The 57671-nt window shown below is 44.3% G+C and carries 55 protein-coding genes, 4 tRNA genes and 1 riboswitch (1 of these 60 running past the window's edge); of the genes, 21 read left to right on the forward strand and 38 right to left on the reverse strand.

Annotated elements, in window-relative coordinates; translation table 11 throughout:
- From tuf to J502_RS07530, 19 genes are all read right to left on the reverse strand, one after another.
- On the reverse strand, positions 1-1125 hold a 1125-nt coding region (tuf, locus tag J502_RS07440), incomplete at its 3' end, for an elongation factor Tu (protein ID WP_034683627.1).
- Positions 1126-1285: 160 nt separating this feature from the next.
- Positions 1286-1360: transfer RNA gene (locus tag J502_RS07445), tRNA-Thr, on the reverse strand.
- Positions 1361-1376: 16 nt separating this feature from the next.
- Positions 1377-1452, reverse strand: a tRNA-Gly gene (locus tag J502_RS07450).
- A 37-nt stretch (positions 1453-1489) separates the two neighbouring features.
- Positions 1490-1573, reverse strand: a tRNA-Tyr gene (locus J502_RS07455).
- Between the two features lie 48 nt (positions 1574-1621).
- A tRNA-Thr gene (locus J502_RS07460) sits at positions 1622-1697 on the reverse strand.
- Positions 1698-1795: 98 nt separating this feature from the next.
- Entirely contained in the window at positions 1796-3289 is a 1494-nt protein-coding gene (trpE, locus tag J502_RS07465) for an anthranilate synthase component I (protein WP_034683628.1), read from the reverse strand.
- 117 nt (positions 3290-3406) lie between these two features.
- Positions 3407-4078 carry a phosphoglycolate phosphatase gene (locus J502_RS07470; protein WP_005017075.1) on the reverse strand — a complete coding sequence of 224 codons (672 nt, stop codon included), beginning with the start codon at positions 4076-4078 and terminating at the stop codon, positions 3407-3409.
- Between the two features lie 55 nt (positions 4079-4133).
- Positions 4134-4793: an FHA domain-containing protein gene (locus J502_RS07475; protein ID WP_034683631.1), complete on the reverse strand. Its 660-nt coding sequence runs from the start codon at positions 4791-4793 to the stop codon at positions 4134-4136.
- A gap of 65 nt (positions 4794-4858) precedes the next feature.
- Positions 4859-7114, reverse strand: a complete 2256-nt coding sequence (gspD, locus tag J502_RS07480) for a type II secretion system secretin GspD (RefSeq protein ID WP_034683633.1) — start codon at positions 7112-7114, stop codon at positions 4859-4861.
- A gap of 41 nt (positions 7115-7155) precedes the next feature.
- Positions 7156-7998, reverse strand: a complete 843-nt coding sequence (locus J502_RS07485) for a type II secretion system protein N (RefSeq protein WP_005405831.1) — start codon at positions 7996-7998, stop codon at positions 7156-7158.
- Complete coding sequence (gene gspN, locus J502_RS07490) at positions 7998-8741, reverse strand: type II secretion system protein N (RefSeq protein WP_034671431.1); 744 nt, start codon at positions 8739-8741, stop codon at positions 7998-8000. Before gspN ends, J502_RS07485 begins: the two co-directional genes overlap by 1 nt.
- Before the next feature lie 165 nt (positions 8742-8906).
- Entirely contained in the window at positions 8907-9233 is a 327-nt protein-coding gene (locus tag J502_RS07495; RefSeq protein WP_005017085.1) for an H-NS histone family protein, read from the reverse strand.
- Positions 9234-9399: 166 nt separating this feature from the next.
- Positions 9400-9837: an acyl-CoA thioesterase gene (locus J502_RS07500; RefSeq protein ID WP_034683635.1), complete on the reverse strand. Its 438-nt coding sequence runs from the start codon at positions 9835-9837 to the stop codon at positions 9400-9402.
- A gap of 9 nt (positions 9838-9846) precedes the next feature.
- On the reverse strand, positions 9847-11040 hold the full coding sequence (locus J502_RS07505) for a membrane protein (RefSeq protein WP_005017091.1): 1194 nt from the start codon (positions 11038-11040) through the stop codon (positions 9847-9849).
- Positions 11041-11049: 9 nt separating this feature from the next.
- A complete protein-coding gene (locus tag J502_RS07510; RefSeq protein ID WP_034683637.1) occupies positions 11050-11898 on the reverse strand; it encodes a hypothetical protein in 849 nt (282 codons plus the stop codon).
- Complete coding sequence (locus J502_RS07515; RefSeq protein WP_034683639.1) at positions 11895-12677, reverse strand: uroporphyrinogen-III synthase; 783 nt, start codon at positions 12675-12677, stop codon at positions 11895-11897. Before J502_RS07515 ends, J502_RS07510 begins: the two co-directional genes overlap by 4 nt.
- Before the next feature lie 5 nt (positions 12678-12682).
- Positions 12683-13603 carry a hydroxymethylbilane synthase gene (gene hemC, locus J502_RS07520; protein WP_034430615.1) on the reverse strand — a complete coding sequence of 307 codons (921 nt, stop codon included), beginning with the start codon at positions 13601-13603 and terminating at the stop codon, positions 12683-12685.
- A 102-nt stretch (positions 13604-13705) separates the two neighbouring features.
- The gene (locus tag J502_RS07525; RefSeq protein ID WP_005017100.1) at positions 13706-14443 is read right to left on the reverse strand and encodes a LytR/AlgR family response regulator transcription factor; all 738 of its coding nucleotides are present in this window, start codon (positions 14441-14443) and stop codon (positions 13706-13708) included.
- Between the two features lie 68 nt (positions 14444-14511).
- The gene (locus J502_RS07530) at positions 14512-15651 is read right to left on the reverse strand and encodes a sensor histidine kinase (RefSeq protein WP_034683641.1); all 1140 of its coding nucleotides are present in this window, start codon (positions 15649-15651) and stop codon (positions 14512-14514) included.
- Here J502_RS07530 and argH point away from each other — a divergent pair.
- On the forward strand, positions 15642-17075 hold the full coding sequence (gene argH, locus J502_RS07535; RefSeq protein WP_075041183.1) for an argininosuccinate lyase: 1434 nt from the start codon (positions 15642-15644) through the stop codon (positions 17073-17075). The genes J502_RS07530 and argH overlap by 10 nt on opposite strands.
- A gap of 29 nt (positions 17076-17104) precedes the next feature.
- The gene (locus tag J502_RS07540; protein ID WP_034683645.1) at positions 17105-17377 is read left to right on the forward strand and encodes an oxidative damage protection protein; all 273 of its coding nucleotides are present in this window, start codon (positions 17105-17107) and stop codon (positions 17375-17377) included.
- Between the two features lie 529 nt (positions 17378-17906).
- Here the strand turns inward: J502_RS07540 and phoU are convergent.
- Both phoU and abuO read right to left on the reverse strand, forming a co-directional pair.
- The gene (phoU, locus tag J502_RS07545) at positions 17907-18629 is read right to left on the reverse strand and encodes a phosphate signaling complex protein PhoU (RefSeq protein ID WP_005017107.1); all 723 of its coding nucleotides are present in this window, start codon (positions 18627-18629) and stop codon (positions 17907-17909) included.
- Between the two features lie 99 nt (positions 18630-18728).
- On the reverse strand, positions 18729-20081 hold the full coding sequence (gene abuO, locus J502_RS07550; protein WP_034683647.1) for a multidrug efflux outer membrane protein AbuO: 1353 nt from the start codon (positions 20079-20081) through the stop codon (positions 18729-18731).
- Between the two features lie 361 nt (positions 20082-20442).
- Here abuO and J502_RS07555 point away from each other — a divergent pair, with 361 nt between their 5' ends.
- The 7 genes from J502_RS07555 to J502_RS07585 all read left to right on the forward strand — a co-directional run bounded on the left by J502_RS07555 (position 20443) and on the right by J502_RS07585 (position 27164).
- Entirely contained in the window at positions 20443-21507 is a 1065-nt protein-coding gene (locus J502_RS07555; protein WP_034683650.1) for a hypothetical protein, read from the forward strand.
- A 66-nt stretch (positions 21508-21573) separates the two neighbouring features.
- Positions 21574-21700, forward strand: a riboswitch (TPP riboswitch).
- Positions 21701-21789: 89 nt separating this feature from the next.
- On the forward strand, positions 21790-23682 hold the full coding sequence (gene thiC / locus J502_RS07560) for a phosphomethylpyrimidine synthase ThiC (protein WP_034683652.1): 1893 nt from the start codon (positions 21790-21792) through the stop codon (positions 23680-23682).
- A 76-nt stretch (positions 23683-23758) separates the two neighbouring features.
- The gene (locus J502_RS07565) at positions 23759-24379 is read left to right on the forward strand and encodes an NUDIX domain-containing protein (RefSeq protein ID WP_005022987.1); all 621 of its coding nucleotides are present in this window, start codon (positions 23759-23761) and stop codon (positions 24377-24379) included.
- A 9-nt stretch (positions 24380-24388) separates the two neighbouring features.
- Positions 24389-25198: a 3',5'-cyclic-AMP phosphodiesterase gene (gene cpdA, locus J502_RS07570; protein WP_005022985.1), complete on the forward strand. Its 810-nt coding sequence runs from the start codon at positions 24389-24391 to the stop codon at positions 25196-25198.
- Positions 25199-25409: 211 nt separating this feature from the next.
- The gene (dksA, locus tag J502_RS07575) at positions 25410-25943 is read left to right on the forward strand and encodes an RNA polymerase-binding protein DksA (protein ID WP_005022984.1); all 534 of its coding nucleotides are present in this window, start codon (positions 25410-25412) and stop codon (positions 25941-25943) included.
- Between the two features lie 46 nt (positions 25944-25989).
- Positions 25990-26865, forward strand: coding sequence for a tRNA glutamyl-Q(34) synthetase GluQRS (gluQRS, locus tag J502_RS07580; protein WP_034683654.1), 876 nt, complete (start codon positions 25990-25992; stop codon positions 26863-26865).
- Positions 26866-26933: 68 nt separating this feature from the next.
- Positions 26934-27164 carry a zinc-ribbon domain-containing protein gene (locus J502_RS07585; RefSeq protein WP_034683656.1) on the forward strand — a complete coding sequence of 77 codons (231 nt, stop codon included), beginning with the start codon at positions 26934-26936 and terminating at the stop codon, positions 27162-27164.
- A 5-nt stretch (positions 27165-27169) separates the two neighbouring features.
- Here the strand turns inward: J502_RS07585 and ftsW are convergent, their stop codons facing one another.
- The 5 genes from ftsW to J502_RS07610 all read right to left on the reverse strand — a co-directional run bounded on the left by ftsW (position 27170) and on the right by J502_RS07610 (position 32294).
- Positions 27170-28366 carry a putative lipid II flippase FtsW gene (gene ftsW, locus J502_RS07590; RefSeq protein WP_005017125.1) on the reverse strand — a complete coding sequence of 399 codons (1197 nt, stop codon included), beginning with the start codon at positions 28364-28366 and terminating at the stop codon, positions 27170-27172.
- Positions 28367-28390: 24 nt separating this feature from the next.
- Positions 28391-29737 (reverse strand): UDP-N-acetylmuramoyl-L-alanine--D-glutamate ligase, encoded by a 1347-nt coding sequence (murD, locus tag J502_RS07595; protein WP_034683659.1) that lies wholly within the window; start codon positions 29735-29737, stop codon positions 28391-28393.
- Positions 29738-29903: 166 nt separating this feature from the next.
- Positions 29904-30161: a DUF6587 family protein gene (locus J502_RS07600; RefSeq protein ID WP_034683661.1), complete on the reverse strand. Its 258-nt coding sequence runs from the start codon at positions 30159-30161 to the stop codon at positions 29904-29906.
- 19 nt (positions 30162-30180) lie between these two features.
- The gene (feoB, locus tag J502_RS07605) at positions 30181-32034 is read right to left on the reverse strand and encodes a ferrous iron transporter B (RefSeq protein ID WP_034683663.1); all 1854 of its coding nucleotides are present in this window, start codon (positions 32032-32034) and stop codon (positions 30181-30183) included.
- Positions 32031-32294 (reverse strand): FeoA family protein, encoded by a 264-nt coding sequence (locus J502_RS07610; protein WP_005017133.1) that lies wholly within the window; start codon positions 32292-32294, stop codon positions 32031-32033. The genes feoB and J502_RS07610 overlap by 4 nt, the downstream gene beginning before the upstream one ends.
- A 164-nt stretch (positions 32295-32458) precedes the next feature.
- On the opposite strand from J502_RS07610, the gene xerD reads away from it, so the two are divergent.
- From xerD to thrC, 4 genes are all read left to right on the forward strand, one after another.
- Positions 32459-33379 (forward strand): site-specific tyrosine recombinase XerD, encoded by a 921-nt coding sequence (xerD, locus tag J502_RS07615; protein WP_005022976.1) that lies wholly within the window; start codon positions 32459-32461, stop codon positions 33377-33379.
- Positions 33380-33481: 102 nt separating this feature from the next.
- Complete coding sequence (locus J502_RS07620) at positions 33482-34297, forward strand: DsbC family protein (protein WP_034683665.1); 816 nt, start codon at positions 33482-33484, stop codon at positions 34295-34297.
- Positions 34298-34420: 123 nt separating this feature from the next.
- Complete coding sequence (locus tag J502_RS07625; protein ID WP_005022971.1) at positions 34421-35725, forward strand: homoserine dehydrogenase; 1305 nt, start codon at positions 34421-34423, stop codon at positions 35723-35725.
- Between the two features lie 57 nt (positions 35726-35782).
- On the forward strand, positions 35783-36928 hold the full coding sequence (gene thrC, locus J502_RS07630; protein WP_034683667.1) for a threonine synthase: 1146 nt from the start codon (positions 35783-35785) through the stop codon (positions 36926-36928).
- 87 nt (positions 36929-37015) lie between these two features.
- Here the strand turns inward: thrC and pbpG are convergent, their stop codons facing one another.
- Positions 37016-38047 carry a D-alanyl-D-alanine endopeptidase PBP7/8 gene (gene pbpG, locus J502_RS07635; protein WP_005017149.1) on the reverse strand — a complete coding sequence of 344 codons (1032 nt, stop codon included), beginning with the start codon at positions 38045-38047 and terminating at the stop codon, positions 37016-37018.
- 218 nt (positions 38048-38265) lie between these two features.
- On the opposite strand from pbpG, the gene gacA reads away from it, so the two are divergent.
- From gacA to J502_RS07650, 3 genes are read left to right on the forward strand one after another with little or no spacing between them, the layout of a single operon-like run.
- Positions 38266-38901, forward strand: a complete 636-nt coding sequence (gacA, locus tag J502_RS07640) for a response regulator transcription factor GacA (protein ID WP_005017150.1) — start codon at positions 38266-38268, stop codon at positions 38899-38901.
- Between the two features lie 14 nt (positions 38902-38915).
- Positions 38916-40481: a sensor histidine kinase gene (locus tag J502_RS07645; protein WP_005405790.1), complete on the forward strand. Its 1566-nt coding sequence runs from the start codon at positions 38916-38918 to the stop codon at positions 40479-40481.
- A 24-nt stretch (positions 40482-40505) separates the two neighbouring features.
- Positions 40506-41921, forward strand: a complete 1416-nt coding sequence (locus J502_RS07650; RefSeq protein WP_034683669.1) for a sigma-54-dependent transcriptional regulator — start codon at positions 40506-40508, stop codon at positions 41919-41921.
- On the opposite strand, the gene J502_RS07655 is transcribed toward J502_RS07650, so the two are convergent.
- The 4 genes from J502_RS07655 to lptF form a co-directional block, all read right to left on the reverse strand.
- Positions 41922-43109: a S41 family peptidase gene (locus J502_RS07655; protein ID WP_034683671.1), complete on the reverse strand. Its 1188-nt coding sequence runs from the start codon at positions 43107-43109 to the stop codon at positions 41922-41924.
- Between the two features lie 19 nt (positions 43110-43128).
- Positions 43129-44679, reverse strand: a complete 1551-nt coding sequence (gpmI, locus tag J502_RS07660; protein WP_034683673.1) for a 2,3-bisphosphoglycerate-independent phosphoglycerate mutase — start codon at positions 44677-44679, stop codon at positions 43129-43131.
- A 118-nt stretch (positions 44680-44797) separates the two neighbouring features.
- A complete protein-coding gene (gene lptG / locus J502_RS07665) occupies positions 44798-45868 on the reverse strand; it encodes an LPS export ABC transporter permease LptG (protein WP_034683674.1) in 1071 nt (356 codons plus the stop codon).
- Positions 45868-46968 carry an LPS export ABC transporter permease LptF gene (gene lptF, locus J502_RS07670; protein WP_034683677.1) on the reverse strand — a complete coding sequence of 367 codons (1101 nt, stop codon included), beginning with the start codon at positions 46966-46968 and terminating at the stop codon, positions 45868-45870. Before lptF ends, lptG begins: the two co-directional genes overlap by 1 nt.
- A gap of 154 nt (positions 46969-47122) precedes the next feature.
- Between lptF and J502_RS07675 the strand changes: the two genes are divergently transcribed.
- Genes J502_RS07675 through blhA form a run of 3 tightly spaced genes read left to right on the forward strand, consistent with a single transcriptional unit; the run spans position 47123 to position 49649 of the window.
- Positions 47123-48571 (forward strand): leucyl aminopeptidase, encoded by a 1449-nt coding sequence (locus tag J502_RS07675; RefSeq protein ID WP_034683680.1) that lies wholly within the window; start codon positions 47123-47125, stop codon positions 48569-48571.
- Positions 48564-48971: a DNA polymerase III subunit chi gene (locus J502_RS07680; RefSeq protein WP_034683683.1), complete on the forward strand. Its 408-nt coding sequence runs from the start codon at positions 48564-48566 to the stop codon at positions 48969-48971. The genes J502_RS07675 and J502_RS07680 overlap by 8 nt, the downstream gene beginning before the upstream one ends.
- Before the next feature lie 45 nt (positions 48972-49016).
- Positions 49017-49649, forward strand: a complete 633-nt coding sequence (blhA, locus tag J502_RS07685) for a cell division protein BlhA (protein WP_034683686.1) — start codon at positions 49017-49019, stop codon at positions 49647-49649.
- Positions 49650-50058: 409 nt separating this feature from the next.
- Here blhA and J502_RS07690 read toward each other — a convergent pair whose 3' ends face one another.
- The 6 genes from J502_RS07690 to glnK form a co-directional block, all read right to left on the reverse strand.
- On the reverse strand, positions 50059-50718 hold the full coding sequence (locus J502_RS07690; RefSeq protein ID WP_026444026.1) for a riboflavin synthase: 660 nt from the start codon (positions 50716-50718) through the stop codon (positions 50059-50061).
- 21 nt (positions 50719-50739) lie between these two features.
- Entirely contained in the window at positions 50740-52032 is a 1293-nt protein-coding gene (locus J502_RS07695; RefSeq protein ID WP_005017173.1) for a DNA adenine methylase, read from the reverse strand.
- A complete protein-coding gene (gene ribD, locus J502_RS07700; protein WP_034683689.1) occupies positions 52029-53117 on the reverse strand; it encodes a bifunctional diaminohydroxyphosphoribosylaminopyrimidine deaminase/5-amino-6-(5-phosphoribosylamino)uracil reductase RibD in 1089 nt (362 codons plus the stop codon). The genes J502_RS07695 and ribD overlap by 4 nt, the downstream gene beginning before the upstream one ends.
- An 18-nt stretch (positions 53118-53135) precedes the next feature.
- Positions 53136-53588: a transcriptional regulator NrdR gene (gene nrdR, locus J502_RS07705; protein WP_034683693.1), complete on the reverse strand. Its 453-nt coding sequence runs from the start codon at positions 53586-53588 to the stop codon at positions 53136-53138.
- Between the two features lie 121 nt (positions 53589-53709).
- Positions 53710-55092, reverse strand: coding sequence for an ammonium transporter (locus J502_RS07710; protein ID WP_005017177.1), 1383 nt, complete (start codon positions 55090-55092; stop codon positions 53710-53712).
- A gap of 58 nt (positions 55093-55150) precedes the next feature.
- Positions 55151-55489 (reverse strand): P-II family nitrogen regulator, encoded by a 339-nt coding sequence (gene glnK / locus J502_RS07715; RefSeq protein ID WP_005017180.1) that lies wholly within the window; start codon positions 55487-55489, stop codon positions 55151-55153.
- A gap of 271 nt (positions 55490-55760) precedes the next feature.
- Here glnK and J502_RS07720 point away from each other — a divergent pair, with 271 nt between their 5' ends.
- Both J502_RS07720 and J502_RS07725 read left to right on the forward strand, forming a co-directional pair.
- A complete protein-coding gene (locus J502_RS07720; protein ID WP_005017183.1) occupies positions 55761-55988 on the forward strand; it encodes an accessory factor UbiK family protein in 228 nt (75 codons plus the stop codon).
- Between the two features lie 63 nt (positions 55989-56051).
- Positions 56052-57536, forward strand: coding sequence for a YifB family Mg chelatase-like AAA ATPase (locus J502_RS07725; protein ID WP_034683696.1), 1485 nt, complete (start codon positions 56052-56054; stop codon positions 57534-57536).
- Between the two features lie 54 nt (positions 57537-57590).
- On the opposite strand, the gene J502_RS07730 is transcribed toward J502_RS07725, so the two are convergent.
- Positions 57591-57671, reverse strand: partial view of a TorF family putative porin gene (locus tag J502_RS07730; protein ID WP_005404520.1) — the 3' end only. Its footprint extends 687 nt past the window's final position; only the last 81 of its 768 coding nucleotides appear in the window; the start codon falls outside the window, past its right edge; its stop codon occupies positions 57591-57593.

Raw genomic sequence — 57671 nt, forward strand, 5'->3', positions numbered from 1 at the left:
CAGACCAGCGTCCATCGCGATCGGGTGGATCAGCTCAACTGACATCTCAACGTTGTCACCTGGCATAACCATTTCAACGCCTTCTTTCAGCTGGATCGCACCAGTTACGTCAGTTGTACGGAAGTAGAACTGTGGACGGTAACCATTCAGGAATGGAGTGTGACGACCACCTTCTTCTTTAGAAAGTACATATACTTCTGCATCAAATTTAGTGTGCGGCTTGATTGTACCTGGTTTAGCCAGTACCTGACCACGCTGAACGTCTTCACGTTTAGTACCACGTAGCAGAACACCACAGTTCTCGCCTGCACGACCTTCGTCAAGCAGCTTACGGAACATTTCTACACCCGTTACAGTCGTTTTAACTGTATCTTTGATACCAACGATTTCAACTTCTTCGCCGACTTTAACAATACCAGACTCAACACGGCCAGTAACTACTGTACCACGACCTGAAATTGAGAATACGTCTTCGATTGGCATCAGGAATGCTTTGTCGATTGCACGTTCTGGTTCTGGAATGTAAGTGTCAAGCGCTTCAACCAGAGCAAGAACTGCAGACTCGCCATACTGACCGTCGTTGCCGTTCAGTGCTTGAAGAGCTGAACCACGGATGATTGGAGTGTCATCACCTGGGAAGTCATAAGTAGACAGAAGTTCACGAACTTCCATTTCTACCAGTTCAAGTAACTCTTCGTCATCAACAAGGTCACATTTGTTCAGGAACACGATGATGTAAGGTACACCAACCTGACGAGAAAGCAGGATGTGTTCACGAGTCTGTGGCATTGGGCCATCAGTTGCTGCACATACAAGGATCGCACCGTCCATCTGAGCAGCACCAGTGATCATGTTTTTAACATAGTCAGCGTGGCCCGGGCAGTCTACGTGAGCGTAGTGACGAGTTGGAGAGTCATATTCTACGTGTGAAGTATTAATAGTAATACCACGCGCTTTTTCTTCTGGTGCAGAGTCAATTGCTGCGTAATCTTTCGCTTCACCGCCGTAAGTTTTTGCACAGATTGTTGCAATCGCAGCGGTTAAAGTTGTTTTACCATGGTCAACGTGACCGATTGTGCCCACGTTTACGTGTGGCTTATTACGTTCAAACTTGGCTTTAGCCATGATGATCTTCCTCGTTTACGTCGAAACCAGCTTAAGAAAACAGCCCTGAGATAACTCAGCTCATCGACCCATTGTCTAAAAACAGACACCCAATACTTGAAAAGCAGACTTAAAAGCCTGCTTTTTAAAAACTTTGTAGAAAAATCTACTAAACTGTATCTGGAGCTCTTATCCAGATTTGAACTGGAGACCTCTCCCTTACCAAGGGAGTGCTCTACCACTGAGCTATAAGAGCGAAATTTAGCTTTAAATGGAGCGGGAGACGAGGTTCGAACTCGCGACATGCAGCTTGGAAGGCTACCGCTCTACCAACTGAGCTACTCCCGCATTGTTGGTAATTGACCACTACATTTAAAGCAAAAGTTGGTGGTGGGAGAAGGATTCGAACCTTCGAAGCTTACGCGGCAGAGTTACAGTCTGCTCCCTTTGACCGCTCGGGAATCCCACCAATCGCACTTATTTCAGTGCTTTCCTCTACAAACTTACACACTTTAGATGGTGCCGGCACACGGATTCGAACTGTGGACCTACTGATTACAAGTCAGTTGCTCTACCAACTGAGCTATGCCGGCGCTTCTTAGTGTTTCGTACGTTTCGTATCGGAACGGTGTGCAGTTTAGCAAAACTTCGCAGGCATGCAACAGTTTTTTTTAAAAAAAACCTCAAAAACTCATAAAATCAATCCGTTTGATGATAATTCAACCGCTTTGATCACTGCGCGAGCTTTTATTTGAGTTTCATTCCATTCAGATTCAGGATTCGAGTCAGCGACCAGCCCCGCTCCAGCCTGCACATAAACCTTATTTTCACGAATCACACAAGTTCGAATGGCAATCGACATATCCATTTCACCATGCCATCCCAAATAACCTACAGCCCCACCGAAAATCCCACGTTTAACTGGCTCGACTTCATTAATAATTTGCATTGCGCGGATTTTAGGAGCGCCAGAGAGAGTTCCAGCCGGAAAAGTAGCTTTAAATACATCTAGTGCATCAATACCTTCACTTACTTCACCTTGCACATTTGAAACAATATGCATGACGTGTGAATAACGTTCAATAACCATGCGGTCCGTCACCTGTACCTTACCGATTTGTGAGACTCGACCGATATCGTTACGCCCCAGATCAATCAGCATTAAATGTTCGGCAATCTCTTTTTCATCAGATAAAAGGTCCTGTTCAAGGGCCAAGTCTTCTTCCTTGGTTTTACCACGCGGACGGGTTCCTGCAAGTGGCCGTACAGTTGCTATCCCATTTTCCAGACGAGAAAGAATTTCAGGCGATGAACCTACAATATGAAATGGCTTGCCATCAGTTAAAGTTTGGCCTTGTACTAAAAATAAATAAGGTGACGGATTAAGGTGACGTAATGCACGATAAACCTGCAATGCCTCTCCATCAAACTCAGATACCATACGGTGACCTGGCACTACCTGCATTACATCACCAGCCCGGATATACTCCTTAACTGTCTCAATCGACTCAAGGAATCTATCTTTCCCGGTAAGAGACTCAAAATGTGGTGGGGTGTGTGGATAAGCCTGCAAGCTGATTGGTGTATTCAGTGTCTGTTCCAGATGATCGAGTTGTAACTGCGCACGCTGATAGGCTTCAGGATCATTGATATCGGCATGTACAATCAAAAACAGCGTATCTTTAAGATTGTCAAAAATAATGACTGTTTTTGACAGCATCATCCATATATCTGGCAAGCCCACTGGATCTGCTTGCGGCATATTATTGAGCTTGGGTTCAATATAGCGCACTGCATCATAGCCAAAATAACCGACCAGCCCTCCTGTAAAACCGGGTAATCCGGGTAACAACTGCGCATCAGGTACTTTAAACTGAGCGTGGAAGTCTCGAATAAACTGGAACGGGTCATCACACAGCCGGGTGGTAAGCTGGCCATCAGCAGCTTTTACAGTGAGTTCTCCCTCATTACAAGAAAATACTACAGATTCACCCAAGCCAATCATTGAATATCTGGCCCAGTTTTCACCCCCCTCAACCGATTCAAACAGATAAGCTTGACTATGGTGTTTTAAACGCGCAAATACGGACAGTGGAGTTTCGGTATCTGCCAGGCGCTGACGGTAAACAGGGATCAGGTTATAGCCGGCATGTTTAAGTGATTCAAACTGGTTTAGGGTGGTCATACAGGGACTCTTGATTGTTTTTCGTTAAGTTAGGCATCAGGCTTTAAAGCTATGTTATGTCGCCATCGAAAAACCATACTGTTGTCCATTGTTGTATCCTTCACTTTCTAAACTTTTTCAATGATCAATTAATTCTCTTAAATCATCTACGACCTGCTGTGGAGCCGAGTCATGAATATCTTCACCATGATTATAACCATAGCTTACGACAATACAATCAACCCCTGCACGGCGCGCTGCCTCAATATCATTACTTGAATCACCAATTAATAGCGTCTGTTTCGTATTACTCTTGAGAACATCCATACAGTGCAGTAGAGGTAGAGGATGCGGTTTTTTATGTTCCAAGCTATCACCACCGACCACCAGTTTAAAATACTGGTCCAGCCTTAATTCATAGAGTAAGGCTTCAGCCAGTTTTTGTGGTTTATTGGTCACACAAGCCAAAGTAATATTTTGCCGGACGGCATAGTCAAGAAAATCAATTACCCCAGGAAATGGCTTACTGTCCACACAAATACCAGCAGCGTATACTTCTAAAAATTCTGCGTAGAGCTGCTGATGCTGACTCGGTTCAACTTCACCCAGAAGATTAAGTAATACGTCTTCACATAGTTTAGATGCACCTTTACCTACCCATTGCCGAATCTGTTGTTCTGTAACCATCGGGAGTTGCAGGGTATTTAAGCTAATATTCATCGCTCTAAACAGATCAGTGGCTGAATCTACCAGCGTTCCATCCAGATCAAACAGGATTAAATTGCGTGTTGTAAGTTGAGCAACTGTCATATTTTTTATCCGGATAAAAAGGCATGCGAGCATGCCCATGAATGTGACTATATAATTATTTAAAGAATACCCATGCAATTACTGCCAGAATAATCAGCATGATCACTGTCATTAAGCCTACTGATGCATTTTTCTGTTGCTCTTTTTCTTCAGCAACACGTGATACAGGCTGTTCCAGTGGCACGGACTGAGGTTCCGGCTGCACTTTAGGCTGGGCAGTTTCAGGAATTGGCGCTGGCTTAGGAATATCTACTCGCTGCGGCATCCCTTCACGGCTAACCGGAACTTCTGCACGTTCAGTCAGGCTCGGCATACCTTGCTCGTTCATCTGCTCTGCAGCAGTTTTTTCAACCACAACTGACTCGGTAGACTCAACCACTGGCTCCATTTCAACTTCTGGCTCATCATCCTGCACTGCATCTGCTACAGGTGCCAAAATTGAGAACTTAAGGCTGGCAAATTGCAGAATGTCACCATCTTTTAGCAAGGTTTCATGGTCAATCTTGACATTATTAACAAAAGTGCCATTGGATGAATTAAGGTCTTGTACCCAAAGTCCCTGATCTTTTAACAACAGGGCAGCATGGCGGCGGGAGATTTCCGCAGACTGTAACAATACATCAGCGTCCTGATGCCGGCCCACCAGCATGTCATGGGTAATACTGATTTCCTGCCCCGTAATATCACCTGTAATTGCTTGTAATTTCCAAGTCATAAACTCATCTCTTGTGATTTTTTTATATCATAGCATGCCTTATTCCATGTTCCGTGCCTTGTCTGTTAAGAAGCCGGACGCAGAGTAGTTGTAGTTACTGTATTTTTGGTACGTTCTACTTCCGGTTGAGACAAAGCTACACTACGTTGTCCAATACCAGGTTCAATTGCTACAGGAGTCGTCGTTACCACAGGAGTAACACCCCCTGAAGAAAGCTGCTTGTACACATTAGGTTTATCAGAGGTAGCAGGAACCGGCAAACGTTGCTGATAGACATCCTCTACATTTTCAGGCAATTTGGCGAAATTCCCGTCTTTATCCATAGCCAGCTGTAAGCTATAAAGCTGATCATAACGGCGTTGCGTTAATCGGCGTACATCATTAGCATCGCCGACAATGGTCGGATGGATAAATACCAGCAGGTTTCGCTTTTCATTACTGTTGCTGTCAGACCGGAACAGGCGGCCTATGCCCGGGATAGCCCCCAAACCTGGTACAGCCTGTCGACTGTAAATAGAATTATCTGAGATTAGTCCACCGAGTACGACTGTTTGACCATGTTCAGCCAAGACTGCTGTTTTAATTGCACGTTTACTGGTAACCAAGTCTGTAGCCTGTCCTTTATTAGGCTGTACATTTGATACTTCCTGCTCCACCTCCAGCCGGACAGTACCATTTTCACCAATATGTGGAATAACTTTTAGAGTCACACCAACATCTTTACGTTCCACAGTTGTATAAGGATTTACACCATTTGCATTTGTTGTCACTGAACCGGTAACAAACGGGACATTCTGGCCGACAACGATATAAGCCTCTTCATTATCCATGGTAACAATAGAAGGTGTGGACAACAGATTAGACTTGGTATTGTCCTTTAAGGCCTGAATTAGGGCGCCATACAAACGTCGTGAGCCATCAGCACCTTCACGATAGTCACCTAAAAGAAGTGATGAACCTCTTAAGTTACTGGCTGCATTAGCAAGTGCTGAACCACCAGCCAGATAGCCAGCAGCAAGGCTGGCCAGGCTGCTTCCTACATTTGTAAAATTAACCAAGCCAATTCCACTGCTGATATCACCGAGTGCCCACTGCACCCCAAGCTGATCTGCATCATCACCAGCAACTTCAATAATTGCGGCTTCAATCAGAACCTGCTGGCGACGTATATCCAGTTGCTGAATTGCTGATTCGATTTCACGCATCAGCTGGGGATCAGCCTTAACCACCAGAGCATTCTGGTTAGTATCCGCAATAATACTAACCCCGTTCGCATTAAAACTACTGATCGGATTTTGCCCGGAATTAGTGTTAGCGTTGAGGTTAATACCCGGCGTAGAAATTCCAGAGCCGGTGCTGCCCTGATTATTAGTGCCGGTATTATTAATCAGGTTATTAATAGAATTACTGGAACCAGAATTATTTGAATTACTGTTGCTATTTACTGCCTGCCCGGTCACTAGTCCTTGCAGGATCTCGGACAGGTTCTGGGCACTGGCATATTTCAAGCGGAATACTTTAAGTCCCCCCAGACGGTCTGCTGAGGGTACATCCAGCATCTCAATCATATGCCGGATACGTTTACGTGTCGCCGGATCACCTTTAATCAAAATACGGTTAGTCCGGTTATCTGCCATAATTCTTACCCGTGCCCCACTAAAATCTTTAGCAGCGCCCGTTGAACTCATGGACTCCAACAGTCCAATCACTTCTTCTGCCTGGCTCGACTGCAAGGTAATTGCTTCAATATCATTTTGCCCGGTACCATCGAGATTGCGGACAATTGTTTCTAATTGCGCAATATTACTGGCACGATCAGAGACAATGAGAGCATTTGTTCCTGCCACTGCAGCAAGATGTGCAAACTGTGGCATTAATGGACGTAAAGCCGGTATCAGGTCATTGGGATTGGTATTTTCCAGCCAGATTACCCGGGTGACCACCTGATCACCACGTGCATTACGTCGTGCATCATAAGGAACACCTGAGCTTTTTACATTACTATCTGGAACCAGTTTAATAGTATTCCCTGATGGAATTGCCACTACACCGTTGACATTTAATACACCCAAGAACAGATCATAAACTTCATTTTTATTGAGTGGCTTATTAGAGATGACCGTCACATTTCCGCGGACCCGTGGATCAACTGCAAAATTTTTCCCTGTAATATCGGCGACTTCATTGATAAAAGCAGTCAGGTCTGCATCACGCAGATTAATTTTCCAGGTTTGTGCATAGGCTGCAGTGCTTATAGCAGCGATGACTGGTGCTGCAGCCACTAAAGCCCAAAGTGGACGATGATGTTGTAATAAAGCCATAGCCTGTTATTTTTCCTAACACTACTGTGAGGTATTCCCACTTAAAAACTTTGTTGGATGGTCATCACCTGATCACCACGTTTTATTTCTATTTTGACTTGCCCTTCACGTCTGGCTTGTTCAAGTAACTGAATATCACTTTGTCCCTGGCCGACAGGCTGACCGTTTAAAGACATAATCCGGTCACCTGGGCGTAAACCCAGCTTACTGCGCAGTGCAGCCGGTGTACGGCTGGTGACCTCATAACCGTTACCGGTCGAGCTTACACCCATTTCCTGCAAATATTGTTCACGGTCTTCCTGAATTTTTTGTATCGCCTGTCCTAAAGCAGATTGAGAAGAATTTGCAGGTGATGGCGAAGGAGCTGCCGAAGTGGCAGAGTCAGCAGGTGGCACAATCGGCTGGTTCAGGCCATTTTCAATTCCTTTAAACTGAACTTCACGAGATGTACCATTGGGTTGACGCAATATCACCCGGTCCCAGTAAACCTCTGCCAATTGAAATGAAGAATTAGCAATGGTTTCTCCAACCCGATAACGCTCTGCAATCTGGTCTACTTTAATTACAGCTGAGGAATAACGGTTTGGATAACCAATGACCACACCCTGCAACTCTATATTTAAACTTTCAGCAGATGTATTCGCCGCAGCACTTTGACCTGGTTCGTAAAACAGGGAAAATGAAGAAATATTTGGAACTTGTGGCTGCTGCGAACCCAGCATAACGCGCTCAAACTGTATGCCTTGTGGCGGTGCTACCACCCACCAGAACAACGCTGCCAGCTTCCAGCAAAAGATCAGAATTAATAATGCCAGCACGAACGGTCCAGCCCGGTCCAGTTTAGACCAGGAAATATCCTGGAGTTTATTCAGATAGGTTTTCATCACCAGTTGCCCCGTAATAGAGGCTGACGGGAGCTAATCACATAGGTATCAAGTCCAGCTTTACCGTCATAAGAAGGGACATTCAAGAGTAGACGCTGGGTTAGTTGCACATCCAGCATCATGTCCGGGTCAAGAACCAGATTTGCCATTTTCTGTCCACGCTGATCTTGTATATTAAAGATGAGCTTTCCACCGTCGTCTTGAATCTCTCCTTTTAAAGAGGGTATATTCATTCGGTCCTGCCGTGAGCCCAAGCTATACAGGAGTTGTCCGCCTGCCCATTGCAGCTGGCCAGTTGCATTGCTAAAGCCATCATTTTTCTGATAACGTAAATTAATATTTTGAAGCTGAATACTATTGGCTGGCCATTGCCAGTCTACTAAGGTCTTTAAGGTTTCTGGCGCTATTTGGCCCTTCATCTCTTGAATAATTATTTTTTTACCTAAACCATAGGCCACTGTACCATTTAGCTTTGTATTGGCACTATGAATTTCCAGGTCTGCTCCCAAGCGTAATAGCAATAAGTCGAGAGGCCTGGTTTTCCAGCTGACTGATCCACGCAATTTATCTTTATGCCAGTCTGCCTGGCCCTGCCAGATATTACCGCTGACATTTTGCAAGGTTTGATTATCTTTTGAAAATTTTGAAATAATCCAGGCAGCAGGTATCTGTAACACTACAAATAATAAAAACGCCAGGACTGCAAATATCCACCACGTTAATTGCTTCGTTCTTTTATTCATTCAGCAATAACCAACATTTAATTTTTTTCCTATAACTATATTTCTCCCCTGCGTCCCATTATGCATAATTTTTCTACCTCGCCAATTCACTGCTATAAAAAAACCAAGCATTCATGCTTGGCTTTTTTAACATTCTAAGGCAGTCGAATGACAGTTCGATGAAACTTAGATCAGAAAATCTTCAAGTTTTGCACCTTTTTCAAGGGCTGCTACTAACCAGCGTGGCTGCTTACCACGTCCTGTCCAAGTTTCTTCAGGATTTTCAGTATTACGATAACGTGGCTCTACTGATTTACGTGTTGTTTTCTTGCGCTTTTGCGCTCCAAATTCTAGCAACTGTTCAATAGTCAGACCCACATTTTCAGCAATTTCTAAAACCTGTTCATAAGCTTCATCTACTGCTTGATCTTTTTTGCTGGCGATTAATGCTTCGGCTTCAAGCTGTAATCTTTTGAGATCTTCTACCGAAAGTTCACTAATATCTGGCTTCATTAATATTGGCTCCGCAACACAGGTTAATCATATTTATTTGAATTAATATTCAAACTCATATTATGTATTTTAAATACAATTATCAAGACTATTTAATTAAATTAATAACAATAACTCAACATAGCCAAATTAATATGAAATAGGAGGTTTTATTTAATAAAACTAATCATCGGTTATTTAAATCATGTTCAACAGTTTTTTCAATCTTAATAATTTTTTCTCTTATTATTTCAGGAATGAGTGTCTTTTGCATACTCTCTTTATCTACGCAAACAATTACTGCTTCTCCTAAAGCGACATTTTGTTGTTGGGCACTACTCCATATCAAGTAATTCATGCGAAAGGCACTATTCCTAATCTCTTCAACCCTGACGCCAATTTTTAACTGATCTGGATAAAATACCGGTTTAAGGTATTTACACTGGCTTGAAGCCACAACAGTATTAATATCAAGCTTGAATATATTCAAGACATCAAGATAACAAATACGGGCACTTTCTATATAACGGTAATAAATTACATTATTGACATGCCCAAATGCATCCATATCTCCCCAAGCAACATTCTGTTCATAAATTACTGGGTAATCTGTTAACTTGGTCATATTAATTCCTTAAATCTTTAACTGCATAAAATTAGCGTCATTTTCAAAAACCAGATTTAATTGCTGAATTAAATCCTCATTTCCTTTAAATACTGTTTTGATCCTTAAATAAATCATCAATATATTATCTGGATAGAGTTCAAGTAACTGCTCTGCCTCCAATGCACGGTCAGTTGCTTGATATATGTGCCATTTTGCAAAACTTAATATAGGGATACTTGGGTACTTGTTTTCTAAAAATAAAATACGCTGCTCGACATATTCATAGTCAGGTTGCTGCTTAAGTAATTGTTGCTGAAACCATAAATAGAAAACATCTTGATCAAAATTATCAGCCAGCAGTAAATTGGCTAGTGATTCATGCTGCTGACTCATTTCAGGCATACGTGCCAGTAACTTAAGCCATAGAATCTGAATATCAGGTGTACGGTTCTGTATCTGACCTGCCATGTCCAAATAACGTTGCTGCAATGCTTGCAGATCATCAAGAGTTGCTTGGTCAAACTGGCCCAGCAGTTGCTGTAGCCACTGTTCTTTATAGTCGTGACTTAAGTGACCATATTTGCTGGAGCGCAAGTAGAGCCATGGATACTGAACTGCGAATTCCCCCCAGAGCTCATTAATCCTGTATTGATAGGCACTTTCCACTTGTTGTAACCAGGGAGATAAAGCATGTTGACTCAGAAATTCAAGATGAGTTAATGCCTGCTCAGGATCTTGCTGATGCAAAAAGATTTCAATCCGTTGTAGCTCTGCCAGTTCAAATGCATGGGGAGATGCTTGATTCAAGCTTTTCAATGCAAGGTCTGTCTCGGCATTACCTAAGAATAAGCGTGATTCAATCACTCCTCTTAGTAGACCTGATTGAGAAAAGACCCGTTGAATAAATAACTGCTGGTCCCGTTCCGCTTGTAACAGCCAAATCACTCCCAACTGCTCGTAAGGATGTAAGGTTTTGAAGTCAAGTACAGTTTCTGTTTTACGCTGTTCCCGAGTCAGATAACGTTTTAGTTGTAGCCAGACCAGCTGGATAATCAAACCGAATATTGCCAGTAAAGCTAGCCATATCCATAAATTGGTCTGCATTTGCCAGTTGCGCCATTGCACATAAACATAACCAGCACCGTAGCCATAACTTAGTACACTTAATAAGGCCAGAACCAGTAAGCTAACCAGTGTATAAGCAAGAAAAATCTGTTTCATACTGCCCCCTTAACCCAGTAATGTCATAGCACCAAGTTTCGGATTTGGTATGACTGGCAGATACTTCATATTCATTAAACGTTTTTTTAACTGCTGGCTGTCATAGTCGGGTAACTGATTCAGCTGTTTAATTACATCATCCAGGCCCTGCTGGTATTCTGCATATTGCCCCTGCATAAGTGACTGTCTTACCAGTAACAGCCTTAGTTGTACCTCTTTGAGAACCAGTTGCCGATTCATCAATATAGCTCCTGGACGCTGAACCGGTTCAATCTGCAACCAGCGCTGCCAGAAATGTTGCGGCTGAATCTTGGCAGGACTTAAATTATTTTGCTGTATGGCCTGCTTCAGTAACTGGTCAGTTTCTAACAACAGTGCATCTAAAGATTCTTGTTGCCGAGTTTTAGCCTGCACGAACTGTTGAATCGCTAACTGATCTGTATGAATCGCCTGATGTAGACTTTGTTTGAGTTCAGGTGCCAGTACATAGCCATGTAAATCACGATCCAGTTCTGATAATTTTTCCAGCGCATACACATACTGCTGCTGCCGGACAGCAAACTGAGCCAGCTCTAAACGTTCACCAATTAATGCGACCGGGCTAAATTCTGCCAAAACGGCCGGAATTGACTGCTGCTGGGGAGACTGAGAGGGATTAGTGGAGGTAGTCACTGCTATCTGGCTAATCTGGCGCTGCAGAGCTACTACCTGGTCGTTGAGGCTTGCATTGAGCTGCTCAGTTCGATGCAAACTGGCTTCTACTTCCGGTAATTGGCGGGAAACCTGAAACAGGTCATAACTAATTTTTGCCAACCAAGCCAACGCCAGAATGATTATACAGAATAAAAACTTTCTCATAATTTCCCTTGCAACTCTGCAATATACTGGAGTATGACCTCAGGTTTTAAATATTCTATTTTTGAAACCTGAAATTTGGCTTGATGCTGGATTTTATAACCGTGTATCAACTGATATAAACGCTCTCCCAGCACCAGATAATGACATAGCTGCAAAACAGACTGCTGATTCTGGCATAAATCCAGCCAGTTAGACCAGCTGGCTTCACTAGTAATAGGGACCAGCACCTGATTTCCGTATTGTATAATCTGTGCTGCAACTTTAGAAAAATCATGAATGCTTTGTGTCGGGCAGGACCGTTCGTATAAAATAAAGTTCAAAACCTTTATTCCCTGCTGATGCAGATTTTGCATCATAAACTGGCGCCCCCCTTCTCCACGCCAGAATGCTACACTGTGCAGGTCATCAAATTGTCTGAATACATCAAGCTCAAGCATCCCCTCTGAAGTCTCAAGTTTAGGGACCTGACTGGAAATACCGTAATGTTTCAGGTGTTCAGCTGTGGTTTGGCCTACCGCTATCCATTGTAATTGTCTTAAATCGTTCAGGCTGATGCCACTTTGCTGAAGATACTGCATTCCAATATCTGCTGCTGCAGGACTCACTACTACAATTACCTGACAGAATGGCAGACTCTGATAGAGCTGTTGTAGCTGGAGTGAGTAAGCAGTTGGTGTCAGTTCAAGTAAAGGCAGCTCAAGTACTTGATGACCTGCTTGCAGTAAGGCAAGACTTAATGCCTGACTGCGTTCTTGCGGGCGGGTATTAATAAATAGCATAAAACTTACTTATAAAGGGCTTTTAACAGCTCGCCAGCACCTTGTGACAATAAATTTTCTGCCAATTCGATCCCCAACTGTTCAGCATGTTCCGGCTGTCCTGAAACTTGAGATGAAAGTAATATTAAGCCATCCACACTTCCTACACGGCCTTCAAGCTGGAGCTGGCCATTTTCCAGAGTCGCGTAAGCAGCAATCGGAACCTGACACCCTCCTTCCAAATGACTATTAAATGCTCTTTCTGCCCGTACACATATACTTGTCTGCTCATGCTGAAGTGGAGAAATCAGATCAAGTATGGCCTGATCATCTGTACGGCATTCTAGTCCCAGCGCACCTTGGCCAACAGCGGGCAGACTTAATTCCGGAGACAGGGTATGTTTAATGCGCTCACTCAATCCCAGACGTTTCAAACCAGCACTAGCCAGAATAATCGCATCATATTCACCTGCATCAAGTTTAGACAGACGGGTACCCACGTTACCACGTAAATCAAGAATATTCAGATCTGGACGGGCTTTCAAAATCTGGGTTTTACGGCGTAAACTTGACGTCCCGACTGTTGCCCCCTTTGGTAACTGCTCAAAGCCTTCAAAACGATTTGAAACAAAAGCATCACATGGATCTTCACGTTCACAGATCACAGGTAACGATAACCCTGTTGGCAAATGCATAGGCACATCTTTCATCGAGTGCACTGCCAAATCAGCACGTCCATCCAGCAAGGCAGCTTCAAGTTCTTTTACAAACAGGCCCTTACCCCCAATTTTTGCCAGAGGAGTATCAAGAATCTTATCGCCCTGGGTTACAAACGTGACCAGTTCTACCGTCAAGCCAGGGTGAAGTTCCTGCAAACAGGCACGAATATGTTCAGCTTGCCAGAGCGCTAGAGGGCTTTTACGGGTTGCAATTTTTAAGGTCATCATCATAATTCAGGCGTTAAAAAGTCCCTTTAAACTTAACGTGATCCCCTAAAAATGCAAGTAAATTATCGTCCAAAGCCGATAAAACCGTCCTATTTTAGTTCTTTAAAGCTTTTGTATCCGCTCACGCAGACCAGGTAAATGGCGACGGCTTACGGCCAGCCGCTCGTCAAGTTCACGGCAGCGTACCTGATACTGTCCGGAAGTCACAACCTCAAGCCCATCCAGATAGTCAACAGATACCAGTGCATTACGATGGATCCGGATAAACTTCTCCGAAAATTCCTGTTCAAGTTCTTTTAAGGTCTCATCAATCAAAATGCTGCCATGTTTATGACGTACTGTGACATATTTCTGGTCAGCTAAGAAATAGTAAATGTTCTCCACAGGCACCAGCTCAACACCCCGATAACTTTTTGCAGTAATTTGCTGGCGCTGTAATTTTGCCGTATCTATATCTTTCTGCTTCAGGCCCGACATTTGTGCCTGGTTCAAACGGGTCAGTCTGTCCAGAACCTGCTGCAGCTCACTGACCTCTATGGGCTTGAGCAGATAACCTTCCGCACTTGATTTAAAAGCTTCTAATGCATGATCTTCATAAGCCGTACAAAAGACAATCGCCGGCATAAGGTCCAGCTGGTTTAGCTGTTCAGCACATTGCAAACCATCCATTTCCGGCATTTGAATATCAAGCAATACCACATCAGGCTGATACTGCTGGACCAGTTCAATCGTATGCTGACCACTTGATGTTGTAGCGACTACATGGTGCCCGAGCTGGGTAACCAGACGAGATAAGCGTTCGACGGCCAATGGCTCATCATCACAAATCAGGATATCCATTTTTTCTCCTTGTCTAGACCAACTTCATTTAATTTATATATGTTGATCTGGACTCTGGTTTTATTCTTTTATTTATAATGGTACTGCACGATAGTGGTATAAATCCCCTCACCGGCAAAAGTTTGAAACTGTACAGACTGTCCAAAATAGGCCTGTAACCGCTCCCGTACACTTTCTATAGCAATACCATGACCTTTACGTAATGTTATTTTATCTAAAGAGTAAGGATTGGTAATGACTATAGTAACTTGATTTTGAAGTATTTCAACCAGTATACCGATGGTACCTTGAGTATAGACACTTTCAACTCCATGGAAAATACTATTTTCAATCAAAGGCTGTAAGGTCAGAAGTGGAATATAAACCTGATTTAAAGAGTGAGTATTTTCTATTTTCCACTCTACCTGGAGACGTTCACCCAGCCGCATCTGCTCAATTGAAAGGTAATGCCGGCATAAGTCAATTTCCTGCTGTAAGCTGACCAGTTTGAGGTCTTGCAGGCTGGCACGAAAAAGTTTGGACAAGCTGATCAGCATTGTTTCAGCCCTGTCAGGGTCTATACTGATGAGACTTACTACACTATTTATACTATTAAATAAAAAATGCGGATGAATACGTGCCTGCATGGCCTGTATACGGGCGTTTAATCCACTACTTTGCTGTCTGAACCATTGCTCCCGCATATACAGATAACGTAGAAAGATAACTCCCATCAATATCCCAAAACTGAGATTTAAACCTATATCTTTAAATGAAATATCGGAATCTATTCCCGTCCAGCTCAAATGACTACCCCAATAGTTCAGCATATTCAGACTGAAGGTAGATACCAGAACAATGCACTGAAGTAGCAGAAAACCGAACAGTAAGGCATAAAAATGGTTGAGCTGTCTGAACTGGTTTTGCCAGGTATCTACCAAAGCAGTAAAACACAATACTACCCATTGAATAAAAAAAATGTACTGTGCCAATTGGTCAAGCTGAAGGTTTTGCCATGTCCCCGCTTTTGCCAGAATAAGGATCAGTGACAACAGCGTACTGACCAGAAATAATTCGATTAGATATTGCCAGCGTCCACGCTTTGTAAAAGAATATAAATTATTCCGGTTATTTATTGATGGTATTGCGGAATTATCACGCTGTGCTTCGGCAAGCGCTGTTGAATTTGCTATACTCTTTTTTATTTTGCTGAGCCGACATGACCACATCTTCTCATTCCTCCAATACGCCTGCCCAGAATCAGACTTCCGGTATGTGGGGCGGCCGTTTTTCCGAAGCTACCGATGCTTTTGTGGCTGAATTTACCGCATCTGTACAATTTGACCAACGTTTTTATAAACAGGATATTGCCGGTTCAATTGCTCATGCGACCATGCTTGCCAAAGTAGGGGTACTGACCGAACAGGAACGTGATGACATTATTGAAGGTCTAACTGCCATTAAAGCAGATATTGAGGCAGGACATTTTGAGTGGCGCATTGACCTTGAAGATGTACATATGAACATCGAGTCACGTCTGACCCAACGTATTGGCATTACAGGTAAAAAACTGCATACCGGCCGTAGCCGTAATGACCAGGTCGCAACTGATATCCGTCTTTATGTCCGTGATGAAATTGATGCTATTTTAGATCTACTGGAAAAATTACAAAAAGGTATTTTGGGTTTGGCGGCTAAAAATACCCAAACCATCATGCCCGGTTTTACCCATCTACAAACCGCACAGCCTGTGACTTTTGGTCATCATTTATTGGCCTGGTTTGAGATGCTGGTTCGTGACTCTGAACGTCTTATTGACTGCCGCAAGCGCGTTAATCGCATGCCATTAGGTTCTGCGGCACTTGCTGGTACAACTTATCCAATTGACCGTGCCTATACGGCTGAACTTTTAGGTTTTGAAGCAGTTGCTGAAAATTCGTTAGATGCCGTATCGGATCGTGACTTTGCGATTGAATTTAATGCTGCTGCATCTTTAATCATGATGCATTTATCACGCATGTCCGAAGAACTGATTCTATGGACATCTGCACAGTTTAAATTCGTCAATATTCCGGATCGTTTCTGTACGGGTTCTTCAATCATGCCACAAAAGAAAAATCCCGATGTACCTGAACTGGTACGTGGTAAAACCGGTCGTGTCTATGGCGACCTGATGAGCCTGTTGACCCTAATGAAAGGCCAACCACTGGCCTATAACAAGGACAATCAGGAAGATAAAGAGCCACTATTTGATGCGATTGATACCGTACGTGGTTCATTGATGGCATTTGCTGACATGATTCCAGCTCTGTTACCCAATATCGATATCATGCGTGAAGCAGCCCTTCGCGGTTTTTCTACTGCAACAGACCTTGCAGACTACCTGGTAAAAAATGGAGTCGCTTTTCGCGATGCACATGAAATCGTAGGTAAAGCAGTGGCTCTGGGCGTTCAGGAAGGTAAAGACTTATCTGAACTTAGCCTTGAACAGCTTCAGCAGTTCTCTGACCTGATTCAGGCAGATGTCTTTGAAAAAGCACTAACTCTGGAAGCTTCAGTAAATGCGCGTAACCATATTGGCGGTACGGCCCCGGCTCAAGTAGAAGCAGCTATTGATCGTGCCCGTGCGCGTTTAGAAAAACTTTATGCTTAAACGCTATATCTTAACTTTGGAGTATTGATATGTCTCGACAGGTGTTTTGCCGTAAATATCAAAAAGAAATGGAAGGGTTAGAATTTGCACCCTTCCCAGGCCCAAAAGGTCAGGAACTATTTGACACGGTTTCTAAACAGGCCTGGCAGGAATGGTTACAGCATCAGACCACCCTCATTAATGAAAAACGTTTGAATGTATTTGAACCCGACGCAAAAAAATTTCTTGAAGAGCAACGTGAAAAATTTTTCAGTAATGATGCGAGTGTAGAAAAAGCTGAGGGCTGGAAACCTAAAAATTAATCTTTGTTTTGACTCACTTTAGAGTGGGTCAAAATATTGCTGTTCAATTTATACTTTTAATAAATAAAGACAAAGCTTATTTTTAAAGCAATTAATTACACTATATTAACTTAATTTACATGTCCTTCACATCAAAACACATGAACTATAATGAGTAATAAATCTGAACTTCTTATACTGATTTTAAGAAAACTTATATAAAGCTCTGATGAATTCTGCATAAGTGAAATTTTGAATGAGCTCCTCTTTCGTTCCCAGATTTCCCCCAAAGTCTGGGACTTTTTTTATTCTATATTTAATTTTTTGCTTACTCTTGTATAAGCTTTAGCTTACAGTGATATAAGATTTTTACTTCTACGATATTTACTTAATTCCATTAGACTAAAGTTGTAGCCAAGCAGGAAGCTAGGTGAGCATAGAAAAATAATTAAAAATTGCAATGGGTACAGGATGTGATGATTTTTCCTTACTCTTTACTCAAAGGCCCGGGCAACTTTCCCTGGGCCTTTTCACTTTTTAAAACGTCTGTTTAGCGGCGTTGTACGTGTTCTTCAATTTCATCCAGGCTGGTATGACGTACATCAAGTCCTTTTGCAATATAAATTACTTGTTCCGAAATATTACGGGCATGATCACCAATACGTTCAAGTGAGCGCAATACCCACATCACGTTCAGTACCCGGGAAATATGGCGTGGATCTTCAATCATATAAGTCATTAGGGTACGGGTGGCTGACTGGTATTCACGATCGATATCGGCATCGGCTAAAAGTACTTTAAGCGCCTGCTCAGCATCGACTCGAGCAAAAGCATCCAGTGCATCATGAATCATAACCCGCACCTGATTGCCAATATGCCGGGTTTCCATATAACCCCGTGGCGATCCGCCTTCTTCACATAAGTTTTGGGCAATACGGGCGATTTTTGCGGCTTCGTCTCCAATTCGTTCCAGGTCAGTATTTGCTTTGCTCATCGCGATCACCATACGCAGGTCAATTGCAGCCGGATGACGGCGTGCCAGAATCAGGGTTAACCCTTCATCAATTTCCCGTTCATAACGGTTTACTACGTTATCCTGAAACTGCACGTCGATAGCCATATTGGTATCTGTATCCAGCAAAGCCCGTATTGCATTGGCCACCTGCTGCTCGACCAGACCGCCCATAGTCATAAATTTAGTCGTAACACCTTGCAGTTCTTCATTAAACTGTGAAGAAATATGGTGACTTAATACAGGGTTATTCAAGCTCAAGATAAAGACTCCAGCCAGCTAAAAAGAAAATTCTGATGCATCTTGTATTAAAGCATAGCTATGATGAAACTTTGATGACAGTTCATTTATGAATAGCTGTCAAAACTTTTCAACCAGCCAGCTGTTCATTTCCTGCAAATCCTGTTCATTGAGCTGACCTGCGGCAGCTTTTAAACGCAATATATTAATCAGATGATCATACTGTGCATTTACATAATCCTGCCGGGCAGAAAAAGCATTACGCTGAGCCAGCAATACATCTACTATAGTTTTTAAACCTTCATTATATTGGGCACGTGAAGCACGTGATACCAGCTCGGATGATTGCATCGCGGCCTTACGGGCCTCTAATTTATTCTGGTCAGTTTCAACCTGCAGATAGGCCTGTTTGGCATCAGTTGTACTTTTACGAACAGCAGCTTCCAGCTCTGCTTCAGCACGCCGGATATCGACTGTAGCCTTTCGTATATTTTGTTGTGTGCGTCCCCCATTAAAAAGATTCCAGTTCATTTCCACGCCAATCTGGTCAAACTGACCATCACCAGAGATGAGTGTTTCCGGTGACTGTTTGGTATAGCCATAGGTAGCTACTGCTTCAAGCTGCGGATATAAGGCTGCCCGTTCAATCTGGCGTTGGTCATCATTATATTTTTGTTGCAAACGTGCCTGCTGTACTGAAAGATTCTGATTTTGTGCCAAAGTAGTCCATTCTTGCAAATTAGCCGGATAAGGTTGCTGATAGCTAAAATTTTCTTGAAGCACCGCCAGACTTTCCTGATATGGCCCAATTAGTTGTGCCAGCTGTTCCTGAGCCAAGAGCAACTGTACATTACTTGAAATCCGGTTGGCCCGGGCATTTTGGTACTGGGCATTGGCTTCACTGACATCACTACGGGCAACCAGTCCTTCACGTAACTTGGCGTTCATCATTTCCAGCTGCTCTAATAATGCTTTTTCTTCCTGTAAATGAGAGCTGGTCAGTGTCTGCTGACGTAAGACATTAAAATAACTCTCAGCCACATTGAGAATATGGTCCTGCTGGCGCTGGCGTAACTGTACTTCACTCAGCAGTACGGAGGTTTGTACCTGTTTATAACCCTCCCAGGCATCTTTACGGAATAAGGGCTGACGTGCCGTAATCGAAATTTGCTTCGTGGTAGAGGTCGAGGACATTAAGGCATCACCAAAATTTTCAAAACCTGGAATGGTCACACTATTGCTTTGGTCACTTCCCTGATGTTTACGGGTAATATTACCGCTGACACTGACTGTCGGCAAAAAATTAGTACGCGCAATACCCAGATTGAGCTGATCTGCCTGATACTGGTAAAGATTGGCCTGCCAGCTTGGGTCTGACTGTTTGGCACGCTGATAAGCCTCTACCAGATCAAGCGCATAAAGCTGTGAACTTGTAGCTAGAAAAAACAGGCTCAGGAAAATTTTTTTCTTCATTTTTTTAAATGCCCATCTACACCGCAAAAAACCGGACTATCTTTTTCAGGACAGTTTTCAGGTATGCCATATTACTCATGAATAGCCAAGTTTAAGTATGATTTTTATTAAATTTTCCCAGTTCTTGACTTCAGGCAGTTTCAATAGGGTAAGAATATAGTAAAATCCAGCTATCTTGCCTAAATCCATACTACATATTGCTTACAAATAATTTAAACAATACTACAGCTTTTACTGGGTTTTTAAAGATAATCATCATCAACCATATTCTGCTAGTTTGCTCGCTCTTAGTACGCTGTTGTCTTGCTCACGCATCATACAACCTGAGTCAAGTAGTCCCCCGCCTTGGAGGAAAAAACGTATGAAGCCTCTTGCTTATCTTTCTCTCTCCCTGCTGGTGTTAGCTATGGCTGGCTGCCAGAAGCCCGAAATGGAGAAAACAGCCAAGCAAGAAACGCCGCCTCCTACCCGTATTGCTCCACAACAGGATGATACCCGCTGCCTGAACCTGGCAGAACAGATGCAGAAAATTAATTCGGAAAGTACAGTAGAAGCCTTAGATCAAGTCAATGCACAAATTAAAACCTGTTTGCCACAGCTAAAATTTGAACAGCAAAAACAGATTCTCAAAGCCTCGAATGCCATGTATCAGCGCTTTTTGACAGTTAAGCGTACTCCTGAACAGCAGACAGCATTTGAAGACTATGCTTTTAACCAGTCCCCTCATCCGACGTTACAGCAAAGTTATACCGAAAAATTTTCACCGCGTGATCAGTACCTGCTCAAGCATCAGGGCAAAGTATATTATGAGCTATATGATGGTGGAGAAGGCATGTTCAGTTATCGCCGCCAGCCACAATATCTGGCACAGATTTTTGCCCCCTATTTACCGACTGCCGAGCGAATCTTTATTGAAAAACTGGCTAGCCAGAACCAGCAGAGTCCTCTGCGTGATGGCGCACTGACAATTTCCTGGGATGAAATAGCACAGCGTGCCCAGTTCTGGGAAAACTATGTCAAGCAATATCCGAATAGCAGCTTTATAGATGATGCCAAACTGCTGCTTTCACTTTATACCTCATTCCTGTTTAAAGGTATGAATAACACCCCCATCTCTGATACATATACTGGTGAGCTTTCTATACGGCCAGATGCACTGACTGTGATTCAGCAAGTTGCTAAACAGCGCGACTCGGAACTGGCCGTACAGGCCAAACGCTTTTTAGAATTTGTAGAGATGTCACCCGCCCAGCGTAATCAGAAAATAAAAGTTCAGCTGACTGCACCGGAACGTCTTTCAGGACAGGAAAATATTTTGACCTTACGGCAGCTGGAAAAATATGTTCAGTTACGTGACCCTTATGCCAACTCCCCACGTGACCAATATCGTGACTGTTTTAGTGATGCTGTCTGTATGAGTTATTAAGACCAAAGAACTACATTGTTACTTCAAGCATGGCTGTTCATTCTGAAAATCCATGCTAAGATCTTTACATGCTTGACGGAGCGCGAGTAATTACTCGCTGAGATCATGTAATTCCTTTTTTCAGGAATTGATCATGAGTACCGTTGAACCTGATCAGGTTAAGACCTGCGTAGGAATCAAGCCATCTAAAAACTGAAGCTCTTCTTTTATTCTTACAGAATAAATCTGCCACCGTTTTTGGTCGTGCTTGATTCGTTGATATCATTCATAAGGATCATGTACATGAACCAGTTAACGAATCATTCTTCTTTACCCTTATCCAGTCAGCATGAGCAAGAAGCCAAAGATCTGACTCGTATTTTGCCTGCTTCAAGAAAAGTCTATATACAAGGTTCACGTCCCGACATTCAAGTTCCGATGCGTGAAATCAGCCTGACCGACACCCCAACCGGTCTAGGCGGTGAACACAACCCACCAGTTATGGTCTACGATACATCGGGTGTTTATACCGATCCGAGAATCAAGATTGACCTGAAGCAGGGCCTGCCAGATGTACGTAAACGATGGATTGAAGAGCGTGCGGACACCGAAGTCCTGAATCAGCTTTCTTCAGAGTTCGGACAGGCGCGCTTAAAAGATATTACTACTGCCGAAATCCGCTTTGCCCATATCTCACAGCCCCGTCGTGCCAAAGCAGGTAAAAATGTTACCCAGATGCACTATGCAAAACAGGGCATTATTACGCCAGAAATGGAATATATTGCCATTCGTGAAAATCAGCGCCAGTGTCACGGCGTTGACACCCGACAGCATAGTGGCCAGAACTTCGGTGCACAGAATTTACGTGAAATCACTCCAGAATTTGTACGTCAGGAGGTAGCAGCAGGCCGGGCCATTATTCCTGCCAATATTAATCATCCAGAAATTGAACCGATGATCATCGGTCGTAACTTTCTAGTCAAAATCAATGCCAATATCGGGAATTCGGCTCTGGGCTCATCAATTGATGAAGAAGTTTCTAAAATGACATGGGCAACCCGCTGGGGCGCCGATACCATTATGGATCTGTCGACTGGTAAAAACATACATGAAACCCGGGAATGGATTATCCGTAACTCACCGGTACCGATTGGAACTGTTCCAATTTATCAGGCGCTGGAAAAAGTAAATGGAGTAGCCGAAGACCTGACTTGGGAAATTTTTAAAGATACCTTGATTGAACAGGCTGAACAGGGTGTAGATTACTTTACTATTCATGCTGGCGTATTACTGCGATATGTTCCACTGACTGCTCAGCGTCTGACCGGTATTGTATCGCGTGGCGGCTCGATTATGGCACAGTGGTGCCTGGCCCATCATCAGGAAAATTTTCTGTATACCCATTTCGATGAAATTTGTGAAATCATGAAAGCCTATGATGTTTCTTTCAGTCTGGGAGATGGCTTGCGTCCGGGGTGTATTCAGGATGCCAATGATGAAGCGCAGTTTAATGAACTACGAACTCTAGGCGAGCTGACTCAACGTGCCTGGGAGCATGATGTGCAGGTCATGATTGAAGGCCCGGGTCATGTGCCTATGCATATGATCAAGGAAAACATGGATTTGCAGCTTGAAGTATGTAAGGAGGCGCCATTTTATACATTAGGGCCGCTGACTACCGATATTGCTCCGGGATATGACCATATTACCTCGGCTATTGGGGCTGCCATGATTGGCTGGTACGGTACTGCCATGTTGTGTTATGTCACGCCAAAAGAACACTTGGGGCTTCCAAATAAAAAAGATGTAAAAGACGGGATTATCACTTACAAGATTGCAGCGCATGCAGCAGATCTGGCTAAGGGTCATCCCGGAGCCCAAGTGCGTGATAATGCTCTATCCAAAGCCCGCTTTGAATTTCGCTGGGATGACCAGTTTAATCTGAGTCTGGACCCTGATACAGCCCGCAGTATGCATGACGAAACCCTACCCAAAGAGGCACATAAATCAGCTCATTTCTGCTCAATGTGTGGTCCAAAATTCTGCTCAATGAAAATTACCCAGAATGTCCGGGATTATGCTCAGAATCAGGCAAAGAACCAGGAACTCGAAATAGCACAGCAGGTAGAAGAAGGCTTTGAAACGATGAAGGCGGCTTACCATGAGGCAGGCCAGAAGCTTTATCATAAAGTCTAAATTTCTAAAAAAACATTTGAGTAAGTCTTAATCTCAGTTAGGATGAAGTAAACATTTCTTCATCCTGATTGAACGTATGACCATCATTGAACAGGCCAGCTATTCTGCAACCGATGTTAAGATTGAAGCACGTGAAAGTGTGTACCAAGGTTTTATACAGGTCGAGAAAGTCGCCTTGCGTCATCGCCTGTTTGGCGAGAATACCTACACTCCTGTATTACAGCGCGAGCTGATTCATCGTCCAGAGGCGGCAGGTGTCCTGATTTATAATGATGAACAGCAGAAATTTGCTTTGATTGAGCAGTTCCGTATTGGTGCTGTCGATGACCATGAATCACCATGGCAGCTTGAAGTAATTGCGGGTGTTCTTGATGCAGGTGAATCTGCTGAACAGTGTCTGTACCGTGAGAGTCTTGAAGAATCAGGTTGCGAAATTCACACCCTGCAACATCTTTTTAGCTTTTACCCTTCTGCAGGGGCCTGCTCCGAGTTATTTCACCTATATACAGCCCAAGCAAAGCTCGATCTAAACGGAGGAATCTTTGGTATGCCCGATGAAGGCGAAAATATTCGTCTTCATATTTTGGACTATCAGGACATTGACCCGCTATTTCAGCAGAATCGGTTATGTAATGCCCCAGTCATCATGGCCTTGCAATGGCTTAGGCAGCATGTAGTCACAATAATAAAGAACTGAAGGATAACGATGATAGTCTCTCATTCAATGGAGCATCGAGATACTTGGGTGATCATACAAATCACCGATACGCATCTGATGGGGCAAGCTGAAAAAGAATTTGTACAGATGAACCCCGAACAAAGCTTTCATGCAGTCATACAGCAGATTCTTCTCCAGCATCCCCACATTGATGCGATTATTCATACAGGAGACTTGGCCCAGGAACCCGAACACATCACATACCAGCGTTATCTCAGCTATATGCAGGGTTTAGGAATACCCTTTTTTCAGGTTCCAGGCAATCATGATGATCTTGATTATTTTCCGTTTCAGCAGAGTTATCATGAACCGGGTATTGTCGAGCTTGGAAACTGGTGCTTGTTTTTATTAAATAGTGCAGTGGATGGCCGAGTAGATGGCCACATTAGCCAGACACAGCTTAAGGCACTTGAACAGCAACTTCAGCAACATGCGCATCAGCATGTCTTAATTGCCTGCCATCATCACCCTTTCGAGATGCGATCCCGATGGATCGACCAGCATAAACTCAAGAATACCCCGGAATTGACAGAAATATTGGCTCAGCATAGTAATATACAGGCTGTAATTTGTGGTCATGTACATCAGGACTCCATCCATATCTGGAATAATATCCAGTTTTTATCGACCCCATCTACCTCTGTTCAGTTTAAGCCACTCAGTGACCAGTTTGCGCTAGATGAGCAGGCTCCAGGCTACCGGATACTCAAGCTGCACAGCAGTGGCCAGTTAGATACGCAAGTACATCGCTTAAAAGATTTTCATCACAGAATTGAGACAGAAATTTCAGGCTATTAACTTTTCATTTCTTAAATTTTGGGCTAATTTAAGACCCTTAAATTTAGTATTAAGCCGATAGTCTGAGAGAGTGTGACTATCATCTTAATTAAAATATCTATATGATGACCGCCCCTGATGGGAAAATTCACCCTAGGGGGATGGATATAATACTTGCATATCACCATATTTTTTGCGTATAGATATACGTATATGATGAGGAATGCCCTATATGGCGAATGACAACCAGAATCAAGTCTTAGACGAACATACAGAAGCTGCAGATAGTGAAAAAACTGCTGCAAAACGTACCCGTAAGCCGAAAGCTAAAACTTCAGAGGCAGGTACAACAGCAAGCTTGTTTGGTATAGCGCCTTATCAGCCTAAAAAAAATGAAGAATACATGTCTGAAGGGCAGCTTGAGCATTTCCGCCAGATTCTAGAAGCGTGGAAAGCTGAATTGATGTCGGAAGTAGACCGTACTCTAAACACCATGCAAGATGAGAATACTGCCCTGCCTGATGTAAATGACCGCGCTACCCAAGAAGAAGAATTTGCAATCGAGTTACGGACCCGTGACCGCGAACGTAAACTGATCCGCAAGATTGAACAGTCTTTACAGACCATTAAAGATGAAGACTATGGTTTCTGTGAAACCTGCGGGATTGAGATCGGTTTACGCCGCTTAGAAGCGCGTCCGACTGCTACGTTATGTATTGATTGCAAAACACTGGCGGAAATCAAAGAGAAGCAGAATAACGGTTAATTCTGTGAGCAGTGATTCCTTTCTGATCTCTTCTTTACAAAGGAAAATGTCAGTTCAAGAGCATTACGTGGGTCGGTTTGCGCCATCGCCAACCGGCCCTTTACATTTCGGCTCACTTATTACAGCGGTGGCCAGTTACTGTGATGCCAAAGCCCGACAGGGTAAATGGCTGGTCCGGATTGAAGATACAGACATCCCGAGAATCTCTCCTGGTAGTGAACAGCATATCCTTTGTGCCGTTGAGGCCTTTGGTTTCGAAGTAGATTCACATATTATTTTCCAGAAAGACCGCCTTGATATTTATGAGTCGGTTTTGACACAATTGCGAAAGCAGGGCCTAGTTTATGCCTGCCAGTGTACCCGTAAAATATTAGGCTCCAATCATATCTATACAGGTACCTGCCGCCATCTCAATCTGCCATTTGAGCATCAGGCCATCCGTATTAAGGTAAGTGACGAAGAACTGTGCTTTACAGATCGACTGCAAGGCAAGCATTGTTCTAACTTGGCTTATGATTTGGGTGATTTTGTGCTCAAACGTCGTGATGGGATTATTAACTATCAACTGGCTGTAGTAGTGGATGACTACTTACAGGGCGTTACTCACGTGGTACGCGGTGCCGATTTGCTCGACAATACGGTCCGGCAAATGTGGCTGGGTTCAGTGCTGGGTTATCCTGTACTGCATTATATGCACCTTCCGCTTGCAATGAATAGTCAAGGACAAAAGCTCTCCAAACAGAATCTGGCATTAGCACTTGATTTAAACCAGCCCTCTGCCTTACTACAAAAAGCTTTAAATGTTCTAAATCAGCCTGCTGTTGATTTGGATACGCCTTCTTTAATGCTCAAACAGGCAATTAGCCAGTGGAGTGTTGAGGCCATACCTCACAGCTTGATGCTAAATGGTCACTATCTGTAACATGAAAAGATTGCTTGAGTCTGAAAAGTAAGCTGCAATGGAGCAGAACAGATCAGTGGAGCAGCAAGATGTTTTTTATTTTCGGTATCGGTCCCAAAACAAAAACAGTTGAAAATGGACAGTTTGTGTGTCCAGTTTGCCGTACACGCAGCGCTTATGAACTGAAGCAGCAACGTCAGTATTTTTCCTTATTTTTTATACCTCTCCTGCCCCTGTCAAAGGCTAAAAGAGAACTTGTAAAATGCCTGCATTGTGGCCATGAAATGCCGGGCATGGTACTGGAGCATGCCCGGATTTAGAAAATTTAAAAGCTGGATTCTTCACGGTTTGGATTGAGGACCTGAGTAGAGGCATCAATTTTTAAAATCAGGCTGATCATTACAGCACACATCATGAGTGAGGTTCCTCCATAACTAATGAAAGGCAGCGTTAGTCCTTTGGTTGGCATAAGGCCCATGTTCATGCCGGCATTAACCAGAATCTGCAGCAGAAAAATAATACTGATACCATAAGCCAGATAGCCTGCACGCAGGTATTGATGTTGCAGTGCACGATGGCCAATTTTGATACAGCAGGCAAGCATGGTAAAAGAGAGGCCAATGACTACAAAAATACCAAAAAAGCCCAGTTCTTCACCCAAGACGGCCAGCATGAAGTCAGTATGCGCTTCTGGTAGATAAGACAGTTTTTGTACACTATGCCCAAGTCCGGTTCCAAACCACTCCCCCCGGCCAAATGCCATTAATGCATTAGACAACTGATAACCGGCACCGAGCGGATCTGCCCAAGGGTCGGCGAAAGAAATCAGTCGCTGGAATCGATAAGGCTCAAACAGGATCAGGAATACGATTGCTGCAACTACGGCGCCTAAAAAGATCAGGAAGGTTCGTGGCGGTGCACCGGCCAAGAAGAAAATACCCAGCATCATCATGACAATAACCACCGTAGCGCCGAGGTCTGGCTCTGCCACAATCAGGCCTACAGTAATAGCCATGATTGCACCTAAACGCACCAGACCTTTCCAGTGATTTCGCACTTCTTCAGCACGGCGCACCACATAGTCTGCGGTAAAAATTGCCATCATTACCTTTGCAATTTCGGTGGGTTGCAAAGTAAAACCGCCCAGCCTGATCCAGCGGGTAGAACCATTTACCTCAGTCCCGATGACCAGCACGGCGGCTAGTAATACAATAGTAATGAGCCATAATGGGAATGTATTTTTAAACCAGACATTCAGGGCAATTTTATAAGTCAGAAATGCTGCAATCGCTGCAACTACAATTGAAAGAGCGTGACGTATAATATAATGAAACGGATTTTCATGCAGATACTCGGCATAGGGCATCGAGGCGGATGCAACCATCACCGACCCGAGACATAGCAATGCCACAACACAGAAAATCAGAACATTACGCGCTGTAATTTCAGCCGGTATTCGTGGTGCACAACGCTCATACCACTGCTGGACCTTGTTAATGGTTGTCTGAGCAAACCCAGCCATAGACCTTTCCTTATCTTTCTTCTTTTAGACCAATGCTTTTACACAAGCAACAAACTGATGACCTCGATCATCATAACCTTTAAACATATCAAAGCTGGCACATGCAGGAGACAGCAGAACCACATCCTCTGCATCTGCCTTGGCATGGCATAGCTGTACCGCCTCTTGTAAAGTTGCAGCTTTCAGAATTTCAGTACTGCCTTCAATTGACTGTTCAATCTTCAGTGCATCTTCACCAATCAGTACCACTGTTTTGACATATTGCTGAACTGCTGCGCGAAGAGCCTTAAAATCCTGCCCTTTGCCCTGTCCGCCTAAAATGACCACAACCTTACCTTTACGAGGTGCTATGGCTGCGCCTAAGCCCTCAATTGCCGCTAGAGTTGCACCGATATTGGTTCCCTTAGAATCATTGTAATAGCGTACGTTATTCACCGTATCGACATATTCACAGCGATGAGCCAAGCCTTTAAAGCTTTTTAATGTTTCTAGCATAGAATTTAAAGGTAAACCGATAGCTTCACCTAAAGCCAGACAGGCTAGTGCATTTGCAATATTATGCGTACCCTGGATATACATTTCTGTGCTTTTCAGCAGGCGCTCGCGGCCACGAGCTAGCCAGAGTGTACCGTCTGTATCACGCAGTACACCATACTGGTTCATATCTGGTGCATTCAGCCCAAAACTTTGTACTGGCACAGCATCAGGAACTAAAGGGCGGCTCAAGGCATCATCACGGTTAAAGACGACTTTTTTAACGCCCTGAAAAATCCGGTGTTTGGCTGCATGATAACCCAGCATATCACCATGCCGGTCCAGATGATCTTCACTCATGTTAAGCACGACTGCCACCTCGGCATTTAACAGTGAAGTGGTTTCTAACTGAAAACTTGATAGTTCCAGAATAATCAGTTCTGGCTGATCTTTAAGTAAATCAAGCGCCGGACGACCCAAATTCCCGCCTATTGCGACTTTTTTCCCAGCCTCTTTTGCCATTAAACCAATCAGTGTGGTCACGGTACTTTTAGCATTCGATCCGGTAATCGCTACAATTGGCACCTCGGTGGCGCGGCGCAACAACTGGATGTCACCTACTACTGGAATTCCTTTTGCTATAGCTTGCTGAATTTCAGGAAGCTGTGGCGCGAGACCGGGGCTTAAAATGATTTCTTCAGCCTGTAGCAGTAACTCGGTATCTAGTTGTCCGAAACTGGTCTGGATACCTGCAGGAATCTGGTCATGCCCTGGTGGATGGGTCCGTGAGTCTGTCACAGCCACCTGATAACCACGCTCATGAAGAAAATTCACGGCAGATACGCCCGAGATGCCCAAACCGGCCACGACTTTTAATCCGCCACGCTGTATTAACATTTTTGCCCCGCATCTATGTGTATTTAGAAACTGACGAAATGGTAGCACTTTGAGATTTTGAAAGCTTTTTCTGTTTTGCTTTTAACCTCATTTTTTTTGTGTCAGCGCGTAAAAAAGCCGTCATCTTGGACGGCTTTTTATAGTTGCAGTTATTGTTATTCAAGGATTAGTGCCATTTTATAGGCTTTACCTCATCATTTTTTATCTGTTTCATATCTGGTTTGGCCTCACAACCACAGCTCCCACCACAGCCACTACTGGTCGACTTTGGTTTTAACCATTTTGCCAGTGTATACCACTGTTTCTGCTCACAGAAATGAGAAAGGCTGAGGAAGACCGAATTGGCAGTTTTTGGGAAGACCTTTTTGAAGACAACCACTGCGCTCCAGATCACTACCAGCGCGACTATAATCATTTCAATCATCTCAACCTCCTCTCTTCACTTAAGCAAAATAATGTGAAGCAATTTGATAGGTCAGGAATGACATAAAATATGCCAGACCAAACAGATATGTGGTCATAAAGGCCACTGTTTTCCATGAACCGGTTTCACGGCGTACTGTTGCCAGTGTTGCCAGACAGTGCGGTGCATAAATAAACCATACCAGAAGAGACAGACCGGTGGCCAGTGACCAGCCACTACCATCTGCACTGATGAGCTGTGAAAGTCCCTGTGATACCGCATCTTCATCGGTTGCAGACAGGGCATAAACAGTTCCAAGAGCTGCAACCACTACTTCACGCGCAGCCATGGCCGGAATCAGGGCAATACAAATCTGCCAGTTAAAGCCAAGTGGGGCAAAGATTGGCTGCATCAAGTGGCCAAGCATCCCGGCAAAACTATAGTCAATATCTGGCATAGTCGCGCCTGCTGGTGGCTGCGGAAATGTACAGAGAAACCAGAGCAGAACCGACAGTGCAAAGATAATGCCACCCACGCGTTTCAAGAAAATCTTGCCACGGTCCAGCAGGCCAATCCAGATATTTTTAATATCCGGAAAGCGATAACTTGGTAACTCCATTAGCAAGGTATGCTGAGATTTATCTTTATAGAAGAACTTCATGATGGTCGCCACCAAGAGCGCACTAACAATACCAGCCATATATAAAGCAAACAGGACCAAGCCCTGCAAATTCATAAAGCCCCAGACTATCTGCTCCGGAATAAAGGCAGCAATTAACAATGCATAAACTGGCAGTCGCGCCGAGCAGGTCATTAGTGGCGCCACCAGAATAGTGGTTAAACGGTCACGTGGATCACTAATACTGCGGGTTGCCATAATACCGGGAACTGCACAGGCGAAGCTGGACAGTAAAGGAATAAATGCCCGGCCACTCAGTCCTGCCTTGAACATCAGTTTATCTAGCAAAAATGCTGCTCTAGGTAAATATCCAGACTCTTCCAGTACTAAAATAAAGAAAAACAGAATCAGAATCTGTGGCAAGAACACCACAACCCCGCCTGCGCCGGCAATAATACCGTCAACCACTAAACTGTTGAGAAGTGGCTGAGAAATATAAGGACTGATAGTTTCACCCAGCCAGCCAAAGAAAGTTTCGATCCCGTCCATAAAGGGCGCAGCCCAGGCAAAAACCGCCTGAAAAATCACAAACATCATCAAGGCAAGACTCAGCAGCCCCAAGACTGGATGCAAGAAGATCTTGTCAAAAAAGTCGGTACGTTTATCTTCCTCATCAATATAGTTCACCACATCTTTTAAAATATGGGTGATCTTTTGATGAGTACTGCCTGATAAGCCGCTGAGTTCGGTATGTGGCACATCAAACTTGCGCTGATCCAGTGAATTGATCAGGCTTTCAACCCCGGCATTACGTACAGCCACAGTTTCAACCACATTTACACCCAGGCGTTCAGAGAGCTTTTGTGTGTTGATCTGCATGCCGCGACGACGTGCTTCATCCATCATGTTCAGAACCAGCAGAATCGGACGGCCAAGCTCGATCATTTCCATGACCAGCCCTAAATGCAGTTTCAGATTGGTTGCATCCACCACACACAGAAATACATCCTGCTGGCCTTCTTCGATAATTTTGCCTTGCACTACATCGCGGGTAATGGCCTCATCCGGACTGGTAGCATTTAAACTGTAGGTTCCAGGTAAATCCAGTACACGCACCTGCTGACCCGAAGGCAGCTCGAAAAACCCGGTTTTCCGTTCAACCGTTACCCCGGCATAATTAGCTACTTTCTGGCGGGTACCGGTCAAATGATTAAATAAAGAAGTTTTTCCGCAGTTAGGATTTCCCACAAGGGCAACACGTAAGGGCTCACTCATGCAGGTGTTCCTTCTTTACTGATTTCAATTTTCTCTGCTTCGGCTCTACGCAGGGCAAAACGGGTAAAACCAATCTGGATCAGGATTGGATCACCACCGAATAGCCCTTTAGTAATGACCTGAACCTGAGTTCCCGGAACAAAGCCCAAGGTTTCCAATCGGCTTGCTACAAGGTCAGACTGCTCTGAAGTGCCATCCAAAGTCCGGTTGACCTTGGTAATGATGGCAGTTTGCTTAACTTTTAGCTCTGATAAACGCACCGCATCTAATCCTAATATTTTTTGCCCGGCCAGTATAACAAACAAATGAGAATAATTAACAAATAGGGATCGATTTCAATTCTATTTTTCTGCACAAATCGACAATCACCCTGTTTTAAACTACAGTTTGACCAGTAATGAAGAGATGGATTGGAACAGATTAAATGCTCAATAAAAAACCACGTATCCCCTCTCCGGTGCAGATTCCGGAACATTTAAGTTTTTTACAGGGTTTTCGTGATTTTTTAATTGCACAGACTGTTAGTCCGCATACCCGGAATGCTTATTTATCCGATCTGATCCAGTGTAGTGAATATTGTCCCTCTACTCCGCTACCGCTCTGGAACAGTGAAGATATTGCTGATGTTCTGTTTGAACTCACTAAACAGGGCAAAAGTCCCCGTTCAATTGCACGGACACTGTCAGCCTTACGTTCATTTTTCAAATTTATGCGTGAACAGCAATTACGAAGCGATAATCCGGTTGCCACACACAAAACGCCTAAGCTTGGCCATGCGCTTCCTAAAGATCTGTCTGAACTCGATGTTGAACACCTGCTGCATGCTCCTGACATCAATACTCCACTAGGACTGCGGGACCGGGCTATGCTGGAAGTTCTATATGCCTGCGGACTGCGGGTCACTGAACTGTTAAATTTAAGGCTGGAGCTGATTAATCTGAAACAGGGCTATTTACGTATTACCGGTAAAGGCAACAAAGAACGTTTAGTCCCTTTGGGACAGGTTGCCATTGAATGGGTCGAGAAATATCTCAATGAAGCACGGCCACAACTCTATAAAAGTGCCACAGACTATCTGTTTTTAACTCAGCATGGCGGGATTATGAGCCGGCAAAATTTCTGGTATGCCATCAAGCGTTATGCTCTTCAGGCCGGTATACAGGCAGAGCTCTCCCCACATACATTAAGACATGCTTTTGCCACACATTTACTTAATCATGGTGCTGATCTTCGTGTAGTGCAGATGTTGCTGGGCCATAGTGATTTATCCACTACCCAGATTTATACTCATGTAGCTCAGATCCGTATGCAGCAATTGCATGCAGCTCATCATCCTAGGGCTTGAGAATAAGCTGGTAAAACAGCACATGAAGATTGAACTCACGCCCCATATTTTTGTTATGCTAAACATCTTCAAATAACACAATGTTTAAAATAAGGGTTGTCTATGTTATTTACCCGTTCGAAAATTTTTATGGCGTGTGCCATGAGTATTACTCTCCTGCTAGGCGCCTGTTCTAATAACAAGAATAACCAAGGCAATACCAATACCTTAACTGCAACTGCTCCTGCAACAGGTGAAGCATCCAACCTATCCGAGCGTAATGCCCAGCAACGTCTGATCAAGACACTGCAACAGCATTTCAAGAAGGCCAACATTAATGCCAAAGTGGTTGATGTCAAGGCAACAGAAGTGCCAAACCTGTACTGGGTTTCACTCGAGGGAATGCCGTCAGTTTATGCCACCAGTGATGGTAAATATCTGATTCAAGGTGATGTGATCCGTCTAGGGGACAAGGAGTTGCATAGTGTGAGTGAAAACCTGCAATCAGTTGAGAATAAACGCTATCTACAGGAACTGAAAACTGAAGATCTGATCGTTTACCCAGCTAAAAATAAAACCCAGCACATAATTTACGTATTTACCGATGTTAGCTGTCCATACTGCCAGAAACTGCATGCGCATATGGATGAAATCACCGCCAAGGGCATCGAAGTACGTTATATTGCCTGGCCACGTGGAGATCAGCTTTTCCCTGCGATGGAAAGTATCTGGTGCAGTAAAGACCGCGCTGCTGCATTTGAGCAGGCTATTCAGGGAGTACAGCTTCCTGCTGCAACCTGTAAAACTCCAGTTCGTGCACAGTATGAATTGGGCCACCGTATGGGAGTTAATGGAACACCAGCGATTTATAATAGTGAGGGTGAATACCTAGGAGGCTACCTTGCACCAGACGAACTATTAAAACGCTTAAATAATTAATTTTTATATAAAACCTAAATATTTTTTATAGGTGAAGATAATCAATCTTCACCCTAGAGTCTGGCGGTTTTTTTAGCTATGATCTAGGCCTATTCAAGTTTTTAATGATGTATGGAGTGTGACGTGAAACCAGTTCGTCTGGCGATACTCGGTCTTGGGACCGTGGGTGGTGGAGCCCTTAAACTATTAGAACAAAACGCTGCTGAGATTAAACGTCGCACCGGTCGAGAAATTCAAATCACCCACGTCGGTACCCGCCGTCCACGTCCTGACCTGGATTTACCGGCTACAGTCAAGCAAAGCGCTGATCTGCTTGAAATTGTACGTCAGCCTGATGTTGATGTAGTGGTAGAGCTTATGGGCGGCATTCATCCGGCCTATGAAGTCATCATGGAAGCCATTAAGCATGGCAAACAGGTGGTTACTGCCAATAAGGCGCTGCTGGCCGAACATGGTAATGAACTGTTCAAGGCAGCCGATGATCATGCAGTACAGATCGCTTATGAAGCTGCGGTTGCGGGCGGCATTCCGATTATTAAGGTAATTCGTGAAGGTTTAGCTGCTAACCGTATTGACTGGCTGGCTGGCATCATCAACGGTACAGGTAACTTTATCCTGACCGAAATGCGTGAAAAAGGCCGTGCTTTTGCTGATGTACTGAAAGAAGCACAGGATCTGGGCTATGCAGAAGCTGACCCGACCTTTGATGTCGAAGGGATCGATGCTGCACACAAGCTGACGTTACTGGCCTCAATTGCATTCGGTATCCCACTGCAGTTTGATAAGGTGTATACCGAAGGTATCAGCAAGATTACTGCTCAAGATGTCAAATATGCTGAAGAACTAGGTTTCCGTATCAAACATCTGGGTATTGCCCGTCGTACCAGTGCTGGTATCGAGTTACGGGTACATCCAACCCTGATTCCTCAGGAACAGCTTATTGCAAATGTAAATGGTGTGAAAAACGCTGTACTGGTTCAGGCCAATGCTGTTGGCCCTACCCTGTACTATGGTGCCGGTGCCGGCGCCGGACCAACAGCCTCTGCAGTAGTGGCTGATGTAGTTGATATCGTGCGGGACATTTCCTATACCGAAGATGGTGCAGGTACTATTCCGCAGCTGGCTTTTGAGGCATTGACTGACCTGCCAATCCTGAGCCGCGAAGAAATGACTACAGGCTATTATATCCGTGTTGATGCTGAAGACCAGACTGGTGTTCTGGCCGATATTACCACCATATTAAGTCGTGACGGTATTAGTATCGATGCCATCATGCAGCAACCGCGCCTTAAAGATATTATTCCAATCGTCATCATGACTGATCCGATTGTAGAATCAAAAATGGATGAAGCTCTTGCAAAAATTCAGGCTTTATCTGCCGTTCGTGGCGAAATCGTGCGAATTCGTTTAGAATCGCTTGATAGTTAATCAGGTGGAGAGGGTTTAACCCTCTCACCAGCTCTACCTCATATTTGGAACATCATCATGTCTAATGCCAACCGTTATACCGGTCTTGTAGACCGTTATCGTGACCGTTTGCCCGTTTCAGCAACGACTCGTGCTATTTCTCTGGGCGAAGGTAATACGCCGCTGATCAAGCTTGAGAATATTCCACGTATTATTGGCAAAGATGTTGAAATTTATGTGAAGTATGAAGGTCTTAACCCGACTGGTTCATTTAAAGACCGTGGCATGACCATGGCAGTAACCAAAGCGATTGAGGAAGGCTCTAAAGCGATTATCTGTGCATCTACAGGCAATACTTCGGCAGCTGCGGCTGCTTATGCAGCACGTGCCGGTATCAAAGCTTTTGTTTTGATTCCTGAAGGCAAAATTGCGATGGGTAAAATGGCTCAGGCCATGATGTATGGTGCAATCACTATGCAAATCCGTGGTAATTTTGATGATGGTATGCGTCTGGTGAAAGAAGTTGCCGATCAGGCACCAGTAACTATTGTTAACTCAATTAATCCATTCCGCTTACAGGGCCAGAAAACCATTGCTTATGAAATTGTAGAAGCTCTTGGCCGTGCACCGGATTATCACTGCCTGCCTGTAGGCAATGCCGGAAATATTACTGCACACTGGATGGGCTATACTGAAGCTGTTGCCAATCAGCCTGCTGACCAGTTCGAGCAAGTGATTTATGATGCAGTAACAGATACGTTTACTGGACCTAAGCCTGAAGGCCTACCTGTTATGGTGGGTTATCAGGCTTCAGGTGCTGCTCCTTTCCTGCGTGGTGCTCCCGTAGCTGCGCCAGAGACTGTGGCTACAGCCATCCGCATTGGTAATCCACAAAGCTGGAACCATGCTAAAGCAGTTGTACGTGATTCTGAAGGCTGGTTTGATGAACTGCAAGATAGCGAAATTCTAGACGCACAGCGTATGTTATCGATGTATGAAGGTGTATTTGTAGAACCTGCTTCAGCCGCTTCAATTGGCGGTGCGATCCGTGATATTAAGGCGGGTAAAATTGCTGAAGGTTCAGTTATTGTCTGCACAGTAACAGGAAACGGTTTGAAAGATCCAGATACAGCAATCAAGCAATGTGCTGATGCGGTCATGCTGACGATTGACGCCACAATGAATGATGTTAAGACCTCTATTCTCTCCAATATGGAAAAATAATCTGGTCTGAAAATAAAAAGCCCTGTTTTTACAGGGCTTTTTATATGCTTAAGAGCTAAATTCTATCATCAGCTCTTGAGGTTTGGGTTAAATATTCTTAGGAAGCTGATTAAGCCAGCTAAATAAACGGGTTGCATCATTATTACGAGACTGGGTATCTGACGCACCTAATAGCACCACAATAGCCGGACGCTGATTTACAGTTGCATGCATAACTACACAACGGCCTGCTTCATTAATAAATCCGGTTTTAGACAGGTTAATATTCCAGCCCCCGTTACGTACCAGTGCATTGGTATTATTCGATTTAAGCACACGGTAGCCTAGATTAAAATCATAGGTGGGTGTTGTTGAAAACTGGCGGATCAGGCCGTACTGAGAAGCAGCACTTACTAGAATACCCAAGTCACGGGCAGATGCGACATTACGTGCATCCAGACCTGTAGATTCATAAAACTTGGCACTATGCATGCCAAGCTCGCGTGCCTTGGCATTCATTGCTGCTACAAATGCCGGTTTTCCGCCTGGATAAGTCCGTGCCAGAGCCGCCGCTGCCGGGTTTTCAGACTTCATTAAAGCAAAAAGCAGAACTTCTGCACGGTTCATTTTGTCACCGGCACGCAGAGTAGAACTGGCTTTTTTAGGACCAATAAAATCAATAGGTTGCAAAGTAATTTCTTCTGACATATTTAGACGTGCATCAGAAGTCACTACGGCGGTCATCAATTTAGTGATTGATGCAATCGGTAATGCTGTGTTGGTGTTTTTACTGAACAACACCTCACCTGTTTGTGCATCCATGACCAGTGCTGCACGGGCATTCACTGAAGGTTGGTTCACATATGAGGTTGAGTTAATAATCTGAACCGTTTTAGGTTTCAGAGTAGCTGCTGGACTATTTTGCTGACGAATAGTGGTAGTAACGCTGGTAGAACCTTGTGGGGATGGTTCATCAGCATTCATAAACTGGCTGACATCTTCTGATGACCAGTTAAGTGATGCAGAGTTACTGCCCCCCGGAGAGGAGTTCACAATGAGTTCTGCAAAGCTCGTTGAACTCAGGCCAAGCAGGACAGACATGCTTAGCACATGCATTAAAGACTTTTTAGAATTTTTCACGGCGGTATACTCGTCTTGGAGAGGCAAAACGCGATTTGCTAATTACCTCAAATATGCCTTACATTTGTACAAAACCCGTAGCTTTTTATCGCTTAGGTAATTGTGCATATCTATTCGTTCAATTTTAGAGATAGGATTGCTAATTTTGTCGTTTCATTGCAAGCTAATTTTGCTTTATGTAACAAAAATCATGATTTTTTAGTTTAAGGAGAGCCAAGTTGATCACTATTTTAGTCGTCGATGACCATGAATTGGTACGTACTGGCATTTGTCGTATGTTAGAAGATCATGCAGATGTACAGGTGATCGGGCAAGCAGAGTCTGGAGAAGAAGCCATTGCCTTGGTCCGGCAGCTTCATCCTAATGTAGTTTTACTTGATGTGAACATGCCAGGTATTGGCGGAGTAGAAACGACCCGTCGTCTTTTACAGACTGCCCCTGAAACCAAGGTTCTGGCGGTCAGTGGTTTAGCTGAGGAACCTTACCCGTCTTTGTTACTTAAAGCTGGCGCCAAAGGTTATATCACTAAAGGCGCACCTATTACAGAAATGGTACGTGCTATTAATAAGGTCATGCAAGGAGGCAAGTATTTTAGTGCTGATATTGCCGAACAGTTGGCCAGTTCTTATCTTTCTGATACACAGCAGTCTCCTTTTGATGCCTTGTCTGAACGGGAAATGCAGGTTGCCATGATGGTAGTGAACTGTATCAGTGCTCAGGAAATTGCAGACAAGCTCTTTGTCAGTGTTAAAACAGTCAATACTTACCGTTACCGTATATTTGAAAAACTTGATATTGATAGTGACGTGAAACTCACCCATCTGGCGATCCGTTATGGCTTGATTAAACCTTAAGTATAGGCGTAAAGATGGCCCCCCTACGTCCCGCCTCACTGCTTCAGACCATCTACCGTCTGGGAGAGTGGTACAGTGCTTATCGTCTTGTTTTAGCACTTAGTCTTAATATTATTTTTGCACTAACCCTTGAGACTGTTGCTCAAGACTACCAGCATCCTGACCTGTACTTTTATAGTATTGTCGGTTATGCCCTGATCAGCTGTATCCAGCTGATTTTTTATAAAATTCTACCTTTTGAAATTTCGAAGCAGCTTATTTTACTGTTTATAGTAGATGTATGCTGTTTTAGCCTGCTAAATTTTGCACTGGGTGGACCCAATCTGCACTTAAGTCTACTTTTTGTAGTGACGGTCTTTGCCGCAACAATTTTACTCAGGCCCCAGCTTGCTTTAATTATCACACTGGTTGCTGTAATTAGTGTGATTTACCAGCAGGTAGTAGGAAGTTTTTTTAACAGTTCCCATCTCAACAGTATCAGTAATAGTGCTTTATTAGCTTTTTTATTTTTTGTGATGTATGGCATTGGACAGATTGCTGTACAGCGGTTTCGCCTTTTGGAAAACCTGAATTTTTATCAATCCATTGAGCTTAACCAGCTACAGAATATTAACCGGGCTATTTTGGAGCAAATTGAGGTAGGCTATTTAGTTTTAGATGAGCAGCAGCAGGTGATTTTAAATAATCCGGCAGCCTGTTCATTACTAGGTATTCCACCGATTTTTACTGATGAAAAGTATTTTCTACGTAAACTCCAGCCAGACCTGTATACGCTTATCCGGTTTAGTGACTTAAAAGATGGTGAAAGGTTCCTGTTTGAATCACAGCTTTCACCTTTCAGTGTCGATATACAGGTTCAGAAACTTCTTGTGCCTCATCAAGCTTTAACCCTGTTGATATTGCAGGATGCCCAGAAAATCAAGCAGCAGGTACAACAATTAAAGCTGATGGCACTGGGACAGCTTTCGGCCAGTATTGCCCATGAAATTCGTAATCCTTTGGCAGCTATTGTTCAGGCTAATGAATTATTAGCTGACAGCCAGCCAGAACAGTTGCAGATGCTCACAGGCATGATTGACCGGCAGTCACAACGTATTGACAAGATTATCCATGATACCTTGAATATGGCACGTAACAGTCCGACTGAGCCTGCTAAAATCAGGTTATCAGGTTTTCTTGCCCAAGTTTTAAATGAAGACCTGATCGATATAAAACAGGCTGTACAGCTACAGATTGAGCAGGATATCTGGATTTATTTTGATGAGCTCCAGCTACGTCAAGTGCTTATTAATCTGATCCGTAATGCATTAAGGCATAATTCAGCAGAGCAGTCTTTTATAATTATACGGGTACATGGCACAGAAGAACGCGGCTGGATTGATGTCATTGATTTTGGTCAAGGCGTAGCAGAGCGCGATATTTCACAATTGTTTAAACCCTTTTTTAGTACCGAAATCAATGGAACTGGTTTAGGATTATATTTATCTCACAGTTTTTGTGAGGCTAATCATGCAAAACTTACTTATGTCAAGCAACAACAAGGCGCATGTTTTCGAATCGAATGCTCCATTATTTATTAGAATTAACCAGGTTTTTCGAACATCATGACAAATCAGCAGGCACTTATATTATTGGTCGATGATGAGGAGGACCTTTGTACTTTAATGCAAATGTCTTTGGCCAAAATCAATATCAGAACCCACATTGCACATGGACTGGAGCAGGCAAAAAAACTTTTTCAGCAACATGCTTATGATGCCTGCCTGACTGATCTGAATTTGCCAGATGGCAATGGGCTGGAATTAGTCCAGTATGTTTCACAACTTTATCCTTGTACACCGATCGCCGTTTTGACCGCCTATGGCAATATGGAAATTGCTATTTCAGCACTCAAGGCTGGCGCTTTTGATTTTGTCAGTAAACCTGTCAATCAGGCCCATCTACAGCAACTGGTTCAAAAAGCACTCAATACGCCTCAATCGGCTCAGCAACTGGTTCAAGATGCTTTGGAAAATCGGATGTTGATTGGCACTTCTTTGCCAATCCAGCAGCTCAAAATTGCCTTGAAAAAAATTGCCCGCTCACAGGCACCTGTTTTTATTACTGGTGAATCCGGTACAGGCAAGGAAGTAGTGGCTAATCTGGTACATCGCTTAAGTAACCGCAGTGATGGTCCATTTATTGCTATTAACTGTGGCGCTATTCCAGGTGATCTCATGGAAAGTGAGCTGTTTGGACACAAAAAAGGAAGTTTTACCGGCGCAAGTCAGGACAAACAGGGACTAATTTATTCTGCCCATGGTGGTAGCTTGTTTCTGGATGAAATTGCTGAACTGCCTCTGGCCATGCAGGTTAAATTACTCCGTGCCGTACAGGAAAAGAAAATCCGTCCGATTGGTAGTGATCAGGAAATTGATGTCGATTTTCGTGTAATTAGTGCCAGTCATCAGGACCTGGAAATACTGGTACAGCAAGGTAAGTTCCGGCAGGATCTCTTCTTTCGGATTCATGTCATGGATATTGTTCTGCCTCCCCTACGTGAACGTGAAGATGACATTCTTCTGCTGGCTAAACATTTTATTCAGGAAGTATGTAAGGAATGGGATATTCCCAATAAAATTCTGACCGAGCGCGGCCAGCAATTTCTGATGCAGCAATATTTTCCGGGGAATGTGCGTGAACTGCGTAATATTATCGAACGTGCAATCACATTAAGTGATAATGAATATATTGATTTACCCCAACTACAAAGTGCACCTCTGCGCAATGTCCAAAATTTTGTAGCGGGCCAAGTTAATCATGAACCGCTAACGGACCAAGTCATTCCATTGAGCCCTCACAGGAAAATTCCTGCTGAAGGCCTGGAGCAATATCTGGAAAATATTGAAAAAGAAGTTCTGCTCACTGCACTGAACCAGACACACTGGAACCGGACTTTGGCTGCTAAAAAACTTGGAATGAGTTTTCGCTCTTTACGTTATCGACTCAAAAAATTTGGGCTGGATACCGATGATGAGTAGTCAGGGATATTTTTTTAATAGTAATTCTGCCACATTGTCCAGATAAGTTTCTTCTTTAATACTTGGGCTCATCGGAAATAGCTGATCCGGTTGAATACCACGGCCTTCAATCATGTTGCCGTCTGGAGTGTAATAATGTGACACCGTCATCTGTAGTGCTGCACCATTAGGTAAGGGAAATAACTTCTGGACTACACCTTTACCATAGCTCTTTTCACCAATAACCCAAGCTCGTTTCTGAGCTTTTAGAGCTCCTGTAAACACCTCAGCCGCAGAAGCAGAACGGTTATTGATGAGAATACCCATTTTCAGGTTCTGGAACTCATTGCCCGGTAAAGCCTGAAACTGCTGGCTGCCTTCTGAACGACTTTTGGTGGAAACAATAACGCCCTGATTCAGGAATAGATCTGCAGTCTCAACCGCAGCCGAGAGTAATCCACCCGGGTTATTGCGCAGATCAATCAGGACTGTTTTCAAACGTGGTGACTGGTTCTCTTCAATAAGTGATTTAATCTGGTTAGCAGTATCCTGCTGGAATACATGTACCTTGAGTACCAAAACCTGCTGGTTATGAATCAATATCGGCTCAATATCGGCTTCAATCTTCTTGTTACGGACCAAACTGATCGGTGTGGCGTTATTGCCCAGCTGCATTTCTAGCGTTGAACCGACAGTACCATATAACAGGTTATTGACCTGGCTATGGTTCAGACTCTTAAGTTCCTGGTTATCAATACGCGAGACGGATACACCGTTGCGTAATCCCAGTTTGGAAGAGTCCGAGCCATCTTTTAAATCACGGATCCGCCACTGGCGATCATGCGCATCATAATTTAAATTAAAATCAACTGAAGCAATATCTCCTTCAGTATATTGAATCAGTTCACGGTAATCCTCTGCTGAAAGATAGCGTGAGTAACGGTCCAGCCCACTGACCAATCCTCTAATTGCCTGTTGGAACAGTTCATCATCAGTCTTATCGGAAACATAGTTATCTTTTACAATTCCATAAATCTCGACAAACTGCTGAATGGACTCAACCGGAATTTCAGCAAAATCTTCTTGCGTCACTGGTGAATTTAACTCAGGCACAAATGCATCATTAGCCGTATTGGCAGCCAGAATAGTACTACTCCAACACCCTAATAGGCCGGCAATTATTGCCCTGTATTTCCAGTGCTGGAGCATATGATTCACCTATCGTTGTTTAAGAGGTACTTAACTGAATCAGATTACGTCCCTGCATTTCTGCCGGTACAGGTAATTTCATAAGATTTAGCAAAGTAGGTGCAACATCGGCAAGTACTCCCCCTTCGATAATCTCTGCAGAGGTCGGTCCGACATAGATGAAAGGAACCAGTTCAGTGGTATGCTGGGTATGGACCTGACCACTTTGGTAATCTTGCATTTGTTCAACATTACCATGATCGGCTGTTACCAGCATGTGTCCATGCTTGGCCATTACTGCTTCATATACCCGGCCAAGACAAGTATCTACTGCTTCAACCGCTTTTACTGCGGCATCAAATATACCGGTATGGCCGACCATATCACCATTTGCATAGTTTACTACCAGCAGATCATATTCACCTGAATGAATAGCCTTGACCAGTTCATCCGTGACTTCATAGGCACTCATTTCAGGCTTAAGGTCATAAGTTGCCACATTTGGAGAAGGTATCAGGATACGCTTTTCCCCCGGATATTCTTCTTCACGGCCGCCACTAAAAAAGAAAGTCACATGAGCATATTTTTCAGTTTCGGCAATACGGAGCTGGGTTTTGCCCAGATTGGACAGGTACTCGCCCAGAGAGTTAACCAGAGCATCCGGCATATAGGCAACCGGTGCATCAATAGTGGCCTGATAACGGGTCAGCATCACAAATTTGGATAATACTGGCACGGCCTTCCGTTCAAATCCCTGAAAATTCTTTTCCACGAAAGCACGGGTCAGTTCGCGTGCGCGGTCTGCACGGAAGTTCATAAAGACTACTGCGTCGTCATCCTGAATTTTTACAGGCTCACCAATACGGGTAGCTTTTACAAATTCATCTGTCTCATCTGCTGCATAGGCCTGCTCCAGTCCTTCAGTTGCAGTCGCTGCTACGCGCAGTGCTTCACTTTCAGTTAACAGACGATAGGCCTGCTCTACACGATCCCAGCGGTTATCACGGTCCATAGCATAATAGCGGCCAATCAGGCTGGCAATACGCCCCTGACCCGGGTATTGGGCAAATAAGGCATCCAGCTTCTGCAAAGATGGCTCGGCACTTTTTGGTGGCGTGTCGCGGCCATCTAAAAACGCATGCAGATAGACCTGTGCACCACGTTTAAGCGCCAGTTCACACATGGCCATAATATGGTCCTGATGCGAATGCACTCCACCTTCAGATAGCAGCCCCATAATGTGTACTGCACCGTTAGCTGTCTTCGCTTTCTCTACGGCATCAACCAGCACTTCATGTTCAAAGAATGCTCCGGTACGGATTTCCTTGGTAATACGAGTAAAGTCCTGATATAGCACTCGACCAGCACCCAAATTCATATGGCCCACTTCTGAATTACCCATTTGTCCATCTGGAAGCCCCACGTCCTCTCCAGATCCAGAAATCAGACCATGCGGATGCTTTTGCTTCATAGCGGTCAGATTGGGTGTTTTTGCCGCAAGAAAGGCATTGTCCTTAACCGCTTCACGATGACCTATGCCATCCATGATGACCAGTACGTGTGGAATTTTGCCTGTTGTCGCATCCGTCATGTTTTTACACTCTTTTCTGTTTGCAAATTCATCAGGCTATCTTAACCAATTTTGGCTTAAGACTCTATGTAGTCGAGATGAGTTTAGACGATCCCGTCTATCAGTTCCTTCAATTGGTCTAGCGTGCCCGATATAACAAATAACTACCACCGATAAACATCAGCAGAATCGGGAAAAAGACAAACCAGACTGGAGAAGGTGAATAGACCAGACTGGCATAGCCAAGAAAATCCTGCAGATAGTAAAAGCCGAGACCGATAAACAGCGCAATAACCAGCCGGAAGCCCATCGATTGCTGACGTAAAGGACCGAAAATAAATGAGCAGGCAATCAGTACCAAGGTAATCAGGGCAAATGGTGAAGCCAGTTTCTGCCAGAAGGCCAATTGATAAGTTTTGGGTACTTGACTGTATTCTTCCATATAACGTATGAAGCTTATTAGTTGACTTGGAGATAAATCTTCTGGGTCTAGTGTTACCATATGGACATATTTAGGTTTTAACGCCAGTGCAAGAGGCTGCTGTTCAGCAACATGCTGTACTGCATTACCGGCTTCCAGAATGTCTACCTGTACAGAATTCTGTAAACGCCATTGGCTATCTTGTTCAAACTGGCCAGAGTCAGCATTCAGTAAAGCCTGCAAACGGTAATCCTGATCGAAGTCGACTACCTGTACATTACGCAGATTTCCTTGCGAGTTAGCATAATCAATATAAATAAAGCGCTGGCCTTCCCGGCTCCAGTAGCCCTTGACTTCGCCCAGCTGTGCAACTGAACGGTGACTTTTTACACTTTCGGCACGCTCATTAGTTACAGGAATAACCCATTCACTCAAGGCAAAAGATAAAATCACCAGTAATAAGGCTGAACGCATTACCCAGCCAACAATCCGCCAGAGACTGATACCGGCGGCACGCATGATAATTAATTCACTGTTTGAAGCTAGCGTCCCTAAACCTAAAACTGCACCGATCAATGCCGAAATCGGTAGGATTTCATAAATATAACGTGGTGCGCTCCATAACACATACAATAGTGCCTGCCAGGCATTATAGCCTTCTTTCAGATTTCCCAGCTCCCCCAGATAAGTAAACAGGACCTGCAAAATAGACAGCACGACGGTTGCCCCCAGCATGGCGAGCGCTGTGGTTTTGGTAACATGTTTTGCAACAATTCTACGTGCCAGCATTAGGATCTTACTCGCTTGATCTGTTTCTTAAGTTTAGGGGCCAGTTTCTGCTTTCTGGAAAAGAGAGCGCCAGCAACAGCATATACCAGCAAAACTGCCGGATAGGCCCAGATTCCGATTTCATCCTTACTGGCCCGGGTTTTAATGGCAATCAGCGCTACAATCAGACTGGCAAAAATAAGCAAAGCCGGAAATAACTTCATGTAGCGTCCCTGGCGTGGGCTGACCTCAGAAAGCGCCATCGCCAGAATTAATGCGACCATAATGGCAAACGGTACAAATATCCGCCACCCCAGTTCACTTGCCACCACCGGGTCAGCCCGCTGCTCCCAGAGTTTACTGGTGGTAAGTGCAGCAACATCATCACTTTCAAAATTTGCAGTCTTGTCATTTTCCAAACGTAACCGGTAACTTTCAAACTCTGCCTGTGAATAGCGCGGTTGACCCGGATAAATCTCGTAACGGCGACCCTGCACCAGATCAACAACATTGGCGCTGTCATCCATCATTTCTACCCGGGTAGCTTCCTTGGCCAGAATCATGACATCAGGTTTACCCGGCTTTTCTGCCCGTTGATAAAAAAATATCTCTTTTAGGTTTTTATGATCTTCTGAAAGTGAACCGGCATAAATCGTATAAGGACCTGAAGAAATAAATTCTTTAGGCCTGACCAGATCAAAACCGGTACGCACAGCCTGACTAGTGGTCAGCTGCTCAAACTGGCGGATTCCCCATGGCGACATCCACAGCATCAATATGCTCTGTACCAGCATATAAACCAGTGTCAGGGGAATTAGAAGACGTGCTAGCCGGTTACGGCTAATACCACTTCCGTTCAGCACTGCCATTTCATGGTCAACATAAAGACGGCCAAAAACCAGCATTAAACCGATAAAAAACCCCAGTGGAAGAATCAGGGTCAAGAATTCCGGTAAACGGTAGCCAATAATACTCAGCAGAATACTGGCATCAAGCCGTCCTTGCGCTGCAACGCCGAAATACTTGATCAGACGCCCGCCCATCATGATCAGGGTCAATAAGGCAATGACCACCAGTGAAGTCGAAACTACTTGCTTGACGAGATAACGCCGGATAATCAAAGTTAATCTTCCAAAAAGGCCAATCGGAACTAGCGCTAGTTTACCCGAATGTTAAAAATATAAAACCTGTCACGGACTTGCTCATTGAAACGCTATCAAAGGAAATGTTTCAATGGTTTAATAAATCAAGCTATTGAATAGGCATGAAAGACATATGAAACTGACAATTAATACCTCTTCCTCTACTCTGACTTCCAGCCAGCACCTAATCATTCTGACTGATGCTGAAAACCTTGAACAGCCTGCCATAGCCTACCAGTTCAATGAACTAAAGGCTTTAATAGACGCGACACAGTTCAAGGGTAGTTTGAATGAATGCCTGCCATTAATCGCTCAGACTTCAGCTCATCAGAATGCTGTACTGCTGGGGCTCGATAAGGTAAGTGAGTTCAAAACAGCCAAGTTAGCAAAAATCGCACAAACTGTTATTAAATCTACACAAAAAAAATTCAAGCACATCAGTATTGATATTTCAGCACTACCTGATGAATTTCACTACCTATTTGCTCTTGGACTGACTCAGGCGGCTTATCAGTTTGATGAATTTAAATCAAAGAAAAATGAGTTCCAGCTGGAACATATTGAACTGGTTGCACCTCAGAGCAGCCTGAGCCAGCAACAGCTAACGCTTTTACATGCCGTACAGTCGGGACAAAATTTTGCACGGGATTTAGGTAACCGTCCAGGCAATATCTGCTTTCCTGAATATCTGGCTGAACAGGCACAGGCACTGGCGGCTCAATATCCTGATCTGTTAAAAGTTACTGTACTTAATGAACAGCAGATGGCTGATCTGGGCATGAATGCTTTTCTGGCTGTAAGTAAAGGTTCAGACCGTCCGGGCCGTGTCATCACATTGGAATATAAAGTGAAAACCGAAGAGGCACCAGTAGTACTGGTGGGTAAAGGTGTTACCTTTGATACGGGCGGTATTTCACTTAAACCTGGTTTAGGCATGGATGAAATGAAATTTGATATGTGTGGTGCCGCTTCGGTATTAGGGACCATACGTGCTCTGTGTGAAGCAAAACTGCCAATTCATGTTATTGGAGCAGTTGCTGCTGCTGAGAATATGCCTTCCGGACACGCTACCCGTCCGGGTGATATCGTTACCACCATGAGTGGTCAGACTGTCGAAATCCTGAATACTGATGCTGAAGGCCGTCTTGTACTCTGCGATACCCTCACTTATGTAAAACGCTTTAATCCTGCACTGGTGATTGATATTGCTACTTTAACCGGAGCATGTGTTGTAGCGCTGGGTAAAGTACTTTCTGGCCTGTTTACACCAGATGATGAACTGGCAGCCGAAATTACCCGTGCCGGAGAGCAGAGCCATGACCGTGTATGGCGTATGCCGGTTCTGGACGATTACCAGGAACAGCTTGACTCACCATTTGCAGATATGGGCAATATTGGCGGGCCACAGGCCGGTTCAGTGACTGCAGCCTGCTTTTTGCAGCGCTTTACCACAGATTACCGCTGGGCACATCTTGATGTTGCCGGTACTGCGTGGTTATCTGGAGCAGCAAAAGGCGCAACTGGCCGCCCTGTTCCAATGCTGATGCAATTTTTAGCAAACCGTGCAGCGGCTAATGGCTAAGGTCAGTTTTTATTTGTTTGAAAAAAGTCAGGAACGGCAAGTAGAAAGTGCTTGCCGGTTATGCCGTAAGATCTTGCGGCAGCCTGCCAGAATCTGGCTATATTGCCCCGATCCAATTATGCAGCAGCAGCTGGATGAAGCATTATGGAATTTCGATACAGCCAGTTTTATTGGTCATGGCATTGACCAGGTTAATGCACCGGTGTGTATTTCTGCCGAGCTGCCTGCTGAATTAGACTGGCTGGTGTTTAATTTTTCTGACAAAGCGCTTGGTCCAGTTGAAAAATTTGGACATATAATTGAAATTATTGAAAACAATGAAACTGCCAAGCAAACTGGTCGGGAAAAATATAAAACTTACCGGCAACTGGGTATTCAACCCCGCACATTTAAACTGTAAATCAGCTTTGTACCATATACATGAAATGATCTAGAGGAGAATCAGGTGGCCCTTAATATTGGTCAAGACTTTAAAAAGCGCTGGCTGGATACTCCGGAACTTGTCCGGCAAGTATATGAAGATGACCTCAAGCGAATCTGTGAATTACTGCGACCAGAAACTTCTATCCAAAACTGGCAGGCAAGAGAGCAGAGAGCTCAGCTTGAATCACAGCAGAGAATCGAAACTGCTTACGCTGAACTCAAAGCAGAACTGCTGGAACAGGCCCGTATTCGCAAACAATGGGCTCTAGAAAAATCTCTGGCGAAAAAACGCGCCGACCAGGCCGCTTATAATGCCGGGCTATATGAAGATGAAGCTCGTCAGTTTCATCAACAGACTGAGCAGCTGTATATTTTGAACCAGATGCTGAGTCAGGAAACATTGGAGTACAGTTCACGTTATCATAAAAATCCTGAGCTTCCAGCCATTGATTACGCCCAGAAATATTTTCTGAAAGTTCAGGATGAACAAATTCTCACTGAACTTGAAAGTGTACGCCTGCGTTTAGAGCTTGAAGCAGATACCCAGATCGAACAGGCGGTGAGTGCCTTTCGTGCCAGGTTACAGGCAGCAGCTCATGAAGAGATCGAATACATCCTGAAAAATACAAAGTTTAAGACATCTATCCAAGATTAGATGCTTAAAACCGGTAAGGCTGGTGAGCTCTCATAAAACTGGCATAGCAACAAGGTAGTGCAATAGATATATACTGCCGAAATCGTGCTCATTACAGCAGTAGGACCAGTTATCAGATGCTCAGGAAGAGTTATGGATACACTCAACCAGCCCGCTCTCTGCTCATATTTCACAACTTTCTATGGGTGAACAGTGGACTATCTCCACACAGGATTTATTGATCAGCCGTGCAGATTTTTCTCTATATCTGTATTTTTATCTCATGCCTCTGAAACAGGCTGATTTAGACTGAAAGAAACTGCCATTTTAAAAAGCCCAGCAGTATATCCTGCACTTACTATGATCAAATTTTAATATAAAAAACCGGTCATAATGGCCGGTTTTTTATATTAAAAGCAAATTATGAGGCTTATTTCAAGAAACCATTTTCTGCCAGAAATGCCATACTGATAGAAGACTCAGGTTTCTGTTCAGCAGCTTTATCACCTAGCAACAAACGTTCAATGTAGCGTGCCAACACATCTACTTCCAGATTAACTTTGCTGCCTGTTTTCCAGGTACTGATATTGGTGCGCTCGGCAGTATGCGGTATCAGATTCAGGCTTAAGATATTACCACGCAGATGATTAATGGTCAGGCTGATACCGTCTACAGTGATCGAGCCTTTTTCGGCCAAATACTTGGCAATTTCTTTTGGAGCAGTCACTTCATAGTAAACAGAACGCGCATCTTCACGGACTAGGGTGATTTCACCAATCGCATCAACATGGCCACTGACAATATGGCCACCGAAACGCGTAGTCGGTAGCATAGCCTTTTCAACATTGACCGGTTGTCCGACTTTCCATTGCCCTAATGTAGTACGGTTTAAACTTTCTCGTGAAACATCCGCTGCATACCAGTTCTCGCCCCATTCAATCACGGTCAGACAGATACCATTGGTCGCGATCGAGTCTCCCAAATTTACATCAGACATATCAAGGTCAGTCTGAATCCGTAACCGTACATCTCCGCCTACACTCTGCAGGCTCTGTACTTTTCCAAGACTTTCAATAATGCCTGTAAACATAGATCTCTTCTCTTAAATAATTTACCACAGGGCTAATTGCGTACTGACGCCGGAGGTATCTACACCACCAAGTTCAGCAAAATGATAAAGCTGGCTGAGCAGCTGACGTAAAGGCGGACCGGATTTGGCATGGGTATCGGTAATGACAATAAACTCAAGTACACGTGCCCGCTCTGACTGACGCTGCTTGCTGACCCGATAACGTGGTACATCCTGCGTGAGCAGTGTCACTTTGCCACGCTCCAGATTGGCCTTCAGCAAATCCTTGGCTTCTATATTACCATCAGTTGAATAACTGGTCAGAATATAGCGTGCATTAATCGTTGACAGCAGCTTTTCATAAGCTTTTTTAGCATGTTTAGATGAATTGTATGGACTTGGACGTTCTTTGCGCCAAGCACGGTCAATCCCACTTTTATAGCCTTTGGTATCCGGGCTCGGCAAGTCCACCTGGTCCCATAAAGTTAATGCATTTAATACATGATAGTTACTGCTATAGGCATGCTGGTTATAAGGCGGGTCCAGATAGGCGACATCGACCTCAAAGCTACTCATCTGATTAGCCAGATGCTGGGCATCTACACACCACATTTCAGCAGCCGGCTTGTTCGGCTCACCTACTTCGCAGAAACGGCCAGGCGTTAGCCACAATAATGATTCAATTCGTTCCAGGGCTGTTTGGGTCTTTCCTCCCCAGCCCTGATGAAAACTTTTAAATACACCACTGGTATTACTGACAAAACTGGCAGAATAAAGCAATGGCGCAAGCAGGGCACTCATCTCAACATCATCAATTGCACCTTGTGCCTGCCAGGTTGCAATCTGCTGGCGAATAGCGTCAATACGCATACCGTTGCGACGCTTAAAGAACAGTCTATCACGAGTCGGATCATAAACTTCGTCATTACGCGGACACAGATTATGGGTCACCCAGCCTTTGACTTCAGGCAAACGGTTTAAATAATCAATTGCTTTTTGATAGCCGCCCAGCTCTTTAAAAGCAGGAGCCTCTACACAGGACAAGATTGCATGATTCAGTGCATGACTATAAGGTTCCCAGTCATTGGCAATCACACGATAGCCATTTTGTCGGGCCAGACGTGAAACCACTCCGCTGCCAGCGAAGAAATCAGCAAAAATCGGGGCACGTTTATTACCCTGATTCAGGGTACCAGTAATTTCAAGTGCTTCTAAAATCAGGTGGAGTAGTCGGCGCTTGTTACCCAGATAAGGAACCAGCTGATGAAAAAGATATTCATCTGTCGTGCGGGCGGCATGACGACGCTTGTGATAAACCGAAGACTCTGAATTCATACTGTCTCTTGAGTAGGGATTAACCTTAAGCGGAGATCATCACCTACAATTGTAGCATCTTCCAGCTTAAAACGAAGTTGCTCAGCCATACTGATAAATTCAGCATTAAACATCGCACGGGCAGATTGCCCCAAAAAAGTGGGTGCAACATAGCTGATCATCTCATCAACCAGTTTTTCCTGCAAGAAGGCCGAAGAAAGCGTTGCTCCCGCTTCAACCAGCACATCAAAAATCTGATACTGGTTACATAAGGTCTGTAATAGCCCTTTTAAAGGCTGTAACGGTAATTGTATCACGCCTAAGTCGGCAAGTTCCTGCCGGAAGGGTCCCATTACCATAAGCTGTTCCGGACTAGCCAATATTCTGGCCGTTAACGGTAACTGCCCCTGACGGTCCAGTACCAGCCGTTTGGGCTGCACAACGGTCTGCAAATCAGTCCCGGATAAACAACGTACATTTAGCTGGCAGTCATCAGTCAGCACGGTCTGTATACCGGTAATCACTACTCCTGAAATTGCACGCCAATGTTGCACATCCTGCCGGGCAGCTTTACCTGTGATCCATTTTGACTCACCTGAAGCCATTGCTGTACGACCATCGAGACTGGAAGCTACTTTAAGACGTACATAAGGCATGCCTACAGCCATGGCTTTCAAAAAGCCGCAGTTAAGCTGTGCCGCTTCATTTTCACAGATACCACTCTCCACCTCGATACCAGCTTGTTTTAAAATGGCTATACCCTTACCTGCGACCAGCGGATTCGGATCAGGGCAGGCAATTACTACTTTTTTTAATTGATGTTTGACCAATGCTTCTGCACATGGAGGAGTACGGCCATAATGTGCACAGGGTTCCAACGTGACATATGCAGTTGCGTCTTGAGCCTGCTCACCCGCCTGACGCAACGCAAATACCTCGGCATGAGGCTGTCCCGCGCGTGGATGATAGCCTTCACCCATAATTTGGCCATCCTTGACAATTACACAGCCAACATTCGGATTGGGCTTGGTTGAATACTGACCGAGACGCGCAAGCTCAATGGCACGCCGCATATAAAAATAGTCTTGGTCAAGTCCACTATTCACTACCTTTCTCCGCTTCTGTTAACGTTGTTGCATCTGTTCAATTTGGCGCCGAAATGCCTCAACATCCTGAAAGTCCTGATATACCGATGCAAACCTTACATAGGCCACATGGTCCAGTGCAAACAGAGACTGCATGACGATTTCACCGATAGTCTGCGATTTAACATCACGTTCACCCAAGCGACGGATCTGAAGCTGAATATCGCTCAGTACCGTTTCAATCTGCTCTTGAGTCACCGGGCGTTTTTGCAAGGCATGCATCAGGGAACCACGAAGCTTGGCCTCATCAAACGGTTCATTTTTTCCATTGGATTTAATGACACGCGGCATGACGACTTCATAACTTTCGAACGTGGTAAAGCGCTCACCGCAATTGATGCACTCTCTTCGCCGGCGGATCTGGCAGCCCTCGGCAGCAAGACGCGAATCAATGACTTTACTGTCTGCGGCATTACAAAATGGACAATGCATAGACTTGAATAGAAATGATCAACTTAACCTAGTGTAGCAAAAATTCTGCATATTTCTGCACTTTCGCCAGTTCTGCCATAAAAAAACAGCCCCGTAGGGCTGCCTGTCATCAGGTTCCCGCTTATTCGATGCGTTCACCATGCTGGCTTAAATCCAGACCCATACGTTCATCGTCAGAAGAGACACGCAGGCCAATCACCAGATCAATAATTTTTAGAATCACGAAGGTCAAGATGCCGCTATAAGCAATAGTCGCCAGCACACCCTCTACTTGTACCCACAACTGTTTCATCATATCGGTAGGAACTGCATCACCCATAATCAGTTCACTGGCAAATACACCGGTTAAAATTGCCCCGACAATACCGCCTACTCCATGCAGGCCAAAGGCATCCAGCGAGTCATCGGCTTTGAGTAACCGTTTAAGAGCTGTAGTGCCCCAGAAACATGATACTCCACCAATCAGCCCCATAATTAATGCGCCACTTACTGTCACAAAACCTGCGGCCGGAGTAATGACCACCAGACCAGCTACCGCTCCTGAAACAGCACCCAGTACTGAGGCCTTGCCACGTACAAATTTTTCTGCCACCAGCCAGGCGATTGTAGCTGCGGCTGCTGCCACCTGAGTCACGATCATAGCGTAGCTTGCTGCTCCATTTGCACCCAGTGCAGAGCCGGCATTGAAACCAAACCAGCCTACCCACAACAGGCTGGCGCCCAGAATAGTGAGAGTCAGATTATGTGGCGCCATAGATTCACGGCCTAATCCCATCCGTTTACCCAGCATATAGGCAGCCACCAGACCTGCTACACCAGCATTGATATGAACTACAGTACCACCAGCAAAGTCCAGCGCACCATCATTGGCTAACCAGCCACCACCCCATACCCAATGGGTAATCGGGGCATAGACCAGCACCACCCAGAATGCGACAAAAGTAATAAATGCGCCAAATTTCATCCGCTCGGCAATCGAACCACTGATGATAGCTACCGTAATAATGGCAAAGGTCATCTGGAATACAATAAACAGAATTTCCGGGATAGTGCCTTGCACAGCAGACGGCCCGATTCCCATAAGCATGAGCTTGTCCAGTCCACCAACAAAGGCATTACCTTCGCTGAATGCCAGACTATAACCAATCACAATCCAGACTATACTTACTACGGCAGTAGCCACAAAGCTGTGTGCCATTGTACTTAAAACATTTTTCTTGCGGACCATACCGCCATAGAACAGAGCCAAGCCTGGAATTGTCATTAGCAGGACGAGTGCAGTAGAGATAAGTACCCAAGCGGTATCACCTGAATCGGCCTGCGCCTCTTCTTCGGCAGGCGCTATATTAGCCGGCTGTTCGGCCGGAGTTATTATTGTAGAGTCAGATGAAGTTGAAACCACAGTTTCAGTAACGGCGGAATCAGCTGGTGTTGGTTCGGCCCAAGCCGCTGATCCACCTAAAAGTGCGCCCGACAGACTGAGCGCAAGCAGCATTTTTTTCATTTGTGTCCCCCAACCTTTATTTCTGAGTTATCAGTTACTCAGCAAACTTTATGCCAACTTAGACAGCATCCGGTCCTGTTTCGCCAGTACGAATACGGATGACCTGTTCCAGATTGGTCACAAAAATTTTCCCGTCGCCAATTTTTCCTGTGCTGGCAACACGGGTAATAGATTCAATCACTGAATCCACCAGATCATCACTGATCGCAATTTCAATTTTTACTTTTGGCAGGAAATCAACAACATATTCTGCACCACGGTATAGTTCAGTGTGGCCTTTTTGACGTCCAAAGCCTTTGACTTCAGTGACAGTAATACCTTGAACACCGATGTCAGACAGGGCTTCACGCACGTCATCCAATTTAAATGGTTTTACAATTGCAGTTACGAGCTTCATTTCAGTTTCCTTCGGCTTGTTTCACCAGTAAGGTTTTATGTTCAATTTTCATGCCAAGAATCTCTAAAGGTTGGGGAAAATAGAATTTTTTGGCATGAGACGTACGCTTGATTATACTTGATCAGCTTGACTAAACTTTAAAAAATAAACATTTTTATATGTAATTTTAACTCGTTCAATATATAAAATTTTATATGTACTCAACAGGCTAGGGTATACCCCTCAGCAGTGTTAAAGTATGCCCATACATTTATAATTTTCTGGATTCCCTATGATTGAAACCCTATTACAGGCCATTCTTGAGCAGATAGACCAACCTAAAAAAGATATTGAGAAAAATCTAAGGGCTTTATTAAATGAAGCTGTAGAAAAAATGGATCTGGTTTCTAAACAGGAAATGGAACGGCAGCGTGTTGCCCTACAAAATGCCAATTTGCGTCTCGAACAGCTTACGCAACAGGTCAATATGCTGGAAGAGACTTTAAAGAACAAAAAATAAGCACCTTAACAGTGCACTTGAAGACCATAATCAACAAAAATAAGATCATAACGGAACAATAAAATGTCTTTTGCCAAAATTTACACCCGGGGGGTGCTGGGGCTACATGCGCCTTCTATTGAAGTTGAAGTTCATGTGAGTCAGGGGCTTCCCTCCCTGACTATTGTAGGGCTTCCTGAAGCTGCGGTACGTGAAAGTAAAGATCGGGTTCGCTCGGCGATCATTAATAGCGGCTTTCAGTTTCCCACCAAACGTCTTACTATTAATCTGGCTCCTGCCGATTTGCCCAAAGATGGATCACGTCTAGATCTACCGATTGCGTTGGGAATCTTGGTTGCTTCAGGCCAGCTCCCTGAACAAAGTACAGAACAGATTGAATTTATTGGTGAACTGGCTTTAGATGGCTGCTTGCGTCCGGTAAGCGGCACACTGGCAATTGCCATGGCATGTCAAAAAGTACGGCATCAGCTGATACTGGCAGAAGCAAATGCAATGGAAGCAGCGCAGCTCTCTGACTTTCAGGTCTACGGAGCACAGCACCTAAAACAGGTTTGCCAGCATTTACTACAGCAACAGCCATTATTACCGGTTAAAAGGAAACTATCTGAAGCTGCTCAAGATTATAAACTGGATTTGGCAGATATTAAGGGGCAACTGCGCCCACGGCGTGCTTTGGAAATTGCAGCAGCAGGCGGTCACTCTCTACTTTTTAAGGGCCCTCCTGGAACTGGAAAGACCCTGCTGGCTTCAAGGTTACCCAGCATTTTACCTCCGCCCAATGCCCAGGAAAATCTTGAAGTTGCCAGTATCTATTCAATTGCCAATGTTCAGCATCCCTTTGGACAACGGCCTTTTCGGGCTCCACACCATACTGCATCTGCTATTGCGCTGGTCGGCGGCGGCTCGCAACCCAAGCCTGGTGAAATTACTCTGGCACATTTAGGTGTTTTATTTCTAGATGAGCTTCCTGAATTTGACCGCAAAGTACTGGAAGTTTTACGTCAGCCACTCGAGTCTAAGGAAATTGTTATTTCTCGGGCTTCCCGGCAAATGACTTTTCCGGCCAACTTCCAGTTGGTAGCAGCTATGAATCCTTGTCCATGTGGTTATGCATTTAATCAGGATAACCGTTGCCAGTGTTCAGCCGATGCAATCAAGCGCTATCAGAACCGTATTTCCGGTCCATTGCTGGACAGGATTGACCTGCATATTGATGTGCCACCCTTGCAGGCGCATGAACTCCAGCAAACCACACCTGCTGAGAATTCAGACACAGTCAGGAAACGTGTCATTTTAGCTTATGAACAACAGCTCCAACGCCAGGGTTGCCTTAACCAGCTGCTTTCCCCTAAACAGCTCGAACTGCATGCACAGCTGGACCAAAGCTCACTACGTATAATTGAAATGGCACAGCAACGACTCAATCTCTCTGCCCGTGCTTATCACCGGGTTTTACGTGTAGCCAGAACCATTGCTGATCTGGCACTTTCCAAAGAAATCCAGACAAGTCATTTAAGTGAAGCGCTTTCTTACCGCAGTCAGTCCTGAACTAAAAAAGCCAAGACAGATTCAGATCAGCTTGGCTTTTATTTCTGAGAATGCTTAAAAACTGTATTTTAAGCCAAGTACCACTTTATTCTTTTGTTTATCATCCATACGGTCATATCCACCAATAATATAATC

The sequence above is a fragment of the Acinetobacter sp. 1294596 genome (assembly GCF_000582925.1).
Lineage (GTDB): Bacteria > Pseudomonadota > Gammaproteobacteria > Pseudomonadales > Moraxellaceae > Acinetobacter > Acinetobacter radioresistens.

Excerpts from the sequence above, each read along its gene's own strand:
- J502_RS07600 (WP_034683661.1), bottom strand. The coding sequence starts at position 30,161 with ATGATTGAAATGATTATAGTCGCGCTGGTAGTGATCTGGAGCGCAGTG.
- J502_RS07725 (WP_034683696.1), top strand. The coding sequence starts at position 56,052 with ATGTCTTTTGCCAAAATTTACACCCGGGGGGTGCTGGGGCTACATGCG.
- J502_RS07690 (WP_026444026.1), bottom strand. The coding sequence starts at position 50,718 with ATGTTTACAGGCATTATTGAAAGTCTTGGAAAAGTACAGAGCCTGCAG.
- abuO (WP_034683647.1), bottom strand. The coding sequence starts at position 20,081 with ATGAAGAAAAAAATTTTCCTGAGCCTGTTTTTTCTAGCTACAAGTTCA.
- feoB (WP_034683663.1), bottom strand. The coding sequence starts at position 32,034 with ATGAGTGAGCCCTTACGTGTTGCCCTTGTGGGAAATCCTAACTGCGGA.
- J502_RS07565 (WP_005022987.1), top strand. The coding sequence starts at position 23,759 with ATGACCATCATTGAACAGGCCAGCTATTCTGCAACCGATGTTAAGATT.
- gpmI (WP_034683673.1), bottom strand. The coding sequence starts at position 44,679 with ATGACGGATGCGACAACAGGCAAAATTCCACACGTACTGGTCATCATG.
- ftsW (WP_005017125.1), bottom strand. The coding sequence starts at position 28,366 with ATGGCTGGGTTTGCTCAGACAACCATTAACAAGGTCCAGCAGTGGTAT.
- thiC (WP_034683652.1), top strand. The coding sequence starts at position 21,790 with ATGAACCAGTTAACGAATCATTCTTCTTTACCCTTATCCAGTCAGCAT.
- J502_RS07650 (WP_034683669.1), top strand. The coding sequence starts at position 40,506 with ATGACAAATCAGCAGGCACTTATATTATTGGTCGATGATGAGGAGGAC.
- J502_RS07680 (WP_034683683.1), top strand. The coding sequence starts at position 48,564 with ATGGCTAAGGTCAGTTTTTATTTGTTTGAAAAAAGTCAGGAACGGCAA.
- J502_RS07475 (WP_034683631.1), bottom strand. The coding sequence starts at position 4,793 with ATGACTTGGAAATTACAAGCAATTACAGGTGATATTACGGGGCAGGAA.
- J502_RS07510 (WP_034683637.1), bottom strand. The coding sequence starts at position 11,898 with ATGAGAAAGTTTTTATTCTGTATAATCATTCTGGCGTTGGCTTGGTTG.
- J502_RS07675 (WP_034683680.1), top strand. The coding sequence starts at position 47,123 with ATGAAACTGACAATTAATACCTCTTCCTCTACTCTGACTTCCAGCCAG.
- murD (WP_034683659.1), bottom strand. The coding sequence starts at position 29,737 with ATGTTAATACAGCGTGGCGGATTAAAAGTCGTGGCCGGTTTGGGCATC.
- J502_RS07720 (WP_005017183.1), top strand. The coding sequence starts at position 55,761 with ATGATTGAAACCCTATTACAGGCCATTCTTGAGCAGATAGACCAACCT.
- gspD (WP_034683633.1), bottom strand. The coding sequence starts at position 7,114 with ATGGCTTTATTACAACATCATCGTCCACTTTGGGCTTTAGTGGCTGCA.
- J502_RS07645 (WP_005405790.1), top strand. The coding sequence starts at position 38,916 with ATGGCCCCCCTACGTCCCGCCTCACTGCTTCAGACCATCTACCGTCTG.
- glnK (WP_005017180.1), bottom strand. The coding sequence starts at position 55,489 with ATGAAGCTCGTAACTGCAATTGTAAAACCATTTAAATTGGATGACGTG.
- nrdR (WP_034683693.1), bottom strand. The coding sequence starts at position 53,588 with ATGCATTGTCCATTTTGTAATGCCGCAGACAGTAAAGTCATTGATTCG.
- trpE (WP_034683628.1), bottom strand. The coding sequence starts at position 3,289 with ATGACCACCCTAAACCAGTTTGAATCACTTAAACATGCCGGCTATAAC.
- J502_RS07655 (WP_034683671.1), bottom strand. The coding sequence starts at position 43,109 with ATGCTCCAGCACTGGAAATACAGGGCAATAATTGCCGGCCTATTAGGG.
- J502_RS07620 (WP_034683665.1), top strand. The coding sequence starts at position 33,482 with ATGTTATTTACCCGTTCGAAAATTTTTATGGCGTGTGCCATGAGTATT.
- gspN (WP_034671431.1), bottom strand. The coding sequence starts at position 8,741 with ATGAATAAAAGAACGAAGCAATTAACGTGGTGGATATTTGCAGTCCTG.
- gluQRS (WP_034683654.1), top strand. The coding sequence starts at position 25,990 with ATGTCAGTTCAAGAGCATTACGTGGGTCGGTTTGCGCCATCGCCAACC.
- lptG (WP_034683674.1), bottom strand. The coding sequence starts at position 45,868 with ATGCTGGCACGTAGAATTGTTGCAAAACATGTTACCAAAACCACAGCG.
- J502_RS07515 (WP_034683639.1), bottom strand. The coding sequence starts at position 12,677 with ATGCTATTTATTAATACCCGCCCGCAAGAACGCAGTCAGGCATTAAGT.
- J502_RS07710 (WP_005017177.1), bottom strand. The coding sequence starts at position 55,092 with ATGAAAAAAATGCTGCTTGCGCTCAGTCTGTCGGGCGCACTTTTAGGT.
- J502_RS07470 (WP_005017075.1), bottom strand. The coding sequence starts at position 4,078 with ATGACAGTTGCTCAACTTACAACACGCAATTTAATCCTGTTTGATCTG.
- J502_RS07485 (WP_005405831.1), bottom strand. The coding sequence starts at position 7,998 with ATGAAAACCTATCTGAATAAACTCCAGGATATTTCCTGGTCTAAACTG.
- J502_RS07540 (WP_034683645.1), top strand. The coding sequence starts at position 17,105 with ATGTCTCGACAGGTGTTTTGCCGTAAATATCAAAAAGAAATGGAAGGG.
- argH (WP_075041183.1), top strand. The coding sequence starts at position 15,642 with ATGACCACATCTTCTCATTCCTCCAATACGCCTGCCCAGAATCAGACT.
- J502_RS07525 (WP_005017100.1), bottom strand. The coding sequence starts at position 14,443 with ATGGATATCCTGATTTGTGATGATGAGCCATTGGCCGTCGAACGCTTA.
- thrC (WP_034683667.1), top strand. The coding sequence starts at position 35,783 with ATGTCTAATGCCAACCGTTATACCGGTCTTGTAGACCGTTATCGTGAC.
- J502_RS07505 (WP_005017091.1), bottom strand. The coding sequence starts at position 11,040 with ATGAAACAGATTTTTCTTGCTTATACACTGGTTAGCTTACTGGTTCTG.
- J502_RS07555 (WP_034683650.1), top strand. The coding sequence starts at position 20,443 with ATGAAGCCTCTTGCTTATCTTTCTCTCTCCCTGCTGGTGTTAGCTATG.
- J502_RS07585 (WP_034683656.1), top strand. The coding sequence starts at position 26,934 with ATGTTTTTTATTTTCGGTATCGGTCCCAAAACAAAAACAGTTGAAAAT.
- J502_RS07500 (WP_034683635.1), bottom strand. The coding sequence starts at position 9,837 with ATGACCAAGTTAACAGATTACCCAGTAATTTATGAACAGAATGTTGCT.
- xerD (WP_005022976.1), top strand. The coding sequence starts at position 32,459 with ATGCTCAATAAAAAACCACGTATCCCCTCTCCGGTGCAGATTCCGGAA.
- cpdA (WP_005022985.1), top strand. The coding sequence starts at position 24,389 with ATGATAGTCTCTCATTCAATGGAGCATCGAGATACTTGGGTGATCATA.
- J502_RS07495 (WP_005017085.1), bottom strand. The coding sequence starts at position 9,233 with ATGAAGCCAGATATTAGTGAACTTTCGGTAGAAGATCTCAAAAGATTA.
- J502_RS07530 (WP_034683641.1), bottom strand. The coding sequence starts at position 15,651 with ATGTGGTCATGTCGGCTCAGCAAAATAAAAAAGAGTATAGCAAATTCA.
- dksA (WP_005022984.1), top strand. The coding sequence starts at position 25,410 with ATGGCGAATGACAACCAGAATCAAGTCTTAGACGAACATACAGAAGCT.
- J502_RS07695 (WP_005017173.1), bottom strand. The coding sequence starts at position 52,032 with ATGAATTCAGAGTCTTCGGTTTATCACAAGCGTCGTCATGCCGCCCGC.
- hemC (WP_034430615.1), bottom strand. The coding sequence starts at position 13,603 with ATGATGACCTTAAAAATTGCAACCCGTAAAAGCCCTCTAGCGCTCTGG.